Raw genomic sequence first — 55,886 nt, 5'->3', positions numbered from 1 at the left:
TCCGAGGGGTGCCCTGCACATCGCGACCCATGGCGCCGCCCGCGTCTGCGGACGGGCCGCCGCGGAGGTCATCACCGGCAAGGGTGCCGGGGCCTGACCGACGCGGACCGTGCACGAGGAACGCCACATGGAGGCACCCCGCATGTCCGAACAGCCGGGCCGGATCATGGCTGGTGAGATGGCAGAACAGCCGACGGTGCTGCGGCGCATTCTGGAGGAGGGAGCGCCGAGGATCCGCGAGGTGGCGACGGCGATCGCGGCGCGCCGGCCGCGGTTCGTGCTGCTGACGGCGCGCGGCACGTCCGACAACGCCGCGCTCTACGCGAAGTATCTGCTGGAGATCCAGCTGGGTCTGCCGTGCGGGCTGACCTCCATGTCCACGACGACGGCGTACGGCGCGCGGCCCGACCTGACGGATGTCCTGGTCATCTCGGTCAGCCAGTCCGGCGGCTCACCCGACCTGGTGGCCTCCACCAAGGCGGCGCGGGACGCGGGTGCGATCACGGTGGCGGTCACGAACAACCCGGACTCGCCGCTGGCGGCGGTCTCGGAATTCCACGTCGACGTCCTGGCCGGCCCGGAGAAGGCGCTTCCGGCGACGAAGACGTACACCGCGTCGCTGCTGGCGCTCTATCTGCTGGTGGAGGGGTTGCGGGGCGGTGACGGCGCGGCGGCGAAGGCGCTGCCCGACCTCGCGTCCCAGGTGCTGTCCCGGCAGGACGAGGTACGGCACTTGGCGTCGCGCTACCGCTTCGCCGAGCGGATGGTGATCACGTCGCGGGGTTACGGCTACCCCACGGCGAAGGAAGCCGCGCTGAAGCTGATGGAGACGAGCTACATCCCCGCCCTGTCGTACTCGGGCGCGGACCTGCTGCACGGCCCGCTGGCGATGGTGGACAACATCTCCCCGGTGATCGCGGTGGTCACGGACGGCAAGGGCGGCGAGGCGCTCCAACCGGTCCTCGACCGCCTCCGCGGCCGCGGCGCTGACCTGGTGGTGGTGGGCCCGCGCCCGCAGGTGGAGGCGGCGTCGGCTGGCTTTGTCCTGCCGACGGAGGGAGTCCCGGAGGAACTCCAGCCGATCCTGGAGATCCTGCCGCTGCAGCGACTGGCGTACGAGGTGACGATTGCGCGGGGACAGGACCCGGATGCGCCGAGGGCGCTGGCCAAGGTGACGGAAACGCACTGACCTGCGGGGGCTCCGCCGCCCCCTGGGCCCGGAACGCCCTGCGGGCGTCGTCCTCAATCGCCGGACGGGCTTACTTTGTGCGGCCGAGCCGCACAAACGCACCCGCCCCTTACGCCCGCAAAAACACCCGCGGGCCGCGGCGCCTGACGGGACCCTCAACCCGTCCGGCACCGCAGCCCGGAGTTGCTACGGCCGGCAGGTGTGCGGTTCCCGCGCGGCCGTGAGGGAGGACTCGACGCAGTCAGGGCAGAGAGCGTCGGGTACCTCGGTCCACCCTCCTGTGCGGGGAGGGCGGAGGCTTCATATGCTCATTCTGGACTAGACCATTCTCGGATGTCCATCCATCTACAGAGCATAGTTGCGGGCCCATCCTCCACCACGGGCGCCCGACCCACCAGGTTTACCCCCAGGTACGCTCGCAGATGTGCCCTCCATGAACGACCTCGTACGCCAGCACACAGCCCTCAGCGAATCAGACCTCGAGTGGCTCCATCTGCTGGTCTCGGAGTGGCAGCTGCTCTCCGACCTCTCCTTCGCCGACCTTGTCCTGTGGGTCCCCACCCGTGACGGCACGCGGTATGTCTCCGTGGCCCAGATGCGGCCCAACACCGGCCCCACCTCCTATCAGGACGACATGGTCGGCCATCTCGTTCCCCGCGGCCGGCGCCCGCTGCTCGACGCCGCGCTCGACGAGGGGCGGATCGTGCGCGAGGGCGACCCTGAGTGGCGCGAGGAGGTCCCGGTACGGGTCGAGTCCATTCCCGTACGACGCGAGGGCCGCGTTCTCGGTGTCATCGCCCGCAACACGAATCTGCTGACCGTGCGGACCCCGTCCCGGCTGGAGCTCACCTATCTCCAGTCCGCCTCCGACCTCGCCCAGATGATCGCCGCAGGATCGTTCCCCTTCCCCGGCCAGCAGGTCGACATGGACGCCTCGCCGCGCGTCGGCGACGGGCTGATCCGGCTCGACGCGGATGGCGTCGTCCAGTACGCGAGCCCCAACGGCCTCTCCGCCTACCACCGCCTCGGCCTCGCCTCCGACCTCGTCGGACAGCACCTCGGCCAGACCACCGCCGAACTCGCCCCCTCCCGCGGCCCGGTCGACGAGGCGCTGGTCAAACTGGCCAGCGGCTACGCGCCCCGCGAGACCGAGGTCGAGGGCAACGGCGGCGTCATCCAGCTGCGCGCCATCCCGCTCAAGCCCAAGGGCACCCGGATCGGCTCTCTCGTACTCCTGCGCGATGTCACCGAACTGCGCCGTCGCGAGCGCGAGTTGATCACCAAGGACGCGACCATCCGGGAGATCCATCACCGGGTGAAGAACAACCTCCAGACGGTCGCCGCCCTGCTGCGGCTGCAGGCCCGCCGGATGGATTCGGCACAGGGCCGCGAGGCGCTCAACGAGGCGGTACGGCGCGTCGGTTCGATCGCGATCGTCCACGAGACCCTCTCCCAGAACCTGGACGAGCGCGTCGAGTTCGACGAGATCGCCGACCGGGTGATCGCGATGGTGTCGGAGATCTCACCGGGCAAGGTCGACTGCCGCCGTACGGGCCGCTTCGGGATTCTCGACGCCGAGGTCGCGACGCCGCTCGCGATGGTCCTGACCGAGGTGCTGCAGAACGCGCTGGAACACGCCTTCCCGCAGGGGGAGCACGGCTCGGTCGAGGTCTCGGCCGTACGCGGCGACCAGCGCGCGGACAGCCGGCTGCTGATCACGGTCCAGGACAACGGCTGCGGGCTGCCCGAGGGCTTCGACGCGCAGCGGGCCGGCAACCTGGGGCTGCAGATCGTACGCACCCTGGTGGAGGGGGAGTTGGGCGGCACCTTCGACATGGTCCGGGTGCCGGAGCCGGGCCGTGGCACGCGGGTGGTGCTCGACATCCCCGTCCAGGGCACGAAGTAGTTCAAGGCACGAAGTAACGGGAAAGCGATGAGCCCCGGACCGTGGTGAACGGTCCGGGGCTCGAAGCTCACGTTGCGATGCGCATCGGGGGTACTGCGCGCTGCGGCTCGGGGGCGGTGAGTGCGTACTCGCTGTACGCGCCGCCAGAGCTCAGGCTTGGGGCATCAGGCGCTGGCGTTACGCGCCCGGTTGCGAGCGGCACGGCGCTTCATAGCGCGGCGCTCGTCCTCGCTGAGGCCACCCCAGACGCCGGAGTCCTGGCCGGACTCGAGCGCCCACTGCAGGCACTGCTCCATGACGGGGCAGCGACGGCAGACGGCCTTGGCTTCCTCGATCTGCAGCAGCGCAGGACCGGTGTTGCCGATGGGGAAGAACAGCTCGGGGTCTTCCTCACGACAAACGGCGTTGTGACGCCAGTCCATGGCTGCTACCTCTCCTTGGTATTACATGCAGGTTGCTTGTGAATGTGAACGCTTTCACGAATCCCTCCGTAACGGAAGGGCCGACTGCCAGTTGCACTGGCGTGGTCCTGAGGTTTTGGGAGGGGTTCTGGCGGTCTGTGGGGCCGATGTTGCGGGCCGTCCCGATCGCCATGTAGAGATTCGCAAACCTCGGCGGCGGATACAACCCCTTCCGGAAACTTTTTTTTGATTCCTCGGTGTCGACTAGGTCACAGCCGTACTTCTATGGGGTGGAGCCCAGTCCGTACGTTCGAGATAAAGGCCTTCCGGCCCTTCTACTCACACAATCACACGCAGTGCACGGCGTACGCCTGTGAACGTCACGCTGGTACGGAGCCCGAGGTGGTCACCGTCCATCTGGAACGGCAGTGGAACCTTTGAATTCAAGGTGAAGTCCGTCTGGTCATGCAGAGTGACGGCGTGCTTGCCGCGCGGGCCGCGCTCGGGGGTGGAAGTGAGCAGCTGGGTCGCGTAACGGGCCACGGCCGGGGTCGAGAGTCTGTCCAGCGCGAGCACGTCGAGTGCCGTGTCGAAGGAGGCGTCCGGGGACGCGTACACCGGGCGGTTGCCCAGGTAGGTCCAGGGGGCTGTGTTGCAGATTATGGACAGCACGAGATCGCTGATCGGCTCCTGGTCGGGGCGCTCCAGGGTGATGGTGCCGTGCCGGCGGCGGGGCTCGTCCAGGAACTGGCGGGCCACCTGCCGTAGGTAAAGGGCGTGCGTGGACCGCTTGCCTCTCTCCCGCTGCTGCTCGACCCGGCCGATGACACCCGCGTCGAAGCCGAACCCGGCGCAGAAGGTGAACCAGCGGTCCGGCGTCGCCTCGTCCTCCGAGCCGGGGGTTCCGGCGGCGAGGCCGAGGCCGATCGTCCGCTCGGTGCGGTCGCGCAGGGCGTCCAGGATCGCGCCGGTCGCCTCGACGGCGTCGTTCGGCAGACCGAGGGCGCGGGCGAAGACGTTTGTGGAGCCGCCGGGGACGACGGCGAGACGGGGGAGGCGCTCGGGGTCGGGGCCGTGGTGGAGCAGGCCGTTGACGACCTCGTTCACGGTGCCGTCGCCGCCGAGGGCCACAACGAGCTCTATGTCGTCGGACTCGGCGGCCCGGCGGCCGAGGTCGCGGGCGTGCCCGCGGTACTCCGTGGTGACGGCTTCGAGCTTCATCTCGCTGGCCAGGGCGTGGATGAGTACGTCACGGGTGCGGGCACTGGTGGTGGTTGCTGCCGGATTGACCACAAGAAGTGCGCGCATGCCCAGCAGCGTACCCAGTGGGTGATACCTGACCCAGCCCAGGGCTTGGCCCGACGGCTACCCTGCTGGGGTGAGCACTGACCAAACCCCTGACCAGACCCCCCGCCCTGCCCGTATTGCCGTCGCGGCGGCGATGTCCGGTCTGGAAGGCCTGGCACTGGTCGCGGGTGGCGTCTACATGCTTGTGATGGGGCTGCTCGGACGGCCGGACAGTTCGTCGCAGGCGGAGATGGGCGGGGTCACGCTGATCGCGCTCGGCGTGATTCCGCTGATCGCGGCGCGGGGGCTGCTGAGGCGGCGCAGCTGGAGCCGAGGCCCGGCGATCATCACGCATCTGATGGCGCTGATCCCGGCGTGGACGCTGCTGCGGGCTTCGGGGGCGCTGATCCCCGTGGGGATCGTGCTGGCGACAGTGGCGGTGACCGGGCTGGTGCTGCTGGTGAGCCCGACGACGACACAGGCGCTGGGCGTCCGGGGCGCCGGCGCGCGCGACGCGTAACGCTCAGGCCCTGTCCGGCAGATCTTGCCGGGTTCGCGTGCCCTGGCCGGGCTCCGGCGACGACCCGCGTCCCCGGCGGCACCGGGGACGCGGCGTTGTGTCACTCCTCCACCAGGAGCTTTTCGCGAAGTTGCGCCAGCGTGCGGGCCAGCAGGCGGGAGACGTGCATCTGCGAGATGCCCACCTCCTGCGCGATCTGGGACTGAGTCATGTTGCCGAAGAAGCGAAGGAGCAGAATCCGCTTCTCCCGGGGCGGAAGGTCCTCCAGCAGCGGCTTGAGGGACTCCCGGTACTCCACCCCCTCCAGCGCCTCGTCCTCCGCGCCCAGCGTGTCCGCCACCGCCGGGGACTCGTCGTCCGTGTCGGGGACGTCCAGGGACAGCGTCGAGTACGCGTTCGCGGACTCCAGGCCCTCCAGGACCTCCTCCTCCGAGATGCCCAGGCGGTGGGCCAGCTCGTGGACCGTGGGGGAGCGGCCGTGCTGCTGGGACAGTTCCGCCGTCGCCGTGGTCAGCGCGAGCCGCAGCTCCTGGAGGCGGCGGGGAACCCGTACCGCCCAGCCCTTGTCGCGGAAGTGGCGCTTGATCTCGCCCACCACCGTCGGCGTCGCGTACGTCGAGAACTCGACGCCGCGCTCCGGGTCGAACCGGTCCACCGACTTGATCAGGCCGATCGTCGCCACCTGCGTCAGATCGTCCAGCGGCTCGCCGCGGTTGCGGAAGCGCCGCGCGAGATGCTCCACCAGCGGCAGATGCATCCGCACCAGCTGGTTGCGCAGCTCCGCCCGCTCCGGCGAGCCGTCGGGCAGCTTGCGCAGCTCGATGAACATCACCCGCGCCCCGCTGCGGTCATGTGGATCGTGGTGCTGCTTCTCGTGCACGTGCTCGCTCATACGATCCGCCTGCTCTGCCTGCGCCTGCTCCGCCGCGGCCGTCTGGCCGTCAAGTCCGTCCACCTCCGGGTGCGGCCGGGCCTGCTGTTCCGGGATGCCCGTCACTGCGGGCGGCTCGTTCCGCACCGGACCGTCCCCGTTCCTCACGCCGGCCCGGGTCCCGCGCCGCGCTGTTTGTACAGGCTGATGGAGACCGTACGGTCATCGGCGACCGATGAGTCGACCTTGCCGGCCAGTGCCGAGAGCACCGTCCAGGCGAACGTGTCGCGCTCCGGCGCCCGGCCGTCGGTCGTCGGGGCCGAGACCGTCACCTCGAGCGAGTCGTCGACGAGCCGGAACACGCAGCTGAGGACGGAGCCGGGGACGGCCTGCTGCAGCAGGATCGCGCACGCCTCGTCGACCGCGATCCGCAGATCCTCGATCTCGTCGAGGGTGAAGTCCAAGCGCGCTGCGAGACCGGCCGTGGCCGTACGCAGCACGGACAGGTAGGCACCCGCAGCGGGCAGCCGGACTTCCACGAAGTCCTGAGTCCCGGGCTCGCCTGCGATCTGGGACACCCTCACCTCCAAGGTGGCACAAGCTCAATCGGGGCTACGGGAGGGTGATCCCGAAGCCGTCGCTACGTACTCGATACGTAGCCGGTACTGGCCCGGCGACGCTATCGCGATCCATGGTGCCCTGTCGCCGGGACCCCAGTCGGTAGCTGTCACTCATGGTAAGCATATGAGTACGCACAGTGGCTAGAGGTCTGCGGCGTCCAATTGCGAGGAATCAGCGGAGGGTTGACGTACCCACGCGTCAGACGATCGAACCGTCCACGAAGCACCAGCGCCAGGCCATACCTGGCTCGAAGCTTCGCATCACCGGATGCCCCGTCTCCTTGAAGTGTGCGCTCGCGTGCTGGTGGGGCGACGAGTCGCAGCAGGCGACATGGCCGCAGAGCAGGCAGATCCGCAGTTGCACGGGATGACTGTCGCTCGCCACACACCCCGGGCAGCTCTCGCTCAGCGGGGACGGCTCGGGGTGGGGGAGTTCGGCTATGTGCGGACACTCGCTCATGATTGCCAGATTACGACGTTGGCGACGGACGTACGTACGGACGTGAGGGACGGCGACATGGACGCATTGCCACTGGTGGCGTTGATCGCGGCGAGCGCCGCGACCGCCGGCGCGGCCCGCAGAACCCCGGTCCCGGCGCCGTTGTTGCTCGTGACGGTGGGGCTGATCGGCGCGTATGTGCCAGGAGTGCCGGACTACACGCTCGATCCGGACATCGTGCTGCCGCTGGTGCTGCCGCCGCTGCTGTACAAGGCCGCGGTCGACAGCTCGTACCTCGATCTGCGCGCGAATCTGCGGCCCATCGCGCTGCTCTCGGTCGGCTACGTCCTCTTCGCGACCCTCGCGGTGGGTTACCTCGCCCACCTCCTCGTGCCCGATCTGCCGCTGACCGCCGCGCTGGTGCTCGGCGCGGTCGTCGCGCCACCGGACGCCGTCGCCGCGACCGCGATCGCCCGTCGTCTCGGGCTGCCGAACCGGATCACCACCATCCTGCAGGGCGAGTCCCTGGTGAACGACGCGACCGCGATCACCGCGTTCAAGGTGGCACTCGCCGCGGCCGTCGGCGAGGGCGCGAGCTGGGCCGGAGGCATCGAGGAGTTCGCGCTGGCGTCCATCGGCGGCGTCCTCGTCGGCCTGGTGCTGATGGTGCCGATCCACTGGCTGCGCAGCCACCTGAAGGAAGCACTGCTGCAGAACACGCTCTCGCTGCTGATCCCCTTCGTCGCCTACGCGGCCGCCGAGCAGGTCGGGGCGTCCGGCGTGCTCGCCGTGGTCGTCGTCGCGCTCTATCTCGGCCACCGGGCCTGGCAGGTCGACTTCGCGACCCGGCTGCAGGAGGGGGCGGTCTGGAAGATGGTCGCGTTCATCCTGGAGTCCTCAGTCTTCGCGCTGATCGGCCTGCAGTTGCCGTACGTGGTCAAGGGCCTGGGTGGGTACAGCGTCGGCGAGACGTTCTGGTACGCGGTCGGGGTCTTCGTGGCCGTCGTGGTGGTGCGGTTCGTCTGGGTCTTCCCGGCGACGTTCGTGCCGCGCCTGCTGTCCCGGCGGATCAGGGAACGCGAGCCGGAAACCAACTGGACCGCGCCGGTGATCGTGGGCTGGGCGGGGATGCGCGGGGTCGTCTCGCTGGCGATCGCCTTCTCCATCCCGATGGCGACGGCGCACGACCAGCCTTTCCCGGCGCGGAACCTGGTGCTGTTCCTGACCTTCACGACCGTGATCGGGACGCTGGTGGTGCAGGGGCTCACGCTGCCGCCGCTGATCCGGGCGCTGAAGCTGCCGGGGCGCGACGCGTACGCCGAGACGCTGGCCGAGGCACAGGCCCAGAGCGAGGCCTCACGGGCGGCGGAGCGGCGGCTGGACGAGTTGCTCGCGGACGAGCGCAACACGCTGCCGGAGCCGCTCGTGGACCGGCTGCGCACGGTCCTTGAGCGGCGGCGGAACGCGGTCTGGGAGCGGCTCGGGGCGGTGAACCCGGTGACCGGGGAGTCGCTGGACGACACCTACCGGCGTCTTGCGGGGGAGATGATCGAAGCCGAGCGTGAGGTCTTCGTACAGCAGCGGGACCAGCGGCGGATCGACGACGAGATGATGCGTACGCTGCTGCGCCGGCTGGATCTGGAGGAGGCGGCGGCCTACCGCGAGGATTCCTGACCGGTGATGAAGGATTCCTGACCGGTGATGACGGCGGCGAGCGTCGTTCCGGGCGGGAAGGTGCCTTCTTCGGTGAGGGCGAGGAGTCCGTACAGCATCTTGGCGACGTAGATCCGCTCGACGGGGAGATGGTGGCGGGCCTCGAAGTCGTCGGCGAAGGCGGTGAGTCCGGGGGTGGCACGGGCGTATCCGCCGAAGTGGAAGCGCTCGTCGAGCCACCAGGCGCCGGCGGGACCGCCGAAGGCCTCGCGCTGGAGGGCACGTATCTCGTCACCGAGGAAGCCGCCCTTGAGGACGGGAAAGCCGATGGCGCGCTGTCCGGGGGCCAGGCCCGCGGCCAGTCCCGCGAGGGTCCCACCGGTGCCGCAGGCGACGGCGACGACGTCCGCGAGGCCGCGCAGCTCGTGGCCGAGGGCGGCGCAGCCGCGGGCGGCGAGAGCGTTGCTGCCGCCCTCGGGTACGACGTAGATGTCCCCCTTCCTCTCCCTTCCCGAGCGCGCGGGTCCCGCGGAGAGTGCAGCCGTCGCCAGCGACAGGATGCGCCTGCGCACGTCCGGGGCGTCCTTGGCGCGGTAGGTCGCGCGGTCGACGAAGAGCAGGTGCATGCCGTCCGCCGCGCACCGGGACAGCGACCAGTTCAGGGGGCGGGTGGCCAGTTCGTCGCCGCGGACTATTCCTGTCGTCGGGAAGCCCAGGACGCGGCCCGCCGCGGCCGTGGCGCGGAGGTGGTTGGAGTAGGCACCGCCGAACGTCAGCAGGGGGCGGCCCGCCGCTGCCGCGAGGTTCGGGGAGAGTTTGCGCCACTTGTTGCCCGGGAGGTCCGGATGGATCAGGTCGTCGCGCTTGAGCAGCAGACGTATGCCGTGCCGGGCGAAGCGCTCGTCCTCGACCGCTTGCAGCGGCGACGGCAGTCGCGGCCGCAGGGCGGTGGTGGGGTCGAGCGCTTCCCTGGTCACGCATCCATTGTCACGTCCGATGTCACTTCAGACGCTCGTGGATGCGTTCGCGCATGGAGTCCATCGTGAAGCCCCGCGGATCGACCTTCCCCGGCTGCCATTCGAGGTGGCCGATCACCGAGCGCGCGTTCCAGCCGTGGTGGCGGCAGATCGCCGCGGCCGCGCGCTCGATCGCCTCCAGCTGTACCGCGGGCCACGGGTCCTTGCCGTCGCCGAGGTTCTCGCATTCGAAGCCGTAGAAATGACGGTTTCCGTCGGTGTTCGCCTCGTTGTCCGGGGGCAGCGCCTTCTCCGCGATGACGGCACGCAGTACGTCGTCGTCGCCGAGCCCCGCGTGGTTCGCGCGGCCGTAGCCGACGAGATGGACCGTGCCGTCCTTGGCGATGACCCCGTGGCACAGCGGCCCGGGCAGGGCCTCGTAGCCGTCACGGCAGATGTGGACGGTGTCGGCGGTGCCCTCGGTGACCGTGTGGTGGATCATCACGCCGTGTACGGGCCCCCAAGGGCCCTTGTGGTTGCGGTTGTGTGTGCGCCATTCGCCGACTTCGACGACTGTGAGGCCTTCGTCGCGAAGTGCGCCGAGGAAGCTGTTTGCGGACATGGGTGGGGACATGACCATCTCCTTGGGGATGCGAGGTGAACTGCGCGGAATGCGCGGTACTGCGCTTTTACCCCAACTCCCGTGGAGGGACCATTCGTTCGTACGGCGTGCGAGCCGATCCGGTCAGCCCGGGAGCGGTCGCCCAGGCGCTCGCGAGTGCCGCTGGAAGCCTCGCTGGGCGTGCCGCTGGGCGGGCCGCCGGAAGTGGCGTGCAACATGCCCCGCCGACGCCGAACTAGTCCCATCCGTTTGTGTAATGGCAGCGGGACTCTCCGTGATGAAGGCTTGTCGGTGCAGGTCACATCCGTGATGGAGAGGGAGTCACATGTCGGTTGGTCCGGTTGGTTCGGTTGGTTCTGCCGGCGACGAGATCCGCGAGCAGCAGACCTCGCAGCAGAGTCTCGGCACGGCCGCCGCGCGGAACCTTGCGACGACCACCAAGTCCGCCCCGCAGATGCAGGAGATCACCTCCCGGTGGCTGCTGCGCATGCTGCCGTGGGTGCAGGTCCAGGGCGGCACCTACCGGGTGAACCGCCGACTGAGCTACTCCGTGGGCGACGGTCGCGTGACGTTCGTGCAGACCGGCGACCGGGTGGCGGTCATCCCCGCCGAACTCGGCGAGCTGCCGGCCCTGCGGGACTTCGCCGACGAGGCGGCGCTCGCCGAGCTGGCGAACCGCTGCGAGCAGCAGGAGTTCGCGGCCGGCGAGGTACTCGCCGAAGCAGGCTCGGCCGCAGACCGGATCTATCTGCTGGCACACGGCCGGGTGGAACAGATCGGCACCGGGCCTTACGGCGACGAGGCGGTCCTCGGCGTCCTCGCCGACGGCGCGTACTTCGGCGATCAGACACTTCTCGACGAGGAGGCCTCCTGGGAGTTCACGGCCCGTGCCGCGACCGCCTGTACCGTCCTCGTGCTGACCAGGGCCGACGTGGTGAACCTGGCGGTGCGCGCGGACTCGCTGCGCACGCACCTGGCCGGGCTCAGCGCCCTGCCGCAGCAGCGGACCAACAAGTACGGAGAGGCGGCGATCGACCTCTCGGCCGGCCATGTCGGCGAAGCCGTCGTGCCGCACACGTACGTCGACTACGACGCGGCTCCGCGCGAGTACGAACTGAGCGTCGCCCAGACCGTGCTGAAGGTCCACAGCCGGGTCGCCGACCTCTACAACCAGCCGATGAACCAGACCGAGCAGCAGTTGCGGCTCACGGTCGAGGCGCTGCGCGAGCGCCAGGAGCACGAGCTGGTGAACAACCGTGAGTTCGGACTGCTGAACAACTGCGACTACGGACAGCGGCTGCAGCCGCACGACGGCGTGCCCAGCCCCGACGACATGGACGAACTGCTGTCGCGGCGGCGCGGGTCGAAGCTCTTCCTCGCCCATCCGCGGGCCATCGCCGCCTTCGGGCGCGAGTGCAACAGGCGCGGTCTGGTCCCCGACAGCGTGGAGGTCGCGGGCCACCATGTGCCCGCCTGGCGCGGAGTGCCGATCTTCCCCTGCAACAAGATCCCGATCACCGAGGCCAGGACCACCTCGATCATCTGCATGCGTACGGGCGAGTCCGACCAGGGCGTCATCGGACTGCAGCAGAGCGGCATCCCGGACGAGATCGAGCCCAGCCTCTCCGTGCGCTTCATGGGCATCGACGAGCAGGCGATCATCTCCTACCTGGTCACGGCCTACTACTCGGCCGCGGTGCTGGTGCCGGACGCGCTCGGCGTCCTGGAGAACGTGGAAGTGAGCCGCTGGCGGTGACCGGCCCGGCCGGGAGGCGTCAGCGCCCCGCGCCCCGGCCCGCAGTTCGCCCCACCCGTCTTCCCGGCCCAATGCCTGGAAAGGAACGCCCAGTTGACCATGCCGGAGATCGTCGGGGCCCGCGAGGCCGCCGTCCTCCTCGAACGCACCCGCACGGCCGTCGATCCCCAACTGCGTGCCACCGTCGAGTCATTGCCCAGTTCCATGCGCCGTGTCGCGATGTACCACCTCGGCTGGGAGCACGCGGACGGCACCCCGGCGGCGGGCTCGGCGGGCAAGGCCATCAGACCCGCGCTCGTCCTGGCCGCGACGCGGGCGCTCGGCGGAGACCCGCAGCAGGCGGTGCGCGCGGCTGCCGCGGTGGAGCTCGCGCACAACTTCACCCTGCTCCACGACGATGTCATCGACGAGGACTCCACCCGCAGACACCGTCCCACCGCCTGGTCCGTCTTCGGCACCGCGGACGCCATCGTCGTGGGCGACGCCCTGCTCGCTCTCTCGCTGCGCATGCTCGCCGAGGACCGGCATCCGGCGTCGGCCGCCGCGTCGGAACGGCTCGCGGCCTGCGTGATCGAGCTGTCCGCGGGGCAGCAGGCGGACTGCGCCTTCGAGGAGCGCGCGCCGCACGAGGTCACGCTCGACGAGTGCCTCGCCATGGCGACGGCCAAGACCGGAGCACTGCTGGGCTGCGCCTGCGCGCTCGGGGCGCTGTACGCGGGCGCGAGTGCGGCGGAGGCCGCGGCGATGGACGCCTTCGGGCGGGAGGCCGGGCTTGCCTTCCAGCTGATCGACGATCTGATCGGGATCTGGGGCGACCCCGTCCGTACGGGCAAACCGGCGGGCGCCGATCTGGCCGCCCACAAGAAGTCCCTGCCGGTGGTCGCCGCCCTGACCTCGGGCACCGCGGCCGGCGCGGAGCTGGCCGAGATCTACCGCGGCCCCATGAACGCGACAGCGGTACACCGCGCCGCCGAGGCCGTGGACCGAGCGGGCGGCCGCGACTGGGCGCAGCTCCAGGCGGCGGACCGGATGGCGCGGGCCGTCCATGAGCTCGCCCGCGCGGTGCCGGATCTGACGGCGGCGGGCGATCTGCTGGCCCTGGCGGAGTTCGTCACACGCCGTACGGACTGAGAAGCGCAGGTCACTCGGCTGTCCTGGCTGCCCATACCGCCATATCCTGGAGCTATGGGCAGCGAAGGACGCGAGACCGTCCGCAGCTCGCAGGCCGAGTACCGATGCCCGGCGTGCGGGGAGCCTGTCGGCACGGTCATCAAACGACGCAAGACGCTCGGGGCATTCGTCCCGACCTGGGAGCCGGGGCCCTGCCGCAATCCCCGGTGCGCGCTGAGCCCCGAGTACCAGGACGAGGCGCCGGCCGACAAGCCCGGGGGTGAGCCGGACGGTGAGCCCGGCGGTGAGCCCGGCAAGGCGGTCGGCACCGCCTGAGGCATCCCGGCTGTTCAGCGGAAGGTGCCGTACCGCTACAGTCCGCGCCATGTCATCGGAGTCGACTGAAGTCTGGGCGGGCTGGTACCGCGACCGTAGGGGCGCGGAAGCGGTCACGATCGCGGCGCACGGACGGCAACTGCGCACGCGCATCAGGGGCGTTGAGTACGAAGGGGCGACATTCGCCGCCCTGCAGCCGGTCGGGGCCGACGGAGTGCTCTCCTCCTGCGTACTGGAGTGGGACATACCGTTGCCCGTCGACCTGGACGGTGTTGTTCAACGGGCCACGCTCAGCTGCCTGCTGACGCTCGGCGAGCCGCAGCAGGACGGGTCGCTCGATCGGGCCGACCTCAGTCTGACTTTGCACTACGGCGGGGCCGCGTACGAATCCGGCGTCGCCGGGGGCGACTTCGGCGACGCACTCGCCCGCATCCAGAAGCAACTGCCGCCGGGCGCGGAGCTGGGAGCGCTCAGCCCGGCCGACGCCTGAGACGGCGCACGGACTCAGCGCAGTCCGTTCCAGCCCCAGCGCGGCGTCGGGCCCGGGTCGCCCAGGTCCGTGCCCTCCGGGTCGGCCGAGACCTCGCGGGCGATCTTCGTACCCCAGTCGAAGTACTCCATCACCCGGCGGCGCAACAGCTCGTCGTCCGGGAACTCCTTCTCCACTGCCGCGGTCATCAGCTCCATCCAGCGCAGCCGCTGCTCCTCGGTGATCGAAAGACCGAGGTGGGCGCGGAGCAGAGCCTGATGGCCGCCCAGCTCGGCGGTGAAACGGGCCGGTCCGTCGAAGATCTCGGCGAGCCAGACGGCGACATGCTCGATATGGGTGGGTGTGAAGTCGGCGAAGACTGGGGCGAGCAGGGGGTCGGCGAGGACGGCCTCGTAGAAGGTGTTGCTCAGCCGACTCAAGGCGTCCGCGCCGCCCACGGCCGCGTACAAGGTCTTGGAACGCTCACTCGGACTGGTCATGGCGCCAGCCTAAGCGCGGATACGCGGAGGGGCGCCCCCCACTTTCGGCGGGCGCCCCCAGGGCATCAAGGAGGTGTTACGAGACCTTGGCGATCGCCGCCGCCAGACCGTTCGCCCACAGGGCGTTCACCCGGGCGCGCTCCTGCCCGTTCGGGTAGGCGTTCTGACAGGAGGTGCCGGGACCGCCGCCCGACATCAGCTCGCTGCACGGGCCGGAGTAGTGGTCCGGCAGGCCGAGCACGTGCCCGGTCTCGTGAGCGGTGACGCGGGTGGAGTTGTACTGCTGGTTCTGCCGGTAGTCGAGGAATATGTAGCCGCGGCCGTGCCCGTCGGTGCTCGCGTACGAGCCGCGGGAGTCATTGCCCTCGTAGTACCGGAAGTCGGGGCTGCTGCCCTCCCGGAGCTTCACATTGCTCACCGAGCTGTTCCAGATCTGCGTGCTCTGGGATATCTGGCTGCGGAAGCTCGGTGCGTTGCTGGTGCTGTAGACGACGGTCACGGCCTGGGCGCCGGGGTTCGCGGCGCGCTTTTCGGCGATCGACTTCACGACGGCGTCGAAGAAGGCCCTGGTCGCCTTGGCGTCCTCCGTGGACCCCTGGTAGGCGGCGTACGAGGACGGGGCGTGCGAGGACGGGGCTGCGACGGCCGTTGGGGAGGCGGCGGTCGTGGCGGCGGTGGCGGGCACTGCGCCCAGCGCGGCGGCGAGGCCGAGACCGAGTGCGGCGGAGAGTAACGTTCTCTGGTGACGCATGGGGGGCTCCTACTACTCGTCCGATGAACTCCGAGCTCCGATGAACGGGTTCGGTAGGGCAGAGTTTCGGGGAGCCCGCCCCTCACGCGGATGATGTCAACTGCCGATAACACCAGCCCATCACCCCTGCTTCGGCCTGTCCCGGTCCGTCCGCTGTACCCCGACTAGGGTTACTGGTGTGGCAGTTGGTGCAGCCGTACGCTCCGTCCATGGAGCTCGAGGTGAGGCACCTGCGTGCGCTGTGCGCCATAGCGGACACCGGCAGCCTGCACAAGGCGGCCCGCCAACTGGGCGTCAGTCAGCCGTCCCTGACGACCCAGTTGCAGCGGATCGAGAACTCCCTGGGCGCGGAGCTCTTCTCGCGTGAACGCACGGGCTGTCGGCCCACTCCGCTGGGTCGTTCGGTACTCAGCCGCGCCCGCCCGCTCGTAGCCGAAATGGCAGCACTCGTCGTCGAGGCCAAGGCCGCCGCGGCGCGCGCCGGCGGCCCCCGATTACGCGTCGGCTCCACCGCCAGCCGCGTGCTTGCCGGATGGCTGCGCAGGCTGCGGCAGCGGCTGCCGGGCACCGACATCTCGCTGCATGTGGACGTATCGGCCAACGCGCTGCTGCGGATGGTCGCGGCGGGTCAGCTCGACGTCGCCTTCGTGCACGAGGTGGAGGGCTGCCCGCTGCTCGTGCCGGACTCCCTCGCCGTACGCGTACTGCTCGATCGCGAGCCGCAGTTCGTCTCCATGGCACGCGACCATCCGGCCGCCGCGGCCCCTGTCGTGGAACTCGCCGATCTGGCCGAGGACCGCTGGATGGTCGACCCGACGGTGGACGGTGAGTGGGACGGTCTGCGCCGGGTACTGGTCGCGGCCGGTCTCAACCCCCCGGTCCTGCACGGGGACTACCTCACCGCCGCGTCCCTGATCGCGATCGGCGAGGCGGTCGCGCCGTGCCAGCCGACCTCGGGCCCGCGCGAGGACATGGCGATACGGCCGCTGCGCGGCGACCCGCTCGGGGTACGGCTGCTGTTGTACTCCAGACCCGGGGCGTGCGCGGAGCCGTACGGGGCGGTGTACGCGGACCTTGAGGCGGCGTACCGGGAGGCGGCGCTGCGGGCGGTGGCGTACCGGCAGTGGCTGCGCAGGCACAAGAGCCCACTGCTGCACGCGCCCGCGGCCTGACCTCCCTCACGGCCGAGGCACGCACTGGAGCGGAGGCGCCGACAAGGCCTGGGGGCGGAAATCCCTCGGCGCAATTTCGTCAAGACCCGAGTCCGGCCATGATGTGGTCGTATCCTTCCGCGCGGAGTCGGCCGAGCCGAGTGCCGCCTCCAGAGGGGAAACGCCGTGCCGACAGGTAGAGACCGGTCCCGGATGATCGCCACGGAGGGCAGTCATCGGGTGACGCCTGCCGAGCTGTTCTTCGACTTGGTGTTCGTCTACGCGATCACCCAGGTCACCGCCCTGATGGCGGCCGACCCGTCGGCATTGCGGCTGGTCGGCGCGGCCGTCGTGCTTGCGCTGCTGTGGTGGTGCTGGTGTTGCTTCGCCTGGCTGGGCAATGTCGTACGAGCCGACTCCGGAGCCATGTTCGCCGTCCTCGTCGCGGTGATGGCGGTGGTGCTCGTCGTCTCACTGACCGTGCCGGAGGTCTATGACGACCTGCCCGGAGGCCTGTACGCGCCCCTGGTCTTCGTGCTCTGCTACGGCGCCGTACGGATACTGCATCTGGTCACCTACTGGATCTCCAGCCCCGGTGACCAGGCCCTCCATGCCACCCTGCGCCGTACCGCGCTGCTGTCGGTGGCGCCGCCCTTCGCGCTGCTCCTCGTCGGCAGCAGCCTCACCGGCGTGGCCCAAGTACTCGTCTGGCTCGGCGCGGTCGCGATCGACTACTTCGGGATCTACCTCACCGGATCGTCGGGCTGGCGCGTGGCCTCACCGGGGCACTTCGCCGAGCGGCACGGCCTGATCGTCATCATCGCCCTCGGCGAGTCCATCGTCGCGATCGGCGTCGGAGTGGCCGACCTTCCCATCTCCACGCCGGTGCTGGCCGCAACCGCCGCCGGAGTGCTGGTCGTTGCCGGACTCTGGCGACTGTACTTCCGGCAGATCAGCGAGAGTGCCGAGCACCGTCTGACCGAGCTGGACGGCGACGACCGCACCCGCCTGGCGCGCGACGCCTACACCTTCCTGCATCTGCCACTCGTCGCGGGAATCGTGCTCACCGCGCTCGGCATGAAGACGGTGCTCCACCAGGTCGCCGACGGCGAGCACTACGACCTCTCGGAACCGCTGCACGGCGTGGTGGCGTGGGCGCTCGCCGGCGGTGTGGGCATTTTCCTGCTGGCGGCCGCCGCGATCCTGCTGCGCACCGGCGGACGCAGGTCCCTGGTCCTCATCGTCGGAGGGCTCGGCTGCCTGTGCGCGGGCCTGGTGGTCGTCCTGATCCCCGCACTGCTCGCGCTCGCGCTGCTGGCCGCGGCGGTGACGGCCATGGTGGTCCTGCACAGCCGCAGCGCAGGGACGGCCGAGGCGGGCCCGGCCTGAGCGCGGAGCTCGGCGGGAGCGACGACAACAGCACCCGGCTCCGCGCGGATGCCGGGTGCTGCCGTACGTACGCGATGGACGTGACCGGAAAGGTCAGGCCTTCTTGGTCTCCCAGAAGATCTTGTCAATCTGGGCGATGTAGTCCAGCGCCTTCTGGCCCGTGGCCGGGTCCGTCGAAGCCTTCGCGGCCGACAGCGCCTTCAGGGCGTCGTTGACCAGCTGGTGCAGCTCCGGGTACTTCTCGAAGTGCGGCGGCTTGAAGTAGTCGCTCCACAGCACCGAGACGTGGTGCTTGGCGAGCTCCGCGCGCTGCTCTTTGATGACCGTGGCGCGGGCCCGGAAGTGCGGGTCCTCGTTGGCCTGGAACTTCTCCTGGACGGCCTTGACCGACTCGGCCTCGATACGGGCCTGGGCCGGGTCGTAGACACCGCAAGGCAGGTCGCAGTGGGCGCTGACCTTCACCTTGGGGGCAAACAGGCGGGAGAGCATTGAGCTGTCCTTCCTCGTGATCGTCTTCTCAGGTGGGACATTACTCCGTGAGTGACCTGTTTTCGCGAGTGCCCCCTAGGGCTTAGGACAAAAGTCCAGGGTCAGTATGGGACTGGTGGCGGAACATACCGTGGGACTCGGAGGTGGCGAATGACTGAGCAGGGGCGGGAGCCGAAACCGCCGTTCGGAGTCGCCGAAGTGACAGGTCCTTCCATGTACCCGACGCTCAGGCACGGCGATCAACTGCTGGTGCACTACGGGGCGGAGGTGCGGGCCGGCGATGTCGCGGTGCTGCGCCATCCGCTCCAGCAGGATCTGCTCATCGTCAAGCGGCTCGTCGAGCGGCGCGAGGACGGCTGGTGGGTACTGGGGGACAACCCGGGGGCCGAGGGGGACAGCCGGGTGTTCGGCACCGTGCCCCATGAGTTGCTGCTGGGGCGGGTGCGCGGCAGGTACCGGCCGCTCGGGGAGGATCAGCGCTCGGTGCGCGGAATCGTCTCCTGGGCGTTCTCCGCCGTGCGGCCCGTGCTGTCGGACCGTTCCGTCTCAAGGCGTTTGCGGGCGCGGTAGGCGGCCACGTTGGCCCGGGTCGCGCAGCGGTCCGAGCAGTAGCGGCGGGAGCGGTTTGTCGAGGTGTCGAGGTAGGCGTTGCGGCACGGCGCTGCCTGGCACAGGCCGAGCCTGTCGACTCCGTACTCGGTGAGATGGAACGCGAGCCCCATCGCGGCGGTCGCGGCGTACCCCGCTGTCGCGTTGGACGGATGGTCCGCCAGGTGCATGTGCCACTTGGGGCGGCCGTCCTCGTCCCGGTGGTCGTGGCCCGAGATCTGCGGGCTGACCGGGAACTCCAGCAGCAGCGAGTTGAGCAGGTCGACCGCCTGGGTCTCGTCGCCCGCGTCGGCCGCGGCGAAGACCGCGCGCAGCCGGCCCCGTACGGACCGGAAGCGCGTGACGTCCGCGTCGGTGGCACGGCGTGCGGCCTGCGAGGCCGGTCCGAAGAGTTCGCGGATGGCCTCGACCGAGGTGAGGGAGTCCTTGTTGCGAGCCGGCTCCTCGGTGTTGACCAGGCGCACGGCGTAGTCCGAGTAATAGGCCAGTTCCACTTGTAGTCCTTACCGCGGCGGTCTCATGTCGAGTAACAGCTGATGATGCTTCGAGGGTATTACGGACGGGAGGCTTCCGGTGGCGGAGACGGAGACGGTGGCCGGGGCGAGCGCCGACTGGCGGGCCTGGCAGGAGGGCTGGGACCGGCAGCAGGAGTGGTACATGCCCGACCGCGAGGAGCGGTTCCGGGTCATGCTGGACATGGTCGAGGCACTGGTCGGGCCCGAGCCCCGGGTGCTTGATCTCGCGTGCGGCACGGGAAGTATCACGGACCGGCTCCTCGGTCGGTTCCCGAAGGCCACCAGCACGGGTGTCGATCTGGACCCCGCTCTGTTGACCATCGCCCGGGGTTACTTCGAGGGCGACGAGCGCGTCACCCTCGTCACGGCCGACCTCAAGGACCCTGACTGGGTGCGGGAGCTGCCGTACGACTCGTACGACGCGATCCTCACCGCCACCGCCCTGCACTGGCTGTGCAGCGGACCGCTGGCCAGCCTGTACGGGCAGCTCGCCACGCTCGTGCGCGAGGGCGGCGTCTTCATGAACGCGGACCACATGATCGACCGCACAACTCCGCGCATCAACGCCGCCGAGCGCGCCCACCGGCACGCGCAGATGGACCGCGCCAAGGCGGCCGGCGCGCTCGACTGGTCCGAGTGGTGGGCCCTGGCGGCCGAGGACCCCGTACTCGCCGAGCCGACGGCCAAGCGGTACGAGATCTACGGCGAGCACGCCGACGGCGAGATGCCGTCCGTGCGCTGGCACGCCGAGACGCTGCTCACGGCCGGGTTCGGGGAGGCCAGGGCCGTATGGGCGTCGCCGTCGGACACCCTGCTGCTGGCAGTGAAGTAGCCCTGCGGGCAACACGAGAGGGCGGTACGGACCCCTGGTCCGTACCGCCCTCTCGTGTTGTTAAAGGACCTTCGAGAGGAAGGCCTTGGTGCGCTCGTGCTGGGGGTTGCCCAGGACGTCGCGGGGGTTGCCGGCCTCGACCACCACACCGTCGTCCATGAACACCAGCGCGTCCCCGACCTCGCGGGCGAAGCCCATCTCGTGCGTGACGACGATCATGGTCATGCCGTCCTCGGCCAGGCCGCGCATGACGTCCAGGACCTCACCCACCAGCTCCGGGTCGAGCGCGGACGTCGGCTCGTCGAAGAGCATCAGCTTCGGCTCCATCGCCAGCGCACGGGCGATGGCGACGCGCTGCTGCTGACCGCCGGAGAGCTGGGTCGGGTAGTGCTTGCCCTTGTCACCCAGGCCCACCCGCTCAAGGAGACGCTCGGCCCGCTCCCGGGCCACCGCCTTCGACTCGCCCTTGACCTGTATCGGCGCTTCCATCACGTTCGCCAGCGCGGTCAAGTGCGGGAAGAGGTTGAAGCGCTGGAAGACCATGCCGATGTCCCGGCGCTGGGCCGCGACCTCGCTGTCCTTCAGCTCGTAGAGCTTGTCGCCCTTCTGCCGGTAGCCCACCAGCTGACCGTCGACCGAGAGCCGGCCGGCGTTGATCTGCTCCAGGTGGTTGATGCACCGCAGGAACGTCGACTTTCCGGAACCGGACGGGCCGACCAGGCAGAACACCTCCTGCGGAGCGACCTCCAGATCGATGCCCTTGAGCACGTGGGCCAGGCCGTAGGACTTGTGTACGCCCTCGGCCTTCACCATGGCGGTCATGTCACACCCCCCTGGGGCTGCTGAGGAATGTCACGTTCTTTCTGATCTTCTGCCACGGCGTGAGCGGCAGCTGGCGCAGCGAACCGCGCGCGTAGTACCGCTCCACATAGTACTGGCCGACGCTGAAGACGCTGGTCAGAGCCAGGTACCAGACCGAGGCCACCAGCAGCATCTCCATGACCGCGAAGGACGTGGAGCCGATGTTCTGGGCCGCGCGCAGCAGCTCGGTGTACTGGACCGCGGACACCAGCGACGAGGTCTTGAGCAGGTTGATGAACTCGTTGCCGGTCGGCGGAACGATCACCCGCATCGCCTGCGGCAGCACGATCCGCCGCATGGTCTTGCTGCTGGACATGCCGAGCGCGTGCGAAGCCTCGGTCTGGCCCTCGTCGACCGACTGGATGCCGGCCCGGACGATCTCGGCCATATAGGCGCCCTCGTTCAGGCCCAGGCCCAGCAGGGCGACCACGAACGGGGTCATCACGTCGACCATCTCGTCCTTGTAGAACCCGAGGTTCAGGACGGGGAAGATCAGCGCGAGGTTGAACCACAGCAGCAGCTGCACAAACACCGGGGTGCCGCGGAAGAACCAGATGTACAGCCAGGCCACCGCGCCCGTCACCGGGTTCTTCGAGAGGCGCATGACGGCGAAGACGATGCCCAGCACCAGGCCGATGAACATCGACAGCACGCTGATCAGCAGCGTGTGCCACATGCCGGTCACGATCCGGGGGTCGAAGATGAAGTCCCCGACCGTGCCCCAGTCGACATCGCCCTGCGAGAACGAATAGATCAGCAGGGCCAGCAGGGCCACGACCACGACACCGCTGACCCAGCGGCCCCAGTGCCGCACCGGGATGGCCTTGATCTGCTCAGGGTGGGATGCCACCTTGACGACCGCCGAGTCCTTGGGTGGCTCGTCGGCGGGCGTCTTGTCGAACTTGTCAGTCACAGTGACTGCCCTTCAGTGAAACGCTTGAGGCTGACGCCAGGGATTACTTGCCGGCGTTGACGGTCGCCTCGGTGACGGCGCTGTTCTTGACGTCCCACTTTTCCAGGACCTTCGTGTACTCGCCGTTCTTGATGATCGCGTTCAGGGCGTCCTTGAGCGCATCGCGCAGCTGTGCGTTGTCCTTGTCGACGGCGATACCGAACGGACCGGCGCCGGTCTGGTCGCCCGCGACCTCGAAGTCGTTGCCGCCGCCCGCGGTCTTCGCGATGTACGCGGCGACGGGGTAGTCGTTGAGGTCGGCGACGGCGCCGCCGGACTTCACGCGGGTCTGGGCCTCGGCGTCGGTGTCGAACGCCTCGATGGTGAGCGTGCCCTTGCCGTCCTTGCTGCACTTGGCGGCCTGGGTCTTGAAGGTCTCCTCGTAGATCGTGCCGCGCTGGACGGCGACCTTCTTGCCGCACAGGTCGTCGAGCGACTGGATCTTGTCCGGGTTGCCCTTCTTGACCAGGAGCGAGACGCCGGAGTTGAAGTAGTCGACGAAGTCGACGCCCTGGCCGACCTTCTTGCCCTTGTCGTCCAGGCCCTCCTGGCGGGCCTTGGTGTCGCTCATGGCCGACATCACGAGGTCCTGGCGGCCGGTGTTGAGCGAGGAGATCAGGCCGTCGAAGGTGCCGTTGGTGAACTGGAACTTGACGCCGAGCTGCGTGCCGAGGGCGGCGGCGATGTCGGGGTCGATGCCGACGATCTTGCCACCCTCCTCGAACTCCATCGGAGCGTACGCGGCGTCCGTGCCGACCTTGATCACGCCGGCGTCCTGGTACTTCTGCGGCAGTTTGTCGAAGAGCGGGGCGCTGCTGGACTTGGTGCCGCCGGACTCCTTGGTGCTCGAGCCCGAGTTCGTCTGGTCACCACAGGCGGTGAGCATCAGTGACCCGGCGACCGCGATCGCGCCGACCGCGGCGATCCGGGCCCTGGTTGCGGTCGTACGACAGGTGTTGCTTGCGGTCATGGTCGTGATCCTCCGGCGGGTGAGGGAGCTGCCATTTCGGACATTCTGGTCGTTGTGCTCATCTTCGAGTGTCGCGACCTTGAGTGTTTTCGGCATCTTGCCATTCGGACTCGCCCGATCAGGGGGCCGCGCATGTCAAAATCGGGTAACGGGTCACCCCCGAACCCCACGAGGCCGGTACATCAAGGCCGGACCTCTTACGGGAATGCCTTCTTCCCACCGGAAGATCTGCGGTTCGTCTCGTGCTCTGGATGGTTTTCAGGGCGCGAACCAGACGTGTCCAGATATTCGGCGATGAGTCGTGTCACCGCGTGGATACCGACTCGTCGGCGGTGCCGTCCGTCAGGTAAGAAGGACGTTTACACCCCTCATCCGGGGCTCAGGGCGCGTGTGCGGCGCGCCCGCGCGTACGTACCTCCCCCTGCCAGGCGGGCCAACCGCTGAGGCAGGGAACGGACGCGGTGCCCGCCCACCCCTCCTCAACCAGGAGTGGCCACCCTCAACTGATGAAGACTTAAGGGGTCAACCAAATGGCAGCGGAGATCGTCAATCCTCGCAGCGACAGCGGGTCGGAGAGTGCTCCCGAGGAGCCCTTCGATCCGGCCTTCGCGCTGCATCGCGGCGGCAAGATGGCCGTCCAGGCCACCGTGCCGATCCGCGACAAGGACGACCTGTCCCTCGCATACACGCCCGGTGTCGCCAAAGTGTGCAGCGCCATCGCCGAGCAGCCGGAGCTCGTCCACGACTACACCTGGAAGTCCCAGGTCGTGGCCGTTGTGACGGACGGCACTGCGGTCCTCGGGCTCGGTGACATCGGACCGGAGGCGTCGCTTCCGGTCATGGAGGGGAAAGCCATCCTCTTCAAGCAGTTCGGCGGCGTGGACGCGGTGCCGATCGCGCTCGCCACGACGGACACCGACGAGATCGTCGAGACCGTCGTTCGTCTCGCGCCCTCCTTCGGCGGGGTGAACCTCGAGGACATCTCGGCGCCGCGCTGCTTCGAGATCGAGCGCAGGCTCGAGGAGCGGCTCGACATCCCGGTCTTCCACGACGACCAGCACGGCACGGCAGTGGTCACCCTGGCGGCCCTGCGGAACGCCGCGAAGCTGACCGACCGCGGCCTGGGCGAGCTGCGCGCGGTCATCTCCGGCGCGGGCGCGGCGGGCGTGGCCATCGCGAAGTTCCTGCTGGAGGCGGGCATCGGCGATGTCGCCGTGGCCGACCGCAAGGGCATCGTCAGCCAGGACCGCGAGGACCTCACCGAGGTCAAGCGGGAGCTCGCGGAGATCACCAACCGGGCCGGGCTGACCGGCTCGCTGGAGACCGCGCTGGCCGGCGCGGACGTCTTCATCGGCGTCTCCGGCGGCACGGTGCCGGAGGAGGCTGTCGCGTCCATGGCACCGGGGGCCTTCGTCTTCGCCATGGCCAACCCGAACCCGGAGGTCCACCCCGACGTCGCGCACAAGTACGCGGCGGTCGTGGCGACGGGTCGCAGCGATTTCCCGAACCAGATCAACAACGTGCTCGCGTTCCCCGGGATCTTCGCGGGCGCGCTCCAGGTCCGGGCGTCCCGGATCACCGAGGGCATGAAGATCGCGGCGGCGAACGCGCTGGCGGACGTGGTGGGCGACGAGTTGGCGGCCGACTACGTGATCCCGTCCCCGTTCGACGAGCGGGTGGCCCCGGCGGTCACCGCGGCGGTGGCCGCGGCGGCCCGCGCGGAGGGTGTGGCGAGGCGCTGACGACGCGCTGCCGCGTCTGACGTACGCGAACGCGACGTACGCGAATCCGACGCACGCGAACGGGCCGTGGCGGCACTCCTTGGGGGTGCGGCACGGCCCGTTTTGCGCCCGGTCCGCGCATTGGTCACGGGGACTTCGTCCGAACGGGTGGTCCCCGGGGCCGGGCAGTCCGCGCGCGACGCGGTGCGTCTCACACCGCCCTGCGGTTCCGTCACGTCCCGTCCCCGCCCTATCGTCAAGGTCATGTTCGCCGCCTACGCCGCACGCATCGACCGTGACACCCCGCTCAACGGCCTGGAGCTGGGCGAACGCCCGGCCCCCGAGGCCCGTCCCGGGTGGACCACCATCACCGTCAAGGCCGCCTCACTCAACCACCACGACCTGTGGTCGCTGCGCGGCGTAGGCCTCGCCGAGGACAAGCTCCCGATGATCCTGGGCTGCGACGCGGCGGGCATCGACGAGGACGGCAACGAGGTGGTGCTCCACTCCGTCATCGGCCAGAGCGGTCACGGCGTCGGGCCGAACGAGCCGCGTTCCATCCTCACCGAGCGCTATCAGGGCACCTTTGCCGAGCAGGTCGCCGTCCCGGCCTGGAACGTGCTGCCCAAGCCGAAGGAACTCAGCTTCGAGCAGGCCGCCTGTCTGCCGACCGCCTGGCTCACCGCGTACCGGATGCTCTTCACCAACGCCGGGGTGCGGCCGGGTGATTCGGTCCTCGTCCAGGGCGCGGGCGGCGGCGTCGCCACCGCCGCGATCGTTCTGGGCAAGGCGGCCGGACTGCGCGTCCTGGCCACCAGCCGCGACGAGGCCAAGCGCAAGCGGGCCCTCGAACTGGGCGCGGAGGAGGCGTACGAACCGGGTGCCCGGCTGCCGCGCCGTGTGGACGCCGTCATCGAGACCGTCGGCGCCGCCACCTGGTCGCACTCGATCAAGTCCCTGCGGCCCGGCGGCACTCTGGTGATCTCCGGCGCCACCAGTGGCGACCGCCCCTCGCACGCCGAGCTCACCCGGATCTTCTTCCTGGAGCTGAAGGTCGTCGGCTCGACGATGGGCTCCAAGGACGAACTGGAGGACCTCCTGTCCTTCTGTGCGGCCACGGGCGTACGGCCGGTGATCGACGAGGTGCTGCCGCTGGACCGGGCCCGGGAGGGCTTCGAGCGGATGGCCGGCGGCGACCTCTTCGGAAAGATCGTGCTGACGCCCTCTTGATGGGTCGTCAGGTGCGCTGATGGGATCCGTCCCATGCGTACGCGCCGAACAATCCAGGCACTGGTGGCGGTCTGCTGCACTCTCGTGCTGTCCGCGGCGGCTCCCGTCGCCGCGGACCCGGGTGATTCCGTCGGCATGTCCCGCCTCGGTCCCCGCCTCGATCCCCGCCCCATTCCTCGCCTCACGGACGACCGCGGCCGGGCACTGACCCTGCGCGGCTGGAACGTCGAGGACAAGACGAACCGCGCTGCGGCGGCCCTGTCCGCCATCACCGAGAAGCACTTCCGCGACCTGCGCGCCAAGGGCTTCAACTTCGCCCGCCTACTGGTCTTCTGGGACGATCTCGAACCCCGCGAAGGCAGGTACAGCGCGGCGTATCTGCGCAAGATCGAGCGGATTCTGGACTGGGCCGAGACATACGGCATCCAGGTGCTGATCGACGCCCACCAGGATGTTTTCGGCCCGGCCTTCGGGCATCGCGGCGTACCTGAGTGGGCGACCCGGACCGATGGGCTGCCCTTCACCCCGCACCCGGACGACTGGTTCGCCGAGTACTTCGAACCGGCCGTGCAGCGCGCGTTCACCCACCTCTACGAGGACGAGGACCTGCTGCGGGCGCAGGCGCGGATGTGGCGGGTGCTCGCCCACCGCTTCGAGCACCACCCGGCCGTACTGGGCTACGACCTGATCAACGAACCGATGGGCGAGCTGCGTGGGGGCGAGGATCTGCCCACCGCGGCCCGGCGCATCGAGCGCGATCAGCTCACGCCGATGTACAACCGGCTTGCGGACGCGGTCCGTTCGGCGGACGGCGGCAACTGGATCTTCGTCGAACCGACCCCGATCGTGGGCGAGGGCGTCCCGACGGGCCTCGGCAGGATCGAGGACCCGAAAGTCGTCTACGCGCCGCACTTCTACAACGCCGCGATGGAGGCGGGGGCGGACTACGACCCTTCTGCGGGCTGGATCGAGTCGTACGAGGCGGCCGTCACCGCGTACCCGGAGCAACAGCGGATCCCGGTGGTGGTGGGGGAGTGGGGTCCCCTGAACAACTCCCTTCCGAACATGGCCCGTTTCTACCGCGAGGCGCTGGCCTCGCTGAGCCGCTACAGCTCCGGCTGGGCGGGGTATGTGTGGTGCTACGGCAGCGGCTACTGCGCTGTCGACGAGCGGGGCGTCTTCCGTACGAACAAGCAGCAGACGGCCGCGCCCTATGCGGCCGCAGTCGGGGGTCGTGTGGCGTCCGATGCGTACGATCCGGTGGCCGGGACCTACCGGCTGGTGTACCGGGCGTCCGGGCGGGTCGCGTCCGGGCGGGCCGTCACCGAGGTCTCACTGCCGCCGAGCGCGTCCGGCTGGGGCATCGCCCTGGAGGGAGCGGCGTGGACCGGCACCCGGACGGTGGCGGCGGGCAGGGCGGGCGTGGTGCGGGTCGTCGCCCTCCCCGGGGCGCGGATCGCGGTGACCGTCACGCCTCTCGCTCCGCTCAGTCGTCGTACACCACGATGAAGTCACCGCAGTGCGTCCTGCGCTCGGCGAGGGCGTCGCGCAGCCGCCGCAGATGCGCGGTCGTCAGCTGGAGCGGGGGCTCGTCCGGCTGATGGGTCGTGCCCCGGGGGTAGTCCTTGTCCGGCGTGGTCGTCATCTCGATGTGGCAGCCGAGGATGTGGGTGACCGGGGTGGTCTCGCAGAAGGCGAGCAGCCGGTCGACGGTGGCGGCGAATACGGGCGTGTCCTGCACATACAGCCGGCCGGGGTAGAGCGAGTCGCCGGTCAGCAGCAGCCCGGTGTGCCGGTCGTGGAAGACGACGGCCGCGTCCTGGTGGCCGGGGCCGGGGATGAGGTCGAGGACCCGCCCGCCGAGATCCAGCTCGGCGCGGTCCTCGGGCCACTTCTGGAACCCGAAGAACGCCTTCACCTCGGCGAGTGACGGTCCCACGATCTCTGTGTACGGCCGGTCCGCGAACTGGGGGTCGCCCGCGATGTGGTCGCTGTGGCCGTGGGTGTGGGCCACCACCAGTCCGTACTCGTCGCGGGGGTTGCGGAGCAGCCACCGTTCGATCAGCGCGTCGACGGTCGGGCGCAGGGGGAAGTACGCGAGGTCCGGCGTGGCGCCGGTGTCGAGCAGCAGTGCGCGTTCGTTCCCGAAGAGGAGGAAGAGGAACGGGGCTTCGTAGTGAACGGACTTGTTCTGCCGCAGGATCAGGGTGTGCTCGGAGTACGCGTGCACCTGGATCTCCGGGGCCGGGTCGTGCTTCGGAGAGGGCCAGCCGGGGTGCCACAGGACGTCGAGACGGCCGGGTGCGGGTGCGGGTGTACGGAAATCGATCACGGGACCACGGTACGACGCGGGGGGCGGTGCGGGTCCGGGGTGCGGGCTTTTTCCCCCACCCCGCCCTCCCCCACCCCGAAACTGCGGCGGTGCCCCAGGCCCCCTGGGGCGAGAGGGGAAGCGGGGGCTGACGCCCCCGCTTCCCCGGGGCGCCAGCTTCGCGGCGCGGGACCGGTCCCGCCCGTATCTGGCGGCTGCGTCCGGGCGCGGGACCTGGATCCGTCCGTATGCGGCGGCTGCGTCCGGGCGCGGGACCTGGGCCCGTCCGTATGCGGCTGGCCCCCCCCGGTCCCCTCGGGCGCCGGCTTCGCGGCGCGGGGGCCCAGACCCGTCCGTATAGGCCGCATGGCATGGCCCGGGCGCGGGGCCCGACCCGTCCGTATAGGGCCGCATCGCCCGGGCGCGGGGATTGGGTCCGTACGCGGCTGGGGGACGCCCCGCCCCCGGGAGCGGGGCCCGACCCGTCCGTACGGCGCTGCACCGCACCCCACCCAGCGTCAGGGCTTCGCGCCCCTCAGCAGGGCTGCGATGTGGGCTGCCGCCGTTGACAAGTGGCGGCGGGCCTCGCCCAGTTGGTCTTCCGTCACGCCGTGGTCCCTCGCCGCGTCGCGGATGTCGTCGCGGAAGCGGTCGAGCAGGCGGTCCAGCGCGCGGGCCGGGTCGTCCGAGGGCAGGGGGGTCTTCGCCCATTCCGGGGGCTCCTCGGCCGGGTCCGGCTTGGCGTACGGCGGCCACGCCGTGCTCCGCGCCAGGCCGCCCAGTTGGGTGGTCAGCTCCGACAGGCCCTCCCGCATGCCCGTCGGCCAGTCACCGCGCGCGAAGTGGTCCTGAACCTGTTCCTGGACCTGCTTGGCGATGCGCTGCATCTCCCGGCGCGCCGTCTCCTGCGCCTCCTTCGCCTGGCGTCGCGCCTGCTGTGCGTCCTCGCGGGCCCTGCGCGACTCGTCCTTCGCGCGGCGCGCCTGCTCCTTCCACTCCTGCTTGGCGCGGCGCAGCTCCTCCTTCGCCGCCCCCCAGTCCTCCGTTCCGGTCGCCTGCTGGGTCTGCGACGCCGCCGCGCGCATCTCGCTGCGCAGCTTGCCCGCCGCACCGCGCACGTCGTCGCGGATCTCCGCGGCCAGCTCGGAGACCGACTCGCGGATCTCCAGTTCCAGATCGGCCAGTTCACCACTGCGACCGGCCAGCTCTTCGCGGCCCGCGTCGGTGATCGAGTAGACCTTGCGGCCGCCCTCGGTGGCGTGGGTGACCAGACCCTCGGCCTCCAGCTTGGCCAGCCGCGGGTAGACCGTGCCCGCCGAAGGCGCGTACAGGCCCTGGAAACGCTCCTCCAGCAGCCGGATCACCTCGTAGCCGTGGCGCGGGGCCTCGTCCAGGAGCTTCAGCAAGTACAGGCGCAGACGGCCGTGGGCGAAGACGGGAGGCATGTCAGAGCACCTTTCCTGCGGGAGCCGCGTCGTGCGGGTCGTCCTCCGCCGGCGGTCGGCGCAGCAGGGCGATCGAGCCGGACACCGTCGTCGCCTTCAGCTTCCCCGTGCCCGCCCCCAGCGTGCCGGTGATCTTCTTCGCGCCCCACTGGCCGCTGACCCGCAGATCGTCGAAGGCGTTGGAGACCGCACCGCTCGCGGTGTTCGCCTCGACCTGCGCGTCCGCGGGGTGCGGCAATCTGATCGCGACCTCGCCCGAGACCGTGGTCAGCCGGATGTCCGTCGGCTTCCCCGCCGGGTCCAGGTCGATGACCATGTCGCCGCTGACCGACTCGGCCCGTACGGAGGAGCCGGCGCCCTCGATGACGGTCAGATCGCCGGAGACGGAGTTGTAGCGCAGATCGCCGGTGACGGACTGGGCCTCCAGGTTCCCGGAGACCGTGTCGGCGCGGACCGCGCCGGAGAGCCCGACCAGCGTGGTGTCGCCGCTGACGCCGCGTACGGCCGTCGTCCCCTGGATCCGCGAGATGACCGCGCCCGCGCCGACGACGCCGACCTCGACGGACGAGCCGGCCGGCACGGCGAGGGAGACCACCGCGCTGCGGTGCCAGCCCTTGCGGTCGAGCCACTTGAGGAAGCCCTTCCAGGGCAGGTCCTCGTACGCGACGGTGAGTGTGGAGCCCTGCTGCGTGACGATCAGCGGAGGTCCGTCGATCTCGGTGATCTCGAGGCGGGCGGAACCTTCGTCCGTGCCGACGACGTTGACCGTTCCGTTGACGATGCGCACATTGAGTGCCGTCACGGGGTCGTCGAAGGTGAGCTTCTTCGGCTCGGAGACGGACCACTCGGACATGATGCAGACCTCCCTGGACGGGCTGTGACGCAACATATCGCGTCTTATGCTCAACACGATATATCGCGGTTACGGGATGTCAAGCGCCGGGACGGGGCGTTGGGTGCCGGCGTCGGCGCCCATGAGCGGTCATACAGGCACAAATTGGCCTAGCGTAAGGCGCATGAACGCGACATCCGTGGGTGCGTTGCTGCTCTGCCGGGCCGAGCCCGCCGTCGTACGACCCCCCGCCCATCTGCTCCGCGAGCAGCAGCTCCTCATTCCGGCCGGCCAGAACTGGAGCATGCTCGTCCCGGAGGGAAAGCCCTGGCTGGACGGCGGCGAACCGGTCGACCGGGTGCTCGCGGGCTGGGCGGCGGCACTCGCCGTCGGCGTGAACTGGCCGGTGCTCGCCCTGTGGTGGGACGGCGACCGCGCCGGATTCACCCTCGCGTCCGGCTTCCGCAGGCCCGTCGGCTACACCTGGCTCGCGGACGGCACGCCGGTCGGCGAGGACGAGGCGATGCGCACCTTCGCCACCCGCCTCGGCCTCGATCCCGTACTCGACATGCAGGCGCTGGAGCCGCTCACGCTCCCCGACCCGGGGTCCGACGCGCGGATCCGGCTGCTCGGGCTGATCGCCGTCCTCGCGCGGGACGGCCTGTATCTGCCCATGGGCATGACGCCGGGTGAATCGGCCGACCGGCTGCGGTCGGTCGCCCGTGCGCTGGGCGCCGAGCCGGTGGAGTGGTCGGGCTGGCGTGACGCCGTACGGGCGGAACTCGACGTGGTCGAGGGGGGTCCGCTCGGTCCATGGCTCCGCGGCCCGAAGGCCCGACTGCTGGCAGCCGCCCAGCTGGCGGCCGGGGTGCCGCTGGCGGTGTGGGGGCTGCGGCGGCGCAGCGGCGGCTGGGCGGTGGCGGGGGCGGTGCTGATGGCGCACGGGGTGCTGGGTCTCGCGTACGACCGGCTGCGCGAGCGAACGGTCTAGCCCCACCTGCCCCGACGGCGCTGCTCGTCCACGACCAGCCGCTCGTCCCCGCCGTACTACTCGTCCTCGTCCTCGTCGTCCAGCCGCGCCAGCCACGTCGCCAGCCGCTCCACCGGGACCTCGAAGTCGGGGTTCAGGTCGACAAACGTACGCAGCTGCTCGGCGAGCCACTCGAAGGTGACCTCCTCCTGGCCGCGTCGCTTCTCCAGCTCCTCGATGCCGCGATCGGTGAAGTACAAGACATGCTCCTGATACGGATGGAACCCAAACTCTTCAGACTCTCCAGATTACGGCGACTTCCGGCTCTCCCCTGCAAGCGGGCAGGCCAGTAACGTCGTCGCCTCGGGTGCATTGGCGGTCGATCCGCCAAGAGGGGGACAGCCGTGAACGGACGCGTCCAGCAGATAGAACTCCCCGGGGGAGCCGTCGTGCTCGCCCGGCTCTCCACTCCCGGCGGTGGATACGGCGAGGACGACGAGGACGTCGGCTTCGTCGAGAACGCCACCGCCAAGGTCCAGCAGCTGCAGCAGCTGATCACGGACGTCGGCGCCTCCGTCCTCGAGGCCGCGGCCGCCGCCGGGCCCGACGAGGCGAGCGTGACCTTCGGCGTCGAGCTGACCGCCAAGTCCGGCGTCGCCCTCGCCGTGCTCGCCGCGGGGGAGGCCAAGGCATCCGTCCAGGTCACCCTCACCTGGCAGCTCAAGGACCGGCGCACGGATCAGCAGAGCACGGATCGGCGCACGGATCAGGCCACCGACCCGCCCGCGGAGCCGCCCGCGCATCCGCTCACGTACCAGCCCCACCCAGACACGACATGACTGAATCAGATTCCGTCATCGATGCCCTCGCTCGCGCGGCAACTGTTCACTTCACCTCCGCCCACCAGGACGCCGCCATGTGGGGCAGCGGCTTCTTCGTCGCCCCCGGCTGGGTCCTGACCTGCGCACACGTACTCGCCCCCCATCTCAAGGGCGACCGGACCCGGACCTTCCACCTCAGCGGCAGCGAGGTCAACGACGGCGAACCGCTCTCAGCCCGCCTGGAGTGCTGGCTGCTCGACGGCGAGCCGCGCGCCGAGCAGCGCGTGCCGGTCGAGCAGGATCTCGCCCTCGTACGCCTCGTCGAGTCCGGCGTCGAGCACGAGTGCGTCTGGCTCACCGACCGCACCGAGTACCCCGGCGGCCGCGGGATCGTCCAGGGCTACCGGCCCGAGGAGGATTCCGTACGGCGGGCCGTGCGCTGGAAGGCCGCGGCCAGGATCAACGGCTTCGACGACGACTACGGCATGCGATTTCGGCCAGAGGCCGAGTTCCCCAAGGGCGGCTCGGGATCCCCGGTGCTGGACGCCCACACCGGCGCCGTCGTCGGCATTCTCAAGTCCCGCCGGGTCGGCAGGGACGGCGGTATGGCCATCGCGGCCACCGCCCTGCGCCGGTTCGGGCCCACGTACCAGCTCCTCATGGCCGCGCACGACCGCTGGCACGGTCAGTCCCCGAAGGTCACGGGGCACAACTGGATCGAGCGCCAGCACCAGTTGCCGGGTGCCGGCCTGCACACGGGTGGCGACCAGTGGAGCCCCCGCGACCGCCGCGAGGCGCTGTCCTTGCTTGCCGCCGTGCATCCGCCCGCCGCCATCCGGCCCGTCGTCGAGCTCGCCAAGAAGGCTCGCGGCGGCGTCGCTTCCCCGCCCGGCCAGCTGCTGCCGCGCAGCTGGCGCGACGGACACGGACTGCTGTACGAGGCGGGGCAGCCCGTCGCGGCCATCGCCGCGCTGCACTACCTCCAGCTGGTGGTGGAGTACGAGCGCAGCCGCGGCGGCGACCCCGTGGCGCTCGCCGACTGGGTGGCCCGCCGGCTCCAGGACGTGCCTCGTATCGTGCACACCGTGGTCACCGAGGCCACCCTGCCGCCGGGGCTCGTCCATGCGCGCACACCCGACGGGCAGGACCGGATCGTCGTCCGCTACCCGCGGCCCGGCGACGGGTCCGCCGTCGTCATCGTCGAGCTGGAGCCCGTCTGCGACGCACGCACCACCCGCTTCTACTGGCGCATCCGCGTCGACGACGGCCAGGACGTGAACGAGCCGCTGCACGAGGAGCAGACCGGCGACGGTGTCCCGCCCGAACAACTCGTCCAGAAGCTGCGCGGCCCGCTGGACGAGGTCTTCGCGTCCGTCGACTCGCCCGGTTCCCCCGCACCCCTCGAAGTCGCCCTGCCTGTCGACCACTTCGACACCGCCGTACACCGCTGGCAGCTCACCGAGATGGCCAGGCTGCACCATCCGGCGTATGTCGGCGTACGGAGAATGGTGGTGCTGCGCGATCTCGCGAGACGAGGGAAACCGGACGCCGTGTGGCAGCGCCGCTGGGAGGGCATGCTGGCCTCCGATGCGCTCACGGCCTGCCGCACCCCGCCGCAGCGACAGGTCCCACGACCACGGCACTTCGAGGACATGCCGCCGTCCGCCGTGCCCGTCCTGTGCAGGCCCGCAGGCAGCGGCGTCGGGCGAAGGGCCATCGGCATGGCACTCCAGGCCGGTCTCGGCATCGCCCTGTGGCACACGGACGGCCATCCCGACCACGGCTGTACGGAGTTCTGCGAGGAACTGCACCAGGGCGCTGCCCAGCTGCTCGGAATGACCGCGGCCGCCGTTGAGTTACCCGACCGGTTGCGCCGTATCAGAGACGACATCAGCGGATCGAGGAACAGCCGGCACTGGGCGGAAGGGGTGGCCATGCTCTACGACGACCCGAGCCGCCCTCTGCCCGCCGACGACACCGGACCGGTTGACTCCCCTTGAGAGGTCGCCGCCGGGTACTGGCATGCGCCTCGCGGTGTCCGCGCCGGGCACTGCGGCCGACCCGTGTTTCCGGCCGGGGGGTCCGGGAACCGTCCCCCGGAAAACGCAGTCTGGGACGGCAGGACGGTGGGTACATGTCCCCCACATGGTCCGCCACGGGTCCCACAGGACCTAGGGAGCGAGCGATGGACGACTGGCTGATCTACCGAGGCGTCGGCGCACCGGATCCCGACCGGATCCGCAGGCTGCCGCCCCCGCCCCCGTGGCGCGCCTTCTCCGGAGAGCCGCTGCCCGACCCGGCCCCGCCGATCGACAGTTCGTCGACGCGGCGGCTCGGCGCGCGCGTGGAGGCCCCGCCCGCCCAGGACGCCGAAGCGCTCGAACTCATCAACGCCGCCCTGTACTTGCGGCGGCCGCTCCTCGTCACCGGCGAGCCCGGCTCCGGCAAGTCCACGCTCGCCCACTCCATCGCGTACGAGCTGGGGCTCGGCCGGGTGCTCCAGTGGCCCATCGTCAGCCGCACCGAGCTCAAGGACGGGCTCTACACCTACGACGCCATCGGCCGGCTCCAGGACGCCCAGCTCGCCGAGCGGGGGTCGGACGACATCGGCCGCTACATCAGGCTCGGACCGCTCGGCACCGCCCTGCTGCCCGCCGAGCGGCCCCGGGTGCTGCTCATCGACGAGCTCGACAAGAGCGACATCGATCTGCCCAACGACCTGCTGAACGTCGTGGAGGAGGGTGAGTTCGCCCTCCCCGAGCTGGAGCGGATGGCCGACCGGCCTGGTCACGACGAGGTGCAGGTGCTCACCGACGACGGCCGCCGGGTGCCCGTGCGCGACGGCAGAGTGCGCTGCCACGCCTTCCCCTTCGTGGTGATGACCAGCAACGGAGAACGCGACTTCCCCGCCCCGCTGCTGCGCCGCTGCATCCATCTGCACCTCGACCCGCCGCGTGACGAGCGGCTCGCGGCGATGGTGCAGGCCCACTTCGGGGCCGGGGCTGACGAGCAGAACCTCGATCTGATCGGGCAGTTCACACGGGACGACGGCGACGGCGAACTGCGCCCGACCGACCAGCTGCTCAACGCCATCTATCTCACGCAGCACGCGGCACGCGCGGACACGGGGCGGCGCGAGGAGCTGGCCGAGCTGCTGATACGTCCCCTCGACACCCGGCAGCGCTGACCTGTGACCCCGGCCCTGCGGCCCGCCGCCGCACCGGCTCTGACCGCCCTCGTCGCCAGGTTGCGCGAGGCGGAACTGAAGCCGACCGCCGAGGAGTTGGCGGACGCCCTGTGGCTGTCGCGGTTCGTGCCGCCCGCGGCCTCCCGGCGGCCGGGCCCCGAGACCGCGGGTCCCGTCGGGCCGCCGCCCATGGACCGCCCGCCCGTGGAGGCCGTACCGGGACCTGCGCCCTCGTTGTTCCCCGCCGGGCCGCCGCCGCGCCCCCGTGTCGGCCTCTTCGGCCCCGCGCAGCCGGGCGGCGTGCCCGGCGGCGTACCGGCCACCGGCATGCGCCGGGTTCCCGTGCCCGCAGCCGCCGCGCTGCCGGACGCGCTCGCGCTCCAGCGTTCGCTGCGGCCCCTCCAGCGGTACCGGCCGCCGATGCGGCTGGTCCGGCGCGAGATCGACGAGGTCGCCACAGCCGACCGGGCCGCCGACACCGGCCTGGTGGTGCCGGTGCTGCGGACGGTCCGGCGGCGCGAGGCGCGGCTCGCCCTGGTCATGGACGTCTCCTCGTCGAATGTCGTGTGGGACAAGGCGCTTGACGAGCTGCGGCAGGTCTGCGAGCGCGCCGGGGCCTTCCGCGAGGTCGCCGTGCACCACCTGCGCGAGGACGAGCCGACCCCCGCGCAGCTCGGCGACCCCACCGGACGGCAGCTGACCGTGGTGCTCAGCGACTGCGCGGGCCCCATGTGGCGCGGCGGCCGGATGCAGCGGCTGCTGCACACCTGGGCCTCGACCGCGCCGGTCGCCGTCGTACAGCCGCTGCCGCAGCGGATGTGGCGGCGTACGCATCTGCCCGCGCGGCCCGGGCTGCTGCGGCGGCGCGAAGGGCCGGTCGGGCGGCTGGAGTTCACCCCGCACTTCGCCCCGCAGGGCGCTCCGGAATGGGGCATACCGGTTCCGGTGCTGGCGCTGCGCCACTCCTCGTTCGAGGCCTGGACACGGCTGGTGGCCGGCGCGACAGGGCAGTCGCTGAACGCGGCAGCCGGTCTTGTGCGGGCCCGCCACAGGGCCGCCGCGAGCCCGTCCCGTACGGCACAGGACATCGAGGCTCCCGAGCGCGTACGGGCCTTCCGCAGGACCGCATCGCCTGCCGCCACCCAGCTCGCCGTGTATCTCTCCGCGGTCCCGCTGGTGCTCCCGGTGATGCAGCTCGTCCAGCGCGCCATGCTGGTGCGCAGCGGCCCCGACGTGCTGGCGGAGGTCCTGCTCAGCGGGCTGCTGCGGCGGGACGACCACGGCCCGGGCGAGCGGGAGGGCGGACCGGCGTACGCCTTCCTGGACGGGGTCCGCGAGGAGCTGCTCGGCCAACTGGGCGCCAGCAGCGCGGCATTGGTGCTGAAGCACTGCTCCGAGTACGTCGAGTCCCGCTACGGGCGCACCGTGCGCAACTTCCCTGCCCTGGCCGCCGCCTTCCTGGCCGGCTCGGTGGACCCGCATCCGCTGCCCCACGCCGCTCCCGCCGGCCGCAGCCAGTGGGCGTTCGCGCAGGTCTCGGCCCAGGTGCTGCGGCGGCTCGGCGGCACGGAGCCGGCATCGCCGCCGGGCGGCCTGCCGAAGGACGGCCAGGCCGGCGTGGTGGCGCAGGCCCGCGCCTGTCTGGCGCACTTCGGCGAGTACGGCACCGTACGCGACCTGGACGAGGCGATCAGGCTGCTCGGCTCGGCGACTCAGGCCGAACGCCGCACTGCGCAACGGGCGGCGCTGTACGGGGAGCTGGCCGAGGCCATGCTGCGCCGCTGGCTGGTGCGGCCGCTGCCCGAGGACCTGCGCGAGGCCCTGGACGCCGCCCAGAGCGCGCTCAACGGGAAACCACAGGCCCATCTGACGCTCGCGCACGTCCTCGAGGCGATGGCCGACGAGGTGCAGGCGGGCCGGCTCAGCCCCCGCCTGATGCCGGAGTGGGTACGGGTCCAGGCGGCCGCCGCGCCCGACGACACGGGCCTGGTGGCGGCGATCCTGCTGTCGACGGCCGATGCCGGCCTCGCCGAGCTGACCGAGAACCCGCCGCGGCAGGTCGCCGTGCGGGTCCTCAGGGAAGCCGCGGCGGCCGACCGGATCCGGGTGCTGCGGCGACTCGCGGTGACGGGCGCTCCGTACGGGCTGCGCGGCCCGGTCCGGCCCGAGGACTGGTTCACCGAGACGCTGCAGTGCGCACTCGGCGTCGTACAACTGCTGCTGGCCGACGAGAACCGGGAGTCCGCGCTGCTCATCAAGGGCGGCATCCTGCTCGAACTGGCCCGCCACTACCGGGGCGAGGGCCCCGTGCCCAGGGCCGTCGGCGAGGAGGACCGGATCGCCTCCCGGGCCTTCGCCGACCGGGCCGACAAGGATCTGCACGCGGGCATCGACGGGCTCGACTGGGACGCCATCGCGCAGCCGGAGCTCTGCCGCGCCTGGCTGGACTACGCGGACGCCATCGAGTTCGCCCACGAGAACCCGGACGACGACGACAGGCTGCGCATCCTCCAGGCCCTGGACCAGGCGCGCCAGCACGTCGGCAAGGACGAGGAGGTGCAGGCCGACATCCTGCTGCGGATGGCCCGCGTCCTGGAGCAGCGCTATGCCTCCACCGGCGGCTGGGCGCACCGCGACTCGGCGGTCGCGGCCTGGACGGAGGCCGTGCCGCTGCTGCCCTGGCACGACCCGAGCCGTGCCGTGGTCCTCACCTCGCTGGGCAGGCAGCTGACCGAGCGCGGCGTGGACAAGAACTCCGCCGCCGACATTCACGCGGCCGTACGGGCCCTGCGCGGCGCGATCGACGAGACGGCGGCGGACGATCCCGAACTCCCGCGCCGCCGGGCCCTGCTGGGCCACGCCTACCTGGAACGCTTCCGCGTCGACGGCACGGTCGCGGATCTGCACGAGGCGGACTGGACCCTGGGCGCAGCGGCCCGGGCCGCGGCCGACCCCGAACTGGCCGCGTACGCCTGGTGGTACCGCGCCCTGGCCTCCGCACTGCTGGCCCGGCGCACGGCCTCGCACCCGAGGCTCCAGGAAGCCGCCGCCCACTACCGCCGGGCCGCCGCGCAGCCCGGGGCCGGTGCGGTGCTGGAGCGGGCGACTGCCGCCCAGTGGATGCGGGCCACCCGTCTGGAGCGCACGGCGGGCGAGGAGCGCGCCCTGGAGGAGCACCGGGCGGTGCTGTCGATGCTGATCGCCGCGGGCGCGGCAGGGACGCAGCCGGCGGATCTGATGCGCCAGGAGATCGCCAGACTCGACGGCGCCTGAGCAACGCCGAGGGCCCGGCACCGAGTCGAACTCGGAGCCGGGCCCTTTATGGCGTACGACAGGTCAGGCCTCGTAGACCTCGTTGAGCAGCTGCTGCTGCTCCGCCTGGTGGCGCTTGGCCGAGCCGACCGCCGGGGACGAGCCGTGCGGACGCGAGATCCGGCGCAGGCGCTCGGCGCCCGGGATGTCCGCGCCGACCGCCAGGTCCAGGTGGTCGATCAGGTTCAGTGCGATGAACGGCCACGCACCCTGGTTCGCCGGCTCCTCCTGCACCCAGAGGTACTTCTCGGCGTTCGGGAACTTGGCGATCTCGGCCTGCAGTTCGGCACCCGGCAGCGGGTACAGCCGCTCCAGACGGATGATCGCGGTGTCCTTGACGCCGCGCTTGACCCGCTCGCCTTCGAGGTCGTAATAGACCTTGCCGGTGCAGAAGACGACCTTGCGGATCTCGTTCGGGTCCACCACTCCTGAATCAACCGCAGTGTCGCCGATCACCGGGCGGAAGCCGCCGGTGGTGAACTCCTCCATCTTCGACGCCGCAGCCTTCAGACGCAGCATCGACTTCGGGGTGAAGACGATCAGCGGCTTGTGGTGCGGGTTGTGCACGTGCCAGCGCAGCAGGTGGAAGTAGTTCGACGGCAGGGTCGGCATGGCGACCGTCATGTTGTTCTGCGCGCACAGCTGGAGGAAGCGCTCCGGGCGGGCGGAGCTGTGGTCCGGGCCCTGGCCCTCGTAGCCGTGCGGCAGGAGCAGGGTGACGCCGGAGGTCTGGCCCCACTTCTGCTCGGCGGAGGAGATGAACTCGTCCACGACGGTCTGCGCGCCGTTGACGAAGTCACCGAACTGCGCCTCCCACATGACCAGCGCGTCCGGACGGGCCAGCGAGTAGCCGTACTCGAAGCCCATCGCCGCGTACTCGCTGAGCAGCGAGTCGTAGACGTTGAAGCGGGCCTGGTCCTCGGCCAGGTACAGCAGCGGGGTGTAGTCCTCGCCCGTCTGCTGGTCCACCAGCACCGCGTGGCGCTGGCCGAAGGTGCCGCGGCGGGTGTCCTGGCCGGCGAGCCGGACCGTGGTGCCCTCCATCAGCAGCGAGCCGATGGCCAGCGTCTCGCCCATGCCCCAGTCGATCGTGCCGTCCTCCACCGAGGCCGCCCGCCGCTGCAGCTGAGGCAGCAGACGGGGGTGGACGGTGACGTGGTCGGGGATGTTGACCTGGGACTCGGCGATCCGCTTCACGACCTCCTCGGAGACGGCGGTGGTGACGGCCACGGGGAACTCGGGCTGGGCTTCCGGAACAGGGGCCGGGGCCGGCTGGGAGGTGGCCTCGCGGACCTCCGCGAAGACCTTCTCCAGCTGGCCCTGGAAGTCCTGGAGCGCCTGCTCCGCCTCTTCCAGCGTGATGTCGCCGCGACCGATCAGCGACTCGGTGTACAGCTTGCGCACCGAACGCTTCTTGTCGATCAGGTTGTACATCTGCGGGTTGGTGAACTGCGGGTTGTCGCCCTCGTTGTGACCGCGGCGGCGGTAGCAGATGAGGTCGATCACGACGTCCTTGTTGAACGTCTGGCGGAACTCGAAGGCCAGCCGCGCGACGCGGACCACGGCCTCCGGGTCGTCGCCGTTCACATGGAAGATCGGCGCCTCGATCATGCGGGCCACGTCGGTCGCGTACATGGACGAGCGCGACGACTCCGGGGCGGCGGTGAAGCCGACCTGGTTGTTGATGACGATGTGGACCGTGCCGCCGGTGCGGTAGCCGCGCAGCTGCGACATGTTCAGCGTCTCGGCGACGACCCCCTGGCCGGCGAAGGCCGCGTCACCGTGCAGGGCGACCGGCAGGACCGTGAAGTCCGTGCCGCCCTTGTTGATGACGTCCTGCTTGGCGCGCGCGACACCCTCGACAACCGGGTCGACCGCCTCCAGGTGCGAGGGGTTGGCGACCAGCGAGACCTTGATCTGCTCGCCGTCCAGACCGGTGAAGGTGCCGTTGGCGCCCAGGTGGTACTTCACATCGCCGGAGCCGTGCATCGACTTCGGGTCGAGGTTGCCCTCGAACTCCCGGAAGATCTGCGCGTACGACTTGCCGACGATGTTCGCCAGGACGTTCAGACGGCCGCGGTGGGCCATGCCGATGACGACCTCGTCGAGGCGCGACTCGGCGGCCGAGTCGATGACCGCGTCGAGCAGCGGAATGACGGACTCGCCGCCCTCCAGCGAGAACCGCTTCTGACCGACGTACTTGGTCTGCAGGAAGGTCTCGAAGGCCTCGGCCGCGTTCAGGCGGCGCAGAATCCGCAGCTGCTCCTCGCGCTCGGGCTTGGAGTGCGGGCGTTCGACCCGGTCCTGGATCCACTTGCGCTGCTTCGGGTCCTGGATGTGCATGAACTCGATGCCGGTGGTGCGGCAGTACGAGTCGCGCAGCACGCCGAGCACATCGCGCAGCTTCATCAGGGACTTGCCGGCGAAGCCGCCGACCGCGAACTCGCGCTCCAGGTCCCACAGCGTGAGCCCGTGCTCGGTGATGTCCAGGTCGGGGTGCTTGCGCTGGCGGTACTCCAGCGGGTCGGTGTCGGCCATGACATGGCCGCGGACGCGGTAGGAGTGGATCAGCTCGAAGACGCGGGCTGCCTTGGTGACGTCGTCGTCGTGGCTGGCGTCGATGTCCTTGAGCCAGCGGACCGGCTCGTACGGGATGCGCAGCGCCTCGAAGATGTCGTCGTAGAAGCCGTCGTCGCCGAGGAGGAAGTTGGCGACGATCCGCAGGAACTCGCCGGAGGCGGCGCCCTGGATGACCCGGTGGTCGTACGTCGAGGTCAGCGTCATGACCTTGGCGATGCCCAGCTTGTTCAGGGTGTCCTGGGAGGTGCCCTGGAACTCGGCCGGGTAGTCCATGGAGCCGACGCCCATGATGACCGACTGTCCAGGCATCAGGCGGGGCACGGAGTGGACGGTGCCGAGGCCGCCGGGGTTGGTCAGCGAGACGGTGACGCCGGTGAAGTCGTCCATCGTCAGCTTGTTGTTGCGGGCGCGGCGGACGATGTCCTCGTAGGCCTGCCAGAACTCGAAGAAGTTCAGGGTCTCGGCCTTCTTGATGCCCGCGACGACCAGCTGGCGGTCGCCGTTGGGCTTCACCAGGTCGATGGCCAGGCCGAAGTTGACGTGCGGCGGCTTGACCAGGACCGGCTTGCCGTCCTTCTCCGTGTACGACCAGTTCATCGACGGCATGGCCTTGATGGCCTGCACCATCGCGAACCCGATGAGGTGGGTGAAGGAGACCTTCCCACCGCGGGCGCGCTTGAGATGGTTGTTGATGACGATGCGGTTGTCGAAGAGCAGCTTCACCGGGACGGCCCGCACGGAGGTGGCCGTGGGCATCTCCAGCGAGGCGTTCATGTTCTTCGCGACCGCGGCGGCGGGCCCGCGCAGGGGCACGACCTCCGCGCCCTCGGGCGCGGGCGCCGGTGCCTTGCCGGCGGCAGCCGGGGGCTTGGGCGCGGCGGCAGGCTTCGCCGGCGCGGGGGCCGGGGCGGCCGGGGCCGCCTGTTGCGCGGCGGGAGCCTGCGCGGCGGGAGCGGCCTGTGGCGCGGCGGTGCCGGTGGCAGCCGGAGCCGCGCCGTTGGCGGCGGCGGTGGGGGTCGTAGCGGCGGCCGGGGCCGCGGTACCCGCAGCCCCCGCGGCTACGGCACCCTGGGCACCCGCCCCGGCTCCCGAAGGCGCGGAGCCGTCCGCGGCGGGGGCTTCACTCACCGGCTTCGCCCCTGCGGCGGCAGTGCTCGCGCCGCCCGGCTTGTAGTCGGCGAAGAAGTCCCACCAGGCACGGTCGACCGAATTCGGGTCCTGGAGGTACTGCTGGTAGATCTCGTCGACGAGCCACTCATTGGGACCGAACGCGGCGGCAGGGTTCTTACCCTGCCCGCCTTGGTCGGCCGAGATGCTCGAGTTACTGGGGGACTGAGACGACACGGCGGCAACCGCCCTCTTCCGCTTCACAAGGTGATGGACAGCGGAAATAAAGGCTACGCCTCCCTGGCCGGGAGGTGCAGGCCGGGCTGGTCATCGTCGCGCAAGTCACACCGAAGAGCGTGTTTCGTGGGAAGGAATGGCGGGAAACAAGCGTGGTTCTGCACCGCCGCAGGTGCCCGTGGGTACCCCAACGGGAGCCTCGGCTCCACCGGAGTGGCTGACGCCGGGCGAAAATCTGCGGCCGCGGCCCGTCGGCTCGTACACCTGACGGGTTACTGAGCCGGATTGCGGCCAGCCCTCACTGCGTACACGCAGAACGCGCGCTTCCGGTTCGAACCCTACGTCAACCGCGCGCCGCCGGGACCCCCGGCAGGGTTACGAGAATGCGGCAGCCGCGGGACGATTCGGCCACCCCGATGCGGCCGCCGTGCAGATCGACCGCCCAGCGCGCGATCGCGAGGCCCAGGCCCGTACCGCCGTCGCTGCCCTTGCCGTGCGGGGCCGTGACGCTGCCCCGGTTGAAGCGCTCGAAGACCCGGTGGCGCTCCTGCTCCGGGATGCCGGGGCCCTCGTCGACCACTTCCAGGTCCAGGGACTCGGGCAGCGGTCCGCGGCGGGCCCGTACCGTCACCCGGCCGTGCGGCGGCGAGTGCTTGACCGCGTTGTCGATCAGATTGGCCACCACCTGGTGCAGCCGCTCCGCGTCCGCGTGCGCGGTCAGCTCCGGCGGCGACACATCCAGGTGCAGGTGCACGTCGTTACGGGTGTGATGGCCGGACCCGGAGGTCAGACCGCGCTGGGCGGCGGCCAGATTGGCCTCCTTCAGCACGCCCGAGAGATACGGCCACACCTCGAAGCGGCGGGCCCGCAGCGGTACGACGCCGTTGTCGAGGCGGGACAGATCCAGCAGCGTCTCGACCAGCCGGCCCAGGCGCTCCGTCTGCTTCAGCGCCGTGCGCATGGTCTCCGGGTCGGCGGCGGAGACCCCGTCGACGACGTTCTCCAGGACGGCGCGCAGCGCGGCGATCGGGGTGCGCAGCTCGTGCGAGACATTGGCGACCAGCTCCTTGCGGTGCTGGTCCACGGCCTCCAGATCGTCCGCCATGCGGTTGATGGTGGAGGCGAGGTCACCGAGCTCGTCGCGACGGTCGGCGCCGCGCACCCGGCGGGTGTAGTCGCCGTGCGATATGCCCTTGGCGACGGTGGTCATCTCGTCCAGCGGCGCGGTCAGACCGTGCGCCACGAACTGGGTGATCAGCAGGGTGGCGATCACCGAGAAGACGGTGATGAAGCGCAGCTCCGTCTGGGTGCGCACGGCGACCAGCAGCAGGCCCGTGGTGATGAAGACCGAGACGACGACGAGCGTGCCCAGCTTGGTCTTGATCGAGATGGAGACGGACCGCAGCCGGCGACGCCGACCGGCGCGGCCGGACGGCCCCTCCCGCCGGCTCGCGCGGCCGGGACGTCGCCCCGAGCGCCGCCCGCTCATGGCGCCGGCGTCTCCAGTGCGTAGCCGACGCCGTGCACGGTACGGATGCGCTCGGCGCCGATCTTCCGGCGCAGGGCCTTGATGTGGCTGTCGACGGTACGGGTGCCGGAGGCGTCGGCCCAGTCCCACACCTCCGCGAGCAGCTGCTCGCGGGAGAGGACCGCGCGCGGCGTGTTCGCCAGGCAGACCAGCAGGTCGAACTCGGTGGGCGTGAGATGCACGTCCTCGCCGCGCACCCGGACCCGGCGCTGGGCGTGGTCGATCTCCAGCTCGCCGAGGCGGAGGATCCCGCTGCGCGGGGTCACCGCGGCGAGGGCGGCGCGCTCCACGCGGCGCAGCAGCACATGCACCCGGGCCGCGAGCTCGCGCATCGAGAACGGCTTGGTCATGTAGTCGTCGGCGCCGACGCCGAGGCCCACGAGCATGTCGGTCTCGTCGTCGCGTGCCGTGAGCATCAGGACCGGGACGGGGCGCTGTGCCTGGACCCGGCGGCAGACCTCCAGGCCGTCGAAGCCCGGCAGCATCACATCGAGAACCATGAGATCGGGCTGCCAGGCCTCGGCCGCGTCGACGGCCGCCGGGCCGTCCGCGGCCGTCTGGACCACAAAGCCCTCGGCCCGCAGCCGGGCGGCGATGGCATCGACGATCGTCGAGTCGTCCTCGACGACCAGCACCCGGCGCTGGGCGCCGGGCGTGGCCGCGACGCCGTTGTGCGTGGTGTGTGTCTGCTCCATGGCCCCGCCCCTGTACGCGTTCTCGCGAGCTGCATGCCGGTGTAGATCCCGTGTGTTGGTCAGCAGCGTAAGGGCATGGACGGCGTCCCGGCTACGCAGGGCGAACGGCGAGGTGGACCACGTCCGGTACGCCTCGGGCAACCCGGATCTCTTCGGTTCTTACCCCGGTGAATCCGGCATTCCGCAACGCATCCTCAAAAGCAAGAGAGGGCTGCGCGGACCACACGGCGAGCACCCCGCCCGGCTCCAACCGGCCCTGGCAGGCGGCGAGTCCGGCCGGTGAGTAGAGGTTCTCGTTGTCGTCGGTGACGGTCCAGTCGGGGCCGTTGTCAATGTCCAGACATAGCGCGTCGTAACGGTCCGTGGCCGTGCTGAGGTGGGTGACGAGGTCCGTGTGGAGGATCACGCTGCGGGGGTCGGCGAGCGCGTCGCCGGAGATCCGGTCCAGCGGCCCCGAGCGGTGCCAGTCGATGATCGCCTGCTCGCGCTCGACGACGGCGATGTGCCGCCAGTGGGGGTTCGCGGCGGCGCGGGCCAGGGAGAAGCCGACGCCGAGTCCACCGATGAGCAGGGCGGGGGCGGTCCGGCCGGCGGCGGCGAGTGCGTCGTACGCAGCGTCCACGAGCAGTCGCTCGGAGCGGCCGTCGGAGGTGTCCATCAGGAAGCAGCCGTTGGCGATGATCTCGTGATGCTCGCCGCGCTGCCGCAGCACGACCTCGCCGTGGGGGCCCTCGCGGCGGTCGAGGGTGACGGGGGCGGTGTCGACGTGCAGGGGCATGGGCGTGACCTCCCGGGGTGGCTGTGGCCATGGTCGCGGGACGGGGCGAGCGGGACAAATGGTTTCAGCCGTTTCCGGGCGCGGGGGCTGCGCCCGGAAAGGCCGTTCGCGGGCGGGTTCACGGGGTGCCGCACAGCCCTCTCACAGCCGCTGCACAGCTGGTCGGCGCAGTCTGACGTGGCCACGACGCCCGAGCCGGTGCGCGGGTTGTTTCGTGTGGCGCACGTCATAGACGAGGGGGATGGTGATCGCGTTGGGTGGGGGATCGTTCGGGGGCTTGACGAGAGGGGCCTCACGCGTGGACCAGCTGACGACACGCGATCCGGCCACGGGCAGGGAGCTGCTGGGCGGCATTCCGACCCAGCGCACGGCGCCGACGCGGGTGGCGACGCCCGCGCTGCCGCCCACGACCCTGCCTGCCCCGTGCCGACGGCTGCCGCTCCGGCGGCGGGCGCTCCATCTGCTGCCCACGCCGACCGGGACGCCGTTCACCTTCTGCTACATCCTCGTGCTGATCGCCACCTCGCTCTTCGCGGAGTACGGCGACCCCGCAACCGTCTCCTCGCTGCTGCGTGGCTCCAGCACCGATGTCGCCCATTTGGCCGATACGCCGCTGCTCGTTCTCGGCGCGAGCGCCTTGTGGGTCGCCGGCGGCCTGGCGTCCCCGTACGCCGTCGCCTTCCTTTTCGTACTCACCGCGCTGGAACGCCGCATCGGCGGCTGGCGCACCGCCGGGGTCTTCCTGGCGGGCCATGTCGCGGCGACGCTGGCCACCGAGGTACCGGTCGCGGTGTGGGTGGTGACCGGACATCTGCCCGCCAGTTCGCTGCACCGCCTCGACTACGGCATCAGCTTCGGCCTGATGGCGAGCATCGGCGCGCTGGCCGGACTGCTCCGTCCGGTGCCGCGCGCGACGCTGCTCGGCTTTGTCTTCCTGATGCTCGTCCAGGACGCGGTGGCCTTCGAGGATCCGCTCACCGTGTGGGGCCATCCGCTGGCACTGCTGTCCGGGGTCGCGTGCTGGCCGCTGGTGCGCCGCTGGGCCCAGGTGCGGAGGCCGGTCGTCCAGGTACGCGGGTCAGTGGTCCGGCAGCGCGGCGAATACCTCCCGCAGGGCGGGTAGCCGCGCCGTCTCGTCGGTGGTCACGGTGTGGCCTTCGTACGTGATCCGGTAGGTGAAGCCGTCCGCGACGGGGCTTCCGGTGGCCTCCCGGGGGAGATGCGCGAAGTCCGCCTTCTCCAGAGCCCGGCGCAGCGCGGCCAGCTCGGCGGGTGTCATCCGGCCGGAGCGGCCCGGTCCGGCTTTCTTGTACGTCGTGTATGTGCCGTCGTCCTGGACCACGAGGCGGTCGTTGACGCCGGCGAAGCCGCCGGTGACGGTCATCTCGACCAGCGTCCGCGCCGGGACGGGCGAGGTGGAGGCCGACGGCGAGGGTGCGCCTGACGTCGAGGGCGCGCTCGACGCCGACGGTGACGGTGCGCCTGATGCCGACGGTGAGCTCGCCGAGGAGGTTCCCGGCGCCGAGCCGCCGTCATCGCCACCGTCGCCGCTCGCCGAGGCCCCGCACCCTGCCGCGAGCGCTAGGGCCAGCACCACGCCCACCGTCGTCATCCGTCGTCGCGCACGCTTACGGCTCATGGCCCCAGCATGTGGGATCAGACCGCCGGATCGCGGACTATTCCGGTGAGCGGGCCCTGGAGCTGCCAGCCCAGCGAGCCGTACAGAGCCCTGCCCTGCGTCGTCGCGCTCAGGATGCCGGTGGTGGCGCCCGCCTCCGCCGCGGCGGATTCGAGCGTACGCATGACGAGCCGGCCGAGTCCGCGGCGCTGGTGGGCCGGCTCGGTCTCCATCTGGTCCACGACGGCGGTGGCGCCCGTCGGCGCGACCTGGCCGCGCGTCGCCAAGGAGCCGTCGGCGGCGTGCACGCGCACCCGCAGGACGCCGTCGCGGGTCTCTTTGTGCAGGGTGTAGCCGTCGGGGACGGCGCCGGGGGCGTGCCGCCGCAGCTCGGTGAACATCATGAAGCCCGGGTCGTCCGGCAGCGACCACCCCTCGGGCAGCCAGTCGGCGACCGTCTCCGGCGGCGCGAGGAGCTTCAGCCAGGCGCCGGGCTCGGTGATCGCCTCGCCGAGCTTGCGCACGATGGCCTCGTCCGGTTCCGCGAGCACATGGCGGAAGACGTGGTCCGGCAGTCCGACGTCGATGCGGTAGCCCCAGGGCTGAGGGACGGGCGCCGGGGTGCCCCGGGAGACGGCCCATCCCTCGACCCAGCCGGATGTAATGACTGAACTGAGCATGGGCTTATTACATCCGGGGCCTGCCACCGGGCGCGAGCCTTGATCGCTGAGAGCGAACGGCGGCTCGGGAACATCTCGCCCGCCTCGTGCATTGAGTCCGTACAGCTCAACTTCACTGCCTAAGGGGAGATCATGGCTGCTGAGTCCTCCGCGTTCACGCCGCTCACACTGCCCGTGCTGCCGCTCGACGACGAGGTCGTGCTGCCCGGAATGGTGGTGCCGCTCGACCTGTCCGACACCGACGTACGAGCCGCGGTGGAGGCCGCTCAGGCCGCCGCCCGATCCAGTGGTGCAAGCAAGCCCACAGTCCTGCTTGTTCCGCGCGTCGACGGGAACTACCCCGGGATCGGCGTGCTGGGCACCGTCGAGCAGGTCGGCCGGCTCTCCGACGGCGACCCCGGCGCGCTCATCCGCGGCCGCGGCCGGGTGAAGATCGGCGCCGGCACCACGGGTCCGGGCGCAGCTCTCTGGGTCGAAGGCTCCCGTATCGAGGAGAGCGTGCCCGACCCGCTGCCCGGCCAGCTCGCCGACCTGGTCAAGGAGTACAAGGCGCTGGCCACCGACTGGCTGAAGAAGCGCGGCGCCTGGCAGGTCGTGGACCGCGTCCAGCAGATCGACGACGTCTCGCAGCTCGCGGACAACGCCGGCTACTCACCGTTCCTGACCACCGCACAGAAGATCGAACTGCTGGAGACCGCCGACCCGGTGGCCCGGCTCAAGCTCGCCGCCGAGCAGCTGCGCGAGCACCTCGCCGAGCAGGACGTCGCCGAGTCCATCGCCAAGGACGTCCAGGAAGGCGTCGACAAGCAGCAGCGCGAATTCCTGCTGCGCCGCCAGCTCGAAGCCGTACGCAAGGAGCTGCGCGAGCTCAACGGCGGGACCACCGACGCCGCGGACGAGTCCGACGACTACCGCGCCCGCGTCGAGGCCGCGGACCTGCCCGAGAAGGTGCGCGAAGCCGCCCTCAAGGAGGTCGAGAAGCTGGAGCGGTCCAGCGACCAGAACCCCGAGGGCTCCTGGATCCGCACCTGGCTGGACACCGTCCTCGAACTGCCGTGGAACGAGCGAACTGATGACAGCGCGGCCGGGTACGACATCCAGGGCGCCAAGGCGATCCTGGACGCCGAGCACTCGGGCCTTCAGGACGTGAAGGAACGGATCACCGAATACCTGGCGGTGCGCAAGCGGCGCGCCGACCGGGGGCTCGGCGTGGTCGGTGGGCGGCGTGGGGGCGCGGTTCTGGCCCTTGTCGGCCCGCCGGGAGTCGGCAAGACCTCGCTCGGCGAGTCCGTCGCGCATGCGATGGGGCGGAAGTTCGTCCGGGTCGCGCTCGGCGGCGTCCGGGACGAGGCGGAGATCCGCGGACACCGGCGTACGTACGTCGGGGCGCTGCCCGGCCGTATCGTCCGGGCGATCAAGGAGGCCGGTTCGATGAACCCGGTCGTCCTGCTCGACGAGATCGACAAGGTCGGCTCCGACTTCCGGGGCGACCCGGCGGCCGCCCTTCTCGAAGTGCTGGACCCGGCGCAGAACCACACCTTCCGCGACCACTACCTGGAGGTCGAACTCGACCTGTCCGACGTGGTGTTCCTGGCCACGGCGAACGTCCTGGAAGCCATCCCGGAGGCCCTGCTCGACCGGATGGAGCTGGTCAGGCTCGACGGCTACACCGAGGACGAGAAGGTCGTCATCGCGCGGGACCACCTGCTGCCGCGCCAGCTGGAGCGGGCGGGTCTTGAGCCGGGCGAGGTCGTGCTGGAGGTCTCGGCGCTGCGCAAGCTCGCCGGCGAGTACACGCGGGAGGCGGGCGTCCGTAACCTGGAGCGTTCGGTGGCCAGGCTGCTGCGCAAGGTGGCGGCACAGCACGAACTGGGCGAGCGCGAGCTGCCGTTCACGATCACCGACACCGATCTGCGGGCGCTCATAGGACGGCCGCACCATGTGCCCGAGTCCGCGCAGGACCCGGCCGAGCGCCGGACCGCCGTGCCCGGTGTGGCCACCGGTCTCGCGGTCACCGGCGCGGGCGGCGACGTGCTGTTCGTCGAGGCGTCGCTGGCCGACCCGGAGACGGGCGCGGCGGGGCTGACGCTCACCGGTCAGCTCGGCGATGTGATGAAGGAGTCCGCACAGATCGCGCTCTCCTTCCTCCGCTCGCACGGCGCCGAACTGGAGCTGCCCGTGGCCGATCTGAAGGACCGGGGCGTGCACATCCACTTCCCGGCGGGCGCGGTGCCGAAGGACGGTCCGAGCGCGGGCATCACCATGACGTCGGCGCTGGCGTCGCTGCTGTCCGGACGCCAGGTGCGTACGGATGTGGCAATGACGGGTGAGGTGTCGCTGACCGGGCGGGTGCTGCCGATCGGCGGTCTGAAGCAGAAGCTCCTCGCGGCGCACCGGGCCGGGATCGCGACGGTGGTGATCCCCAAGCGGAACGAGCCCGACCTCGACGATGTCCCGGCCGAGATCCTGGACAAGCTGGAGGTCCACCCGGTGACGGATGTCCGGCAGGTGCTGGAGATCGCGCTCTCGCCGGCCGAGATGCCGGTGACGGCCGCGGCCTGATCCCAGGCGTGAACCACGGCCTGTTCCCTGGACTGAACGACGGCCTGATCCCGGCCTGATCCCGGCCTGATCCACGGCCGAATGGCCCGGCGGCACCCTGCCGCCGGGCCCTTCGCGCTAGCTGCCCGCGGCCTCCTCGTACAACTCGCGGGTGCGGTCGTCGAAGAGGGCGGCCGTCGACTCGCTGTCGGTGTCGCCGCCGCTCAGTACGCCGATGAGCCGGCCCTGGTGCTTGGCGTCCCGATAGTCCGCGAGCCAGGGGCCGCCGCTGGTGCCCTCCCAGAAGCCCGCGCACTCCATGAGCAGCGTCTGAGGCAGATCCGGGTCGGGGCGGGTGTCGGTGGTGCAGGCGATGGGGAGATTGCCCGGGTTGTGCTGCTTGTTGGGGTAGCCGACCACCGTGACCCGCCGGTCGGGGGCCGACGACCAGTCGGGGGTGGCGGCGCCGACGACCTTCTGCACCTGACGGCCCCTGGCGTCCGGCGCCAGGGTCAAAAACGCGTAGTCGGCGGCATCGGCGTCCTCGGCGTCGTCGGTCCAGCGCTCGTCGAGGTGTACGGAGCCGACCTTCCAGCGTCCGTACGGATAGGTCCCCTTGCCCCGGCCCGTGAATCCGGGCGCGAACTCCAGCTCGCCCGGCTCGTAGGCGGGATCGCCGCCGGCGTCCTGGAGACAGTGCGCGGCGGTGGCGATGACGTTGCCCTTGGGGCTGTTCACGACGCTGGCGGTACAGAAGTGCTCGCCCTGCGAGTCGATGAGCACGCCGACGGAGGAGGCCCCGGCGAAGGGAACCGCCGACGACCGCGGCTCGGGCGCGGCGGCGCGCGCAGCGGTCTCGCCGGACCCGGTGGCCCTGGGCCGCGTGGCGGAGGACGCGGGCCCGGCACAGGAGTTCAGCGTCAGCCCGAGCAGAAGGACCAGCAGAAACGGACGCGCGCGTCTGCTGCCTGCGCGGACGGCGCTGCCCGCGCGTCGGCTGCGACCGTCCGCGCGGGCCGCGGCGACCCCGTCCGGCGGGCGCGTCGTGTCGCGGTCCTGCGCCCGGTCCGTCACGGCGGACCCGTCCGCCTGGCGCGCCCCGTCGCGGCCCATGCCCCGCGCAGCGGGCGTCGTGGTTGTCGTGCTCGTACGGCTGTGCCACGTCATTCGGACATCTTGCCCGGTTGTGGCTGTCAGTCCAGCCAACCTCTCAACGTTGCCTGCGCTCCCGCCTGGAAGCGGGTCTCCGCGCCCAGTGTCTCCAGCAGACTGCTGATCCGCCGGCGGGCCGTGTGGACATGGACGCCCAGACGGCGGGCGATTGCCTCGTCCTTCAGGCCCGCCGCCAGCAGGCCCAGCAGTTCCTTCTGCGCCTTCGGGAGCGCGGCGCAGGCCCCGCCCGTGCCGCCGAGTGGCGTGGCCCGGTCCCAGACCGTTTCGAACAGCGGCATCAGCGCATTGCGCAGCAGCGCGTCGCCCACCACCAGCGCGGTGGCCCTGGGGTCCGCCGCGTCCGTCGGCGGGAGCAGGGTGATCCGCCGGTCCACGGCGATCAGTTTGGTGGGGACCGCGGTCGCCACCCGTGCCCGCAGGCCCTGTTCGACCAGGACCGTCACCGAGCGCATCCGCCCGGGAGAGGCCAGCCCGTCCCGGTCCAGGACGGTCCGTACCTCCACACCCCGGTCGAGGAGCGCCTCGATGTCCAGCCCCGGCGTGCGGGAACTGTTCTCACCCCGCGGCCCCTTCACATACGGCGGGCGGTCCAGGATCGCCACCTCCCGCTCCGCCGAGGCCAGCAGATACTCCGCCCGCTCGCCGATCGCCCGCGGGCCCGTCACCACCTCGATACCGCACTCGGGCGCGCTGGGCGACCCGGACATCAGCCGGCCCGCCAGCTGGTCCGCGGTCATCCGTAATCGCTCCAACTCGGCGGAGCGTAAGTGCAGTTCGGCCTGGCGGCGGTGGATGAGCGTACGGATGGCGGCGGCGGGTGCGGCCGGATGCGGCAGCCCGTCCCCGACCGCCGGCAGCGCGAGGCCGTGCTCGACCAGCCGGCCGAGCAGCAGGTCGAGCCGTTCCCTCGGCAGCCCGAGCAGCCGCGCCAACTCCTCCGCCCCGGCGGCCCGTTCCTTGAGCAGTGCCTCATAGGTGCGTTCCTCGGCCTCCCCCAGGCCAAGGGTGTGCAATTCCCCCTCGGTCATGCCTCGGATTCTCACTCCCTCTTCACGGGCCACACAAGTGTGCGTGTCCACTTGTCAACACGTCGGCCACATTGATCGGTTGGTGTCCCCCGGGTTGCATGGCCATGACCACCTTTACGGCTTGACCAGCACGTGGGAGGGGTACGAACTGTGCGCAAGGCCAGAACAAGCACACAGAGATCGGGCATGACCAGGGGGACCGGTCTCGCCACTCTGCTCGGCGTCGCCGGGCTGTTGCTCACCGCGGTACCGGCGCAGGCGGTCACCCCGCCGGCCGTCGCACCGCCCGCCGATGTGATTCCGGGGGCCGAGACGGCCACCCCGTCGCTCGTCGACGGAATCCGGGAGGCGGCGGACGCCAAGGCCAGCCCTGCCGACGCGGCCCGCGGCCATCTCGCCGCCAAGCAGAGCCGCTACAAGATCGCCGACGCGCGGCGCGACCTCGCGCCGCTGGGGACCGTCAAACATGGCTCGGAAGAGACCGTGCGGCTCCAGCAGAAGCACCACGGCATCCCGGTGTTCGGCGGCCAGTACGTCGTCCGGATGGAGAGCAAGGGCGGCAAGCGCGTCGTCACCGGCACCTCCGGCAAGTACTTCACCGGCCTGAAGACGGACACGAAGGCGACGGTCACCAAGGAGACCGCGGAGCGCCGCGCCCTCGCGGCGACCGCCAGACGCCTCGGCGGCAAGACGCTGAGCAAGGCCGACGCGATACGCGGCAAGGGGGCCAGGTCCGCGAAGGCGGCCGCGCTCACGGCGACTGCCGGCGGCCTCGTGGTGATCCCGCGCGGCGAGGGCGTACTGGCCCACCACGTGACCGTACGCGGCACGAACCCCAGTACCGGCGAACCGGTGCTCCAGCAGGTCTACATCGATGCCCGCGCCGGCTACCCGGTGCTGCAGTTCAGCGGCATCAAGACGCTGACGGCGACGCCGAACTCGGCGTCCGGCGGCACGGCGAAGGCGGCCCCCACGGGCAGTGCCCGCGCGGCGGCGGCCGACCCCGGCACCCTCGTTACGGGCAGTGGCGTGAAGCTCGACAGCGCGAAGGTGGATCTCGACCTCTACCTCGACTCCGCCGCCAACACGTATGTGATGTCCGACCACTCGCGGATGGTGGACACCAGCAAGAACACCCTCACCACCTGGGACGCCCGCGAGCGCGACGTCAGCGAGGTGTCCGGCGTCTGGCCCGCCGGGCTGAAGGAGTTCAGCGGCCCGGCCAAGGAGTTCGGCAAGGACGCCACCGAGTCCGGCGCCGTGGACGCCCACTGGGCCGCCGGGAAGGTCTACGACTACTACCGCAAGAACCACGCCCGCGACAGCCTCGACGGCCGCGGCATGACCATCAACTCCCTGGTCGGCGTGACCTACTTCGGCGGTCCGTACGTCAACGCCTTCTGGGACGGCCAGAAGATGGTCTACGGCAGCGGCGACGAGGAGTACAAGCCGCTCTCCGCCGACCTCGACGTGGTGGGCCACGAGATGACGCACGGCGTCGTCGAGAGCACCGCCAACCTCGTCTACGCCGGCCAGTCCGGTGCGCTCAACGAGGCGCTCGCCGACTACTTCGGCAACGCTATCGACACCACCGCCTCCGGCGTCTCCATGGACGACCCGGACGCCGGTCTGATCGGCGAGGACCTCTGCCGTACGACCAAGCCGCGCGACTGCGCCTTCCGCAACCTCAACGACGGCGCGACCACCTCGAAGAACTTCCTCGGGGTCACCTTCTCCGCCGACAACGGCGGCGTGCACCTCAACTCCACCATCTTCTCCGGCGCCCTGTGGGACCTGCGCCAGGACGTGGGCGGGCAGCTCGCCGACCGCATTGTCTACAAGGCGCTCTCCGAGTACATGACGCCGCTCGACGGCTTCACGGACGGCCGCAACGCCGTGCTCGCGGCGGCCAAGGACCTCGGCGTCAGCGCCAGGGAACTCACCGCGGTGAAGCGCTCCTTCAACGCCCACGGCATCGTCCCCGGCTGGGAGGACGCCCTCGGCGTCGACTCCGACCAGCTCCTCGGCAAGGTCAACACCGCCGGCACCGGAGCCCAGGCGGGCGGCGGCTGGTGGACCGCATCCCAGTCCAACGACGACGGCTCGGAGCCGTACTCGGTGTACGCGGGCCGCACGGACGGCAAGGGCGCGCCGAAGCTGATCAGCCCCAACGACGGGCGCTACCACGTGTACCCGGCGACCGACGGCAAGACGGTCGTCTGGGCGGCGTACGGCACGACCAGCCTCGACATCCTGTCCCGCCCCCTCGCGGGCGGTCCGATCAAGAAGCTCTACACCTCCACCACCGACGTCGGCGGCCTGCGGGTGGAGAACGGCGTCGTCGTCTTCGAGAGCTTCGGGATCTTCGGCGACCGGCACGTGGGCTATCTGCGGCCGGGCGACCGCACGCCCACCTTCGTGGACGGTGCGGGCTGGGAGATCCTCACCGCGCTCCCGTCGATCAAGAACGGGAAGCTCGCCTACGCCAAGCTGTATCCGACCCCGGAGGACTACAAGCTGGGCGTCGAGGTCTATGACCTCAAGACCGGCAAGGCCGCCCTCGCGCAGCAGCTCGGCGAGCCGCAGATCCTCGGCCAGACCGGAATCAACTCCACGCACGCCTTCTGGCTGGTGGACGAGAATCTGAACGACGAGGGCCAGATGGCCGTGCGCCGCTCAAGCCTGGACGGCACCGACACGGTGGACATCAGCTCCGAGAGCAAGCCGACCGCGCTGCTGGCGTTCGACCTCACGGCATCCGACACCGCGGTCACCGTGAACGGCGCGAAGCCCGACGTCGGGTTCGGCAACGAGTCGCTGGCGAAGCTGTGGCAGCTGACCACCGACGGCTCGCGCCAGGAGCGGGTCTCCTGCAACCGCGGCGAGCAGCTCTCCCCGGCCGCGGTCTCCGGCCGGCAGGTGGTCTGGATCGACGGCA

The 55,886-nt window shown here is 70.6% G+C and carries 50 protein-coding genes (2 of these 50 running past the window's edge); 24 read left to right on the top strand and 26 right to left on the bottom strand.

The features are described 5' to 3' along the window. The 3 genes from ACI2LP_RS10830 to ACI2LP_RS10820 all read left to right on the top strand — a co-directional run. Positions 1 to 97, top strand: partial view of a glycoside hydrolase family 3 protein gene (locus ACI2LP_RS10830; RefSeq protein WP_404724173.1) — the end only. The gene continues 1,445 nt to the left of window position 1, outside the view; only the last 97 of its 1,542 coding nucleotides appear in the window; its start codon lies off the left edge, out of view; it ends in the stop codon at positions 95 to 97. A 45-nt stretch (positions 98 to 142) separates the two neighbouring features. Next, positions 143 to 1,189 (top strand): SIS domain-containing protein, encoded by a 1,047-nt coding sequence (locus ACI2LP_RS10825; RefSeq protein WP_404724172.1) that lies wholly within the window; start codon positions 143 to 145, stop codon positions 1,187 to 1,189. A gap of 433 nt (positions 1,190 to 1,622) precedes the next feature. Beyond that, positions 1,623 to 3,095: a sensor histidine kinase gene (locus ACI2LP_RS10820; RefSeq protein WP_404724442.1), complete on the top strand. Its 1,473-nt coding sequence runs from the start codon at positions 1,623 to 1,625 to the stop codon at positions 3,093 to 3,095. Positions 3,096 to 3,259: 164 nt separating this feature from the next. Here ACI2LP_RS10820 and ACI2LP_RS10815 read toward each other — a convergent pair whose 3' ends face one another. Together ACI2LP_RS10815 and ACI2LP_RS10810 are read right to left on the bottom strand one after the other, a co-directional pair. Beyond that, positions 3,260 to 3,517, bottom strand: coding sequence for a WhiB family transcriptional regulator (locus tag ACI2LP_RS10815; protein ID WP_003953983.1), 258 nt, complete (start codon positions 3,515 to 3,517; stop codon positions 3,260 to 3,262). Between the two features lie 318 nt (positions 3,518 to 3,835). Then, on the bottom strand, positions 3,836 to 4,804 hold the full coding sequence (locus ACI2LP_RS10810; RefSeq protein WP_404724171.1) for a diacylglycerol/lipid kinase family protein: 969 nt from the start codon (positions 4,802 to 4,804) through the stop codon (positions 3,836 to 3,838). 133 nt (positions 4,805 to 4,937) lie between these two features. Between ACI2LP_RS10810 and ACI2LP_RS10805 the strand changes: the two genes are divergently transcribed. After that, a complete protein-coding gene (locus ACI2LP_RS10805) occupies positions 4,938 to 5,303 on the top strand; it encodes a hypothetical protein (RefSeq protein ID WP_404724441.1) in 366 nt (121 codons plus the stop codon). 100 nt (positions 5,304 to 5,403) lie between these two features. Here ACI2LP_RS10805 and ACI2LP_RS10800 read toward each other — a convergent pair whose 3' ends face one another. The 3 genes from ACI2LP_RS10800 to ACI2LP_RS10790 all read right to left on the bottom strand — a co-directional run bounded on the left by ACI2LP_RS10800 (position 5,404) and on the right by ACI2LP_RS10790 (position 7,254). After that, positions 5,404 to 6,342: an RNA polymerase sigma factor SigF gene (locus ACI2LP_RS10800; RefSeq protein ID WP_404724170.1), complete on the bottom strand. Its 939-nt coding sequence runs from the start codon at positions 6,340 to 6,342 to the stop codon at positions 5,404 to 5,406. After that, the gene (locus ACI2LP_RS10795) at positions 6,339 to 6,752 is read right to left on the bottom strand and encodes an anti-sigma regulatory factor (RefSeq protein ID WP_018845530.1); all 414 of its coding nucleotides are present in this window, start codon (positions 6,750 to 6,752) and stop codon (positions 6,339 to 6,341) included. The genes ACI2LP_RS10800 and ACI2LP_RS10795 overlap by 4 nt, the downstream gene beginning before the upstream one ends. Positions 6,753 to 6,993: 241 nt before the next feature. After that, positions 6,994 to 7,254 carry a UBP-type zinc finger domain-containing protein gene (locus ACI2LP_RS10790; RefSeq protein WP_404724169.1) on the bottom strand — a complete coding sequence of 87 codons (261 nt, stop codon included), beginning with the start codon at positions 7,252 to 7,254 and terminating at the stop codon, positions 6,994 to 6,996. Between the two features lie 57 nt (positions 7,255 to 7,311). Here ACI2LP_RS10790 and ACI2LP_RS10785 point away from each other — a divergent pair, with 57 nt between their 5' ends. Then, a complete protein-coding gene (locus ACI2LP_RS10785) occupies positions 7,312 to 8,907 on the top strand; it encodes a Na+/H+ antiporter (protein WP_404724168.1) in 1,596 nt (531 codons plus the stop codon). Here ACI2LP_RS10785 and ACI2LP_RS10780 read toward each other — a convergent pair. Next, the gene (locus tag ACI2LP_RS10780; protein ID WP_404724167.1) at positions 8,889 to 9,863 is read right to left on the bottom strand and encodes a 1-aminocyclopropane-1-carboxylate deaminase/D-cysteine desulfhydrase; all 975 of its coding nucleotides are present in this window, start codon (positions 9,861 to 9,863) and stop codon (positions 8,889 to 8,891) included. The genes ACI2LP_RS10785 and ACI2LP_RS10780 overlap by 19 nt on opposite strands. 22 nt (positions 9,864 to 9,885) lie before the next feature. Continuing rightward, the gene (locus ACI2LP_RS10775; RefSeq protein WP_404724166.1) at positions 9,886 to 10,476 is read right to left on the bottom strand and encodes an N-acetylmuramoyl-L-alanine amidase; all 591 of its coding nucleotides are present in this window, start codon (positions 10,474 to 10,476) and stop codon (positions 9,886 to 9,888) included. Between the two features lie 313 nt (positions 10,477 to 10,789). Here ACI2LP_RS10775 and ACI2LP_RS10770 point away from each other — a divergent pair, with 313 nt between their 5' ends. The 4 genes from ACI2LP_RS10770 (at position 10,790) to ACI2LP_RS10755 (ending at position 14,156) form a co-directional block, all read left to right on the top strand. Further along, on the top strand, positions 10,790 to 12,220 hold the full coding sequence (locus tag ACI2LP_RS10770; protein WP_404724165.1) for a family 2B encapsulin nanocompartment shell protein: 1,431 nt from the start codon (positions 10,790 to 10,792) through the stop codon (positions 12,218 to 12,220). Between the two features lie 99 nt (positions 12,221 to 12,319). After that, entirely contained in the window at positions 12,320 to 13,351 is a 1,032-nt protein-coding gene (locus ACI2LP_RS10765) for a family 2 encapsulin nanocompartment cargo protein polyprenyl transferase (protein ID WP_404724164.1), read from the top strand. A gap of 54 nt (positions 13,352 to 13,405) precedes the next feature. After that, on the top strand, positions 13,406 to 13,666 hold the full coding sequence (locus ACI2LP_RS10760; protein WP_404724163.1) for a hypothetical protein: 261 nt from the start codon (positions 13,406 to 13,408) through the stop codon (positions 13,664 to 13,666). A gap of 49 nt (positions 13,667 to 13,715) precedes the next feature. Continuing rightward, complete coding sequence (locus ACI2LP_RS10755) at positions 13,716 to 14,156, top strand: DUF6304 family protein (protein ID WP_404724162.1); 441 nt, start codon at positions 13,716 to 13,718, stop codon at positions 14,154 to 14,156. A 14-nt stretch (positions 14,157 to 14,170) separates the two neighbouring features. Here ACI2LP_RS10755 and ACI2LP_RS10750 read toward each other — a convergent pair whose 3' ends face one another. Together ACI2LP_RS10750 and snpA are read right to left on the bottom strand one after the other, a co-directional pair. Further along, on the bottom strand, positions 14,171 to 14,635 hold the full coding sequence (locus ACI2LP_RS10750) for a group II truncated hemoglobin (RefSeq protein WP_404724161.1): 465 nt from the start codon (positions 14,633 to 14,635) through the stop codon (positions 14,171 to 14,173). Positions 14,636 to 14,711: 76 nt separating this feature from the next. Continuing rightward, the gene (gene snpA / locus ACI2LP_RS10745; protein WP_404724160.1) at positions 14,712 to 15,386 is read right to left on the bottom strand and encodes a snapalysin; all 675 of its coding nucleotides are present in this window, start codon (positions 15,384 to 15,386) and stop codon (positions 14,712 to 14,714) included. Positions 15,387 to 15,595: 209 nt separating this feature from the next. Between snpA and ACI2LP_RS10740 the strand changes: the two genes are divergently transcribed. Next, positions 15,596 to 16,558, top strand: a complete 963-nt coding sequence (locus tag ACI2LP_RS10740) for a LysR family transcriptional regulator (RefSeq protein ID WP_404724159.1) — start codon at positions 15,596 to 15,598, stop codon at positions 16,556 to 16,558. A gap of 165 nt (positions 16,559 to 16,723) precedes the next feature. Beyond that, positions 16,724 to 17,926 carry a low temperature requirement protein A gene (locus ACI2LP_RS10735; RefSeq protein WP_404724158.1) on the top strand — a complete coding sequence of 401 codons (1,203 nt, stop codon included), beginning with the start codon at positions 16,724 to 16,726 and terminating at the stop codon, positions 17,924 to 17,926. 93 nt (positions 17,927 to 18,019) lie between these two features. Here ACI2LP_RS10735 and sodN read toward each other — a convergent pair whose 3' ends face one another. Further along, positions 18,020 to 18,415, bottom strand: a complete 396-nt coding sequence (gene sodN / locus ACI2LP_RS10730) for a superoxide dismutase, Ni (protein ID WP_215095254.1) — start codon at positions 18,413 to 18,415, stop codon at positions 18,020 to 18,022. Between the two features lie 150 nt (positions 18,416 to 18,565). On the opposite strand from sodN, the gene sodX reads away from it, so the two are divergent. Beyond that, the gene (sodX, locus tag ACI2LP_RS10725; RefSeq protein WP_404724157.1) at positions 18,566 to 18,985 is read left to right on the top strand and encodes a nickel-type superoxide dismutase maturation protease; all 420 of its coding nucleotides are present in this window, start codon (positions 18,566 to 18,568) and stop codon (positions 18,983 to 18,985) included. Here the strand turns inward: sodX and ACI2LP_RS10720 are convergent. Beyond that, positions 18,889 to 19,518, bottom strand: coding sequence for a CGNR zinc finger domain-containing protein (locus ACI2LP_RS10720; RefSeq protein ID WP_404724156.1), 630 nt, complete (start codon positions 19,516 to 19,518; stop codon positions 18,889 to 18,891). The genes sodX and ACI2LP_RS10720 overlap by 97 nt on opposite strands. A gap of 79 nt (positions 19,519 to 19,597) precedes the next feature. On the opposite strand from ACI2LP_RS10720, the gene ACI2LP_RS10715 reads away from it, so the two are divergent. Further along, positions 19,598 to 20,371 (top strand): class I SAM-dependent methyltransferase, encoded by a 774-nt coding sequence (locus tag ACI2LP_RS10715; protein WP_404724155.1) that lies wholly within the window; start codon positions 19,598 to 19,600, stop codon positions 20,369 to 20,371. Between the two features lie 60 nt (positions 20,372 to 20,431). Here the strand turns inward: ACI2LP_RS10715 and ACI2LP_RS10710 are convergent, their stop codons facing one another. From ACI2LP_RS10710 to ACI2LP_RS10700, 3 genes are read right to left on the bottom strand one after another with little or no spacing between them, the layout of a single operon-like run. Beyond that, positions 20,432 to 21,193, bottom strand: coding sequence for an amino acid ABC transporter ATP-binding protein (locus ACI2LP_RS10710; RefSeq protein ID WP_404724154.1), 762 nt, complete (start codon positions 21,191 to 21,193; stop codon positions 20,432 to 20,434). Position 21,194: 1 nt separating this feature from the next. Further along, on the bottom strand, positions 21,195 to 22,145 hold the full coding sequence (locus tag ACI2LP_RS10705) for an amino acid ABC transporter permease (protein WP_404724153.1): 951 nt from the start codon (positions 22,143 to 22,145) through the stop codon (positions 21,195 to 21,197). A gap of 43 nt (positions 22,146 to 22,188) precedes the next feature. Continuing rightward, entirely contained in the window at positions 22,189 to 23,154 is a 966-nt protein-coding gene (locus ACI2LP_RS10700; RefSeq protein ID WP_404724152.1) for an ABC transporter substrate-binding protein, read from the bottom strand. A 530-nt stretch (positions 23,155 to 23,684) separates the two neighbouring features. On the opposite strand from ACI2LP_RS10700, the gene ACI2LP_RS10695 reads away from it, so the two are divergent. The 3 genes from ACI2LP_RS10695 (at position 23,685) to ACI2LP_RS10685 (ending at position 27,614) form a co-directional block, all read left to right on the top strand. Then, positions 23,685 to 24,896: an NADP-dependent malic enzyme gene (locus ACI2LP_RS10695; RefSeq protein WP_360873329.1), complete on the top strand. Its 1,212-nt coding sequence runs from the start codon at positions 23,685 to 23,687 to the stop codon at positions 24,894 to 24,896. Between the two features lie 243 nt (positions 24,897 to 25,139). Further along, the gene (locus ACI2LP_RS10690; RefSeq protein ID WP_404724151.1) at positions 25,140 to 26,105 is read left to right on the top strand and encodes a zinc-binding dehydrogenase; all 966 of its coding nucleotides are present in this window, start codon (positions 25,140 to 25,142) and stop codon (positions 26,103 to 26,105) included. A gap of 33 nt (positions 26,106 to 26,138) precedes the next feature. Then, positions 26,139 to 27,614 (top strand): cellulase family glycosylhydrolase, encoded by a 1,476-nt coding sequence (locus ACI2LP_RS10685; RefSeq protein ID WP_404724150.1) that lies wholly within the window; start codon positions 26,139 to 26,141, stop codon positions 27,612 to 27,614. Here ACI2LP_RS10685 and ACI2LP_RS10680 read toward each other — a convergent pair. The 3 genes from ACI2LP_RS10680 to ACI2LP_RS10670 form a co-directional block, all read right to left on the bottom strand. Continuing rightward, positions 27,592 to 28,437 carry an MBL fold metallo-hydrolase gene (locus tag ACI2LP_RS10680; protein ID WP_404724149.1) on the bottom strand — a complete coding sequence of 282 codons (846 nt, stop codon included), beginning with the start codon at positions 28,435 to 28,437 and terminating at the stop codon, positions 27,592 to 27,594. The two genes, ACI2LP_RS10685 and ACI2LP_RS10680, sit on opposite strands and share 23 nt — an antisense overlap. A 497-nt stretch (positions 28,438 to 28,934) precedes the next feature. Further along, entirely contained in the window at positions 28,935 to 29,861 is a 927-nt protein-coding gene (locus ACI2LP_RS10675) for a helix-turn-helix transcriptional regulator (protein WP_404724148.1), read from the bottom strand. Position 29,862: 1 nt separating this feature from the next. Beyond that, on the bottom strand, positions 29,863 to 30,714 hold the full coding sequence (locus tag ACI2LP_RS10670) for a DUF4097 family beta strand repeat-containing protein (RefSeq protein ID WP_404724147.1): 852 nt from the start codon (positions 30,712 to 30,714) through the stop codon (positions 29,863 to 29,865). 163 nt (positions 30,715 to 30,877) lie between these two features. On the opposite strand from ACI2LP_RS10670, the gene ACI2LP_RS10665 reads away from it, so the two are divergent. Further along, the gene (locus ACI2LP_RS10665) at positions 30,878 to 31,684 is read left to right on the top strand and encodes a hypothetical protein (protein ID WP_404724146.1); all 807 of its coding nucleotides are present in this window, start codon (positions 30,878 to 30,880) and stop codon (positions 31,682 to 31,684) included. A 56-nt stretch (positions 31,685 to 31,740) separates the two neighbouring features. Here the strand turns inward: ACI2LP_RS10665 and ACI2LP_RS10660 are convergent, their stop codons facing one another. Next, a complete protein-coding gene (locus ACI2LP_RS10660; RefSeq protein WP_055509879.1) occupies positions 31,741 to 31,923 on the bottom strand; it encodes a DUF6104 family protein in 183 nt (60 codons plus the stop codon). Between the two features lie 144 nt (positions 31,924 to 32,067). On the opposite strand from ACI2LP_RS10660, the gene ACI2LP_RS10655 reads away from it, so the two are divergent. The 4 genes from ACI2LP_RS10655 (at position 32,068) to ACI2LP_RS10640 (ending at position 38,944) form a co-directional block, all read left to right on the top strand. Then, positions 32,068 to 32,502 carry a CU044_2847 family protein gene (locus ACI2LP_RS10655; RefSeq protein WP_404724145.1) on the top strand — a complete coding sequence of 145 codons (435 nt, stop codon included), beginning with the start codon at positions 32,068 to 32,070 and terminating at the stop codon, positions 32,500 to 32,502. After that, positions 32,499 to 34,484: a trypsin-like peptidase domain-containing protein gene (locus tag ACI2LP_RS10650; RefSeq protein WP_404724144.1), complete on the top strand. Its 1,986-nt coding sequence runs from the start codon at positions 32,499 to 32,501 to the stop codon at positions 34,482 to 34,484. The genes ACI2LP_RS10655 and ACI2LP_RS10650 overlap by 4 nt, the downstream gene beginning before the upstream one ends. A 185-nt stretch (positions 34,485 to 34,669) precedes the next feature. After that, entirely contained in the window at positions 34,670 to 35,671 is a 1,002-nt protein-coding gene (locus ACI2LP_RS10645; RefSeq protein ID WP_404724143.1) for an AAA family ATPase, read from the top strand. Positions 35,672 to 35,674: 3 nt separating this feature from the next. Beyond that, positions 35,675 to 38,944: an SAV_2336 N-terminal domain-related protein gene (locus ACI2LP_RS10640; RefSeq protein WP_404724142.1), complete on the top strand. Its 3,270-nt coding sequence runs from the start codon at positions 35,675 to 35,677 to the stop codon at positions 38,942 to 38,944. A gap of 63 nt (positions 38,945 to 39,007) precedes the next feature. On the opposite strand, the gene ACI2LP_RS10635 is transcribed toward ACI2LP_RS10640, so the two are convergent. The 4 genes from ACI2LP_RS10635 to ACI2LP_RS10620 form a co-directional block, all read right to left on the bottom strand. Further along, complete coding sequence (locus ACI2LP_RS10635; protein WP_404724141.1) at positions 39,008 to 42,907, bottom strand: multifunctional oxoglutarate decarboxylase/oxoglutarate dehydrogenase thiamine pyrophosphate-binding subunit/dihydrolipoyllysine-residue succinyltransferase subunit; 3,900 nt, start codon at positions 42,905 to 42,907, stop codon at positions 39,008 to 39,010. Positions 42,908 to 43,250: 343 nt separating this feature from the next. Beyond that, the gene (locus ACI2LP_RS10630; protein WP_404724140.1) at positions 43,251 to 44,396 is read right to left on the bottom strand and encodes an ATP-binding protein; all 1,146 of its coding nucleotides are present in this window, start codon (positions 44,394 to 44,396) and stop codon (positions 43,251 to 43,253) included. Then, entirely contained in the window at positions 44,393 to 45,130 is a 738-nt protein-coding gene (locus ACI2LP_RS10625) for a response regulator transcription factor (protein ID WP_404724139.1), read from the bottom strand. Before ACI2LP_RS10625 ends, ACI2LP_RS10630 begins: the two co-directional genes overlap by 4 nt. Positions 45,131 to 45,221: 91 nt before the next feature. Next, on the bottom strand, positions 45,222 to 45,908 hold the full coding sequence (locus ACI2LP_RS10620) for a spermidine synthase (RefSeq protein ID WP_404724138.1): 687 nt from the start codon (positions 45,906 to 45,908) through the stop codon (positions 45,222 to 45,224). Positions 45,909 to 46,206: 298 nt separating this feature from the next. Here ACI2LP_RS10620 and ACI2LP_RS10615 point away from each other — a divergent pair, with 298 nt between their 5' ends. Continuing rightward, a complete protein-coding gene (locus ACI2LP_RS10615; RefSeq protein ID WP_404724137.1) occupies positions 46,207 to 47,031 on the top strand; it encodes a rhomboid-like protein in 825 nt (274 codons plus the stop codon). Here ACI2LP_RS10615 and ACI2LP_RS10610 read toward each other — a convergent pair. Both ACI2LP_RS10610 and ACI2LP_RS10605 read right to left on the bottom strand, forming a co-directional pair. Next, a complete protein-coding gene (locus tag ACI2LP_RS10610) occupies positions 46,987 to 47,547 on the bottom strand; it encodes a protealysin inhibitor emfourin (RefSeq protein ID WP_404724136.1) in 561 nt (186 codons plus the stop codon). The genes ACI2LP_RS10615 and ACI2LP_RS10610 overlap by 45 nt on opposite strands. A gap of 17 nt (positions 47,548 to 47,564) precedes the next feature. After that, entirely contained in the window at positions 47,565 to 48,206 is a 642-nt protein-coding gene (locus ACI2LP_RS10605) for a GNAT family N-acetyltransferase (RefSeq protein WP_404724135.1), read from the bottom strand. 132 nt (positions 48,207 to 48,338) lie between these two features. On the opposite strand from ACI2LP_RS10605, the gene lon reads away from it, so the two are divergent. Next, the gene (lon, locus tag ACI2LP_RS10600) at positions 48,339 to 50,768 is read left to right on the top strand and encodes an endopeptidase La (RefSeq protein ID WP_404724134.1); all 2,430 of its coding nucleotides are present in this window, start codon (positions 48,339 to 48,341) and stop codon (positions 50,766 to 50,768) included. Positions 50,769 to 50,885: 117 nt separating this feature from the next. Here lon and ACI2LP_RS10595 read toward each other — a convergent pair whose 3' ends face one another. Together ACI2LP_RS10595 and ACI2LP_RS10590 are read right to left on the bottom strand one after the other, a co-directional pair. After that, complete coding sequence (locus ACI2LP_RS10595) at positions 50,886 to 51,914, bottom strand: trypsin-like serine peptidase (RefSeq protein ID WP_404724133.1); 1,029 nt, start codon at positions 51,912 to 51,914, stop codon at positions 50,886 to 50,888. A gap of 26 nt (positions 51,915 to 51,940) precedes the next feature. After that, a complete protein-coding gene (locus ACI2LP_RS10590) occupies positions 51,941 to 52,948 on the bottom strand; it encodes a helix-turn-helix domain-containing protein (RefSeq protein ID WP_404724132.1) in 1,008 nt (335 codons plus the stop codon). A gap of 186 nt (positions 52,949 to 53,134) precedes the next feature. Here ACI2LP_RS10590 and ACI2LP_RS10585 point away from each other — a divergent pair, with 186 nt between their 5' ends. After that, positions 53,135 to 55,886: the 5' portion of a M4 family metallopeptidase gene (locus tag ACI2LP_RS10585; protein ID WP_404724131.1), read on the top strand. Its footprint extends 56 nt past the window's final position; the window shows 2,752 of its 2,808 coding nt (coding positions 1-2,752); its start codon is at positions 53,135 to 53,137; its stop codon lies beyond the right edge, outside the window.

The sequence above is a fragment of the Streptomyces sp. NPDC019890 genome, assembly GCF_044903445.1.
Classification (GTDB): domain Bacteria; phylum Actinomycetota; class Actinomycetes; order Streptomycetales; family Streptomycetaceae; genus Streptomyces.
The sequence above is the reverse complement of the archived record's forward strand: the minus strand, read 5'-3'. Positions and strand labels throughout refer to the sequence as shown.

What these genes read in the sequence shown, in the direction of transcription:
- ACI2LP_RS10785 (WP_404724168.1), top strand. Translation starts at nt 7,312, where the DNA reads ATGGACGCATTGCCACTGGTGGCGTTGATCGCGGCGAGCGCCGCGACC.
- ACI2LP_RS10690 (WP_404724151.1), top strand. Translation starts at nt 25,140, where the DNA reads ATGTTCGCCGCCTACGCCGCACGCATCGACCGTGACACCCCGCTCAAC.
- ACI2LP_RS10810 (WP_404724171.1), bottom strand. Translation starts at nt 4,804, where the DNA reads ATGCGCGCACTTCTTGTGGTCAATCCGGCAGCAACCACCACCAGTGCC.
- ACI2LP_RS10645 (WP_404724143.1), top strand. Translation starts at nt 34,670, where the DNA reads ATGGACGACTGGCTGATCTACCGAGGCGTCGGCGCACCGGATCCCGAC.
- ACI2LP_RS10605 (WP_404724135.1), bottom strand. Translation starts at nt 48,206, where the DNA reads ATGCTCAGTTCAGTCATTACATCCGGCTGGGTCGAGGGATGGGCCGTC.
- ACI2LP_RS10595 (WP_404724133.1), bottom strand. Translation starts at nt 51,914, where the DNA reads ATGACGTGGCACAGCCGTACGAGCACGACAACCACGACGCCCGCTGCG.
- ACI2LP_RS10590 (WP_404724132.1), bottom strand. Translation starts at nt 52,948, where the DNA reads ATGACCGAGGGGGAATTGCACACCCTTGGCCTGGGGGAGGCCGAGGAA.
- ACI2LP_RS10805 (WP_404724441.1), top strand. Translation starts at nt 4,938, where the DNA reads ATGTCCGGTCTGGAAGGCCTGGCACTGGTCGCGGGTGGCGTCTACATG.
- lon (WP_404724134.1), top strand. Translation starts at nt 48,339, where the DNA reads ATGGCTGCTGAGTCCTCCGCGTTCACGCCGCTCACACTGCCCGTGCTG.
- ACI2LP_RS10650 (WP_404724144.1), top strand. Translation starts at nt 32,499, where the DNA reads ATGACTGAATCAGATTCCGTCATCGATGCCCTCGCTCGCGCGGCAACT.
- ACI2LP_RS10820 (WP_404724442.1), top strand. Translation starts at nt 1,623, where the DNA reads ATGAACGACCTCGTACGCCAGCACACAGCCCTCAGCGAATCAGACCTC.
- ACI2LP_RS10825 (WP_404724172.1), top strand. Translation starts at nt 143, where the DNA reads ATGTCCGAACAGCCGGGCCGGATCATGGCTGGTGAGATGGCAGAACAG.
- ACI2LP_RS10700 (WP_404724152.1), bottom strand. Translation starts at nt 23,154, where the DNA reads ATGACCGCAAGCAACACCTGTCGTACGACCGCAACCAGGGCCCGGATC.
- sodX (WP_404724157.1), top strand. Translation starts at nt 18,566, where the DNA reads ATGACTGAGCAGGGGCGGGAGCCGAAACCGCCGTTCGGAGTCGCCGAA.
- ACI2LP_RS10765 (WP_404724164.1), top strand. Translation starts at nt 12,320, where the DNA reads ATGCCGGAGATCGTCGGGGCCCGCGAGGCCGCCGTCCTCCTCGAACGC.
- ACI2LP_RS10620 (WP_404724138.1), bottom strand. Translation starts at nt 45,908, where the DNA reads ATGCCCCTGCACGTCGACACCGCCCCCGTCACCCTCGACCGCCGCGAG.
- ACI2LP_RS10665 (WP_404724146.1), top strand. Translation starts at nt 30,878, where the DNA reads ATGAACGCGACATCCGTGGGTGCGTTGCTGCTCTGCCGGGCCGAGCCC.
- ACI2LP_RS10770 (WP_404724165.1), top strand. Translation starts at nt 10,790, where the DNA reads ATGTCGGTTGGTCCGGTTGGTTCGGTTGGTTCTGCCGGCGACGAGATC.
- ACI2LP_RS10710 (WP_404724154.1), bottom strand. Translation starts at nt 21,193, where the DNA reads ATGACCGCCATGGTGAAGGCCGAGGGCGTACACAAGTCCTACGGCCTG.
- ACI2LP_RS10815 (WP_003953983.1), bottom strand. Translation starts at nt 3,517, where the DNA reads ATGGACTGGCGTCACAACGCCGTTTGTCGTGAGGAAGACCCCGAGCTG.
- snpA (WP_404724160.1), bottom strand. Translation starts at nt 15,386, where the DNA reads ATGCGTCACCAGAGAACGTTACTCTCCGCCGCACTCGGTCTCGGCCTC.
- ACI2LP_RS10695 (WP_360873329.1), top strand. Translation starts at nt 23,685, where the DNA reads ATGGCAGCGGAGATCGTCAATCCTCGCAGCGACAGCGGGTCGGAGAGT.
- ACI2LP_RS10685 (WP_404724150.1), top strand. Translation starts at nt 26,139, where the DNA reads ATGCGTACGCGCCGAACAATCCAGGCACTGGTGGCGGTCTGCTGCACT.
- ACI2LP_RS10630 (WP_404724140.1), bottom strand. Translation starts at nt 44,396, where the DNA reads ATGAGCGGGCGGCGCTCGGGGCGACGTCCCGGCCGCGCGAGCCGGCGG.
- ACI2LP_RS10760 (WP_404724163.1), top strand. Translation starts at nt 13,406, where the DNA reads ATGGGCAGCGAAGGACGCGAGACCGTCCGCAGCTCGCAGGCCGAGTAC.
- ACI2LP_RS10675 (WP_404724148.1), bottom strand. Translation starts at nt 29,861, where the DNA reads ATGCCTCCCGTCTTCGCCCACGGCCGTCTGCGCCTGTACTTGCTGAAG.
- ACI2LP_RS10670 (WP_404724147.1), bottom strand. Translation starts at nt 30,714, where the DNA reads ATGTCCGAGTGGTCCGTCTCCGAGCCGAAGAAGCTCACCTTCGACGAC.
- ACI2LP_RS10625 (WP_404724139.1), bottom strand. Translation starts at nt 45,130, where the DNA reads ATGGAGCAGACACACACCACGCACAACGGCGTCGCGGCCACGCCCGGC.
- ACI2LP_RS10610 (WP_404724136.1), bottom strand. Translation starts at nt 47,547, where the DNA reads ATGAGCCGTAAGCGTGCGCGACGACGGATGACGACGGTGGGCGTGGTG.
- sodN (WP_215095254.1), bottom strand. Translation starts at nt 18,415, where the DNA reads ATGCTCTCCCGCCTGTTTGCCCCCAAGGTGAAGGTCAGCGCCCACTGC.
- ACI2LP_RS10750 (WP_404724161.1), bottom strand. Translation starts at nt 14,635, where the DNA reads ATGACCAGTCCGAGTGAGCGTTCCAAGACCTTGTACGCGGCCGTGGGC.
- ACI2LP_RS10775 (WP_404724166.1), bottom strand. Translation starts at nt 10,476, where the DNA reads ATGTCCCCACCCATGTCCGCAAACAGCTTCCTCGGCGCACTTCGCGAC.
- ACI2LP_RS10755 (WP_404724162.1), top strand. Translation starts at nt 13,716, where the DNA reads ATGTCATCGGAGTCGACTGAAGTCTGGGCGGGCTGGTACCGCGACCGT.
- ACI2LP_RS10740 (WP_404724159.1), top strand. Translation starts at nt 15,596, where the DNA reads ATGGAGCTCGAGGTGAGGCACCTGCGTGCGCTGTGCGCCATAGCGGAC.
- ACI2LP_RS10790 (WP_404724169.1), bottom strand. Translation starts at nt 7,254, where the DNA reads ATGAGCGAGTGTCCGCACATAGCCGAACTCCCCCACCCCGAGCCGTCC.